This window comes from Bacillus sp. FJAT-49711 (assembly GCF_018343715.1).
Taxonomy (GTDB): Bacteria; Bacillota; Bacilli; order Bacillales; family Bacillaceae_C; genus Lederbergia.
Genome location: NZ_JAGYPL010000002.1, coordinates 346028 through 400403 on the forward strand (window position 1 = coordinate 346028; position 54376 = coordinate 400403).

Annotated in this window: 55 protein-coding genes, 3 pseudogenes and 2 riboswitches (1 of these 60 only partly in view); of the genes and pseudogenes, 36 read left to right on the forward strand and 22 right to left on the reverse strand. The window is 36.6% G+C overall.

Translation table 11 applies throughout. The features are described 5' to 3' along the window. The 3 genes in view from KHA96_RS09295 to srtB are tightly spaced (at most 26 nt apart) and all read left to right on the forward strand, a layout consistent with a single transcriptional unit that may run on beyond the window. Positions 1–822, forward strand: the 3' portion of a protein-coding gene (locus KHA96_RS09295; RefSeq protein WP_213129032.1) for a FecCD family ABC transporter permease. It extends 162 nt beyond the left edge of the window; only the last 822 of its 984 coding nucleotides appear in the window; the start codon falls outside the window, past its left edge; the stop codon is at positions 820–822. Further along, positions 812–1582 (forward strand): ABC transporter ATP-binding protein, encoded by a 771-nt coding sequence (locus KHA96_RS09300; RefSeq protein ID WP_213129033.1) that lies wholly within the window; start codon positions 812–814, stop codon positions 1580–1582. The genes KHA96_RS09295 and KHA96_RS09300 overlap by 11 nt, the downstream gene beginning before the upstream one ends. A 26-nt stretch (positions 1583–1608) precedes the next feature. Next, positions 1609–2406, forward strand: a complete 798-nt coding sequence (srtB, locus tag KHA96_RS09305; protein WP_213129034.1) for a class B sortase — start codon at positions 1609–1611, stop codon at positions 2404–2406. A gap of 61 nt (positions 2407–2467) precedes the next feature. Here the strand turns inward: srtB and KHA96_RS09310 are convergent, their stop codons facing one another. Next, a complete protein-coding gene (locus tag KHA96_RS09310; RefSeq protein WP_213129035.1) occupies positions 2468–3658 on the reverse strand; it encodes a coenzyme F420-0:L-glutamate ligase in 1191 nt (396 codons plus the stop codon). A gap of 112 nt (positions 3659–3770) precedes the next feature. Between KHA96_RS09310 and KHA96_RS09315 the strand changes: the two genes are divergently transcribed. Then, positions 3771–4652 (forward strand): LysR family transcriptional regulator, encoded by an 882-nt coding sequence (locus KHA96_RS09315; protein WP_213129036.1) that lies wholly within the window; start codon positions 3771–3773, stop codon positions 4650–4652. 70 nt (positions 4653–4722) lie between these two features. Here the strand turns inward: KHA96_RS09315 and KHA96_RS09320 are convergent, their stop codons facing one another. From KHA96_RS09320 to KHA96_RS09330, 3 genes are read right to left on the reverse strand one after another with little or no spacing between them, the layout of a single operon-like run. Then, a complete protein-coding gene (locus KHA96_RS09320) occupies positions 4723–5073 on the reverse strand; it encodes a YrdB family protein (RefSeq protein ID WP_213129037.1) in 351 nt (116 codons plus the stop codon). Further along, complete coding sequence (locus KHA96_RS09325; protein WP_213129038.1) at positions 5070–5747, reverse strand: MBL fold metallo-hydrolase; 678 nt, start codon at positions 5745–5747, stop codon at positions 5070–5072. The genes KHA96_RS09320 and KHA96_RS09325 overlap by 4 nt, the downstream gene beginning before the upstream one ends. Next, positions 5747–6382: a TetR/AcrR family transcriptional regulator gene (locus KHA96_RS09330; RefSeq protein WP_213129039.1), complete on the reverse strand. Its 636-nt coding sequence runs from the start codon at positions 6380–6382 to the stop codon at positions 5747–5749. Before KHA96_RS09330 ends, KHA96_RS09325 begins: the two co-directional genes overlap by 1 nt. A 158-nt stretch (positions 6383–6540) precedes the next feature. Here KHA96_RS09330 and KHA96_RS09335 point away from each other — a divergent pair, with 158 nt between their 5' ends. The 11 genes and pseudogenes from KHA96_RS09335 (at position 6541) to KHA96_RS09385 (ending at position 17118) form a co-directional block, all read left to right on the forward strand. Further along, complete coding sequence (locus KHA96_RS09335) at positions 6541–7347, forward strand: DODA-type extradiol aromatic ring-opening family dioxygenase (RefSeq protein WP_213129040.1); 807 nt, start codon at positions 6541–6543, stop codon at positions 7345–7347. A 60-nt stretch (positions 7348–7407) separates the two neighbouring features. Then, positions 7408–7522: riboswitch (TPP riboswitch) on the forward strand. 77 nt (positions 7523–7599) lie between these two features. Next, positions 7600–8166 carry an ECF transporter S component gene (locus KHA96_RS09340; RefSeq protein WP_349305721.1) on the forward strand — a complete coding sequence of 189 codons (567 nt, stop codon included), beginning with the start codon at positions 7600–7602 and terminating at the stop codon, positions 8164–8166. A 61-nt stretch (positions 8167–8227) separates the two neighbouring features. Further along, positions 8228–9730: an ABC transporter ATP-binding protein gene (locus KHA96_RS09345; RefSeq protein ID WP_249315428.1), complete on the forward strand. Its 1503-nt coding sequence runs from the start codon at positions 8228–8230 to the stop codon at positions 9728–9730. After that, complete coding sequence (locus KHA96_RS09350; protein WP_213129042.1) at positions 9705–10466, forward strand: energy-coupling factor transporter transmembrane component T family protein; 762 nt, start codon at positions 9705–9707, stop codon at positions 10464–10466. The genes KHA96_RS09345 and KHA96_RS09350 overlap by 26 nt, the downstream gene beginning before the upstream one ends. A 53-nt stretch (positions 10467–10519) precedes the next feature. Next, the gene (locus KHA96_RS09355; RefSeq protein WP_213129043.1) at positions 10520–10858 is read left to right on the forward strand and encodes a zinc ribbon domain-containing protein YjdM; all 339 of its coding nucleotides are present in this window, start codon (positions 10520–10522) and stop codon (positions 10856–10858) included. Positions 10859–11056: 198 nt separating this feature from the next. Next, positions 11057–12093: pseudogene (locus KHA96_RS09360) on the forward strand (flavin-containing monooxygenase). 300 nt (positions 12094–12393) lie between these two features. Further along, positions 12394–13773: an extracellular solute-binding protein gene (locus tag KHA96_RS09365; RefSeq protein ID WP_213129044.1), complete on the forward strand. Its 1380-nt coding sequence runs from the start codon at positions 12394–12396 to the stop codon at positions 13771–13773. Positions 13774–13837: 64 nt separating this feature from the next. After that, positions 13838–14722, forward strand: coding sequence for a carbohydrate ABC transporter permease (locus KHA96_RS09370; protein WP_213129045.1), 885 nt, complete (start codon positions 13838–13840; stop codon positions 14720–14722). After that, a complete protein-coding gene (locus tag KHA96_RS09375) occupies positions 14719–15534 on the forward strand; it encodes a carbohydrate ABC transporter permease (RefSeq protein ID WP_213129046.1) in 816 nt (271 codons plus the stop codon). Before KHA96_RS09370 ends, KHA96_RS09375 begins: the two co-directional genes overlap by 4 nt. A 274-nt stretch (positions 15535–15808) precedes the next feature. Further along, positions 15809–16843 carry a LacI family DNA-binding transcriptional regulator gene (locus tag KHA96_RS09380; protein ID WP_213129047.1) on the forward strand — a complete coding sequence of 345 codons (1035 nt, stop codon included), beginning with the start codon at positions 15809–15811 and terminating at the stop codon, positions 16841–16843. Between the two features lie 146 nt (positions 16844–16989). Next, positions 16990–17118, forward strand: a complete 129-nt coding sequence (locus tag KHA96_RS09385; protein WP_481748228.1) for a helix-hairpin-helix domain-containing protein — start codon at positions 16990–16992, stop codon at positions 17116–17118. 139 nt (positions 17119–17257) lie between these two features. Here KHA96_RS09385 and KHA96_RS09390 read toward each other — a convergent pair whose 3' ends face one another. The 6 genes from KHA96_RS09390 to KHA96_RS09415 form a co-directional block, all read right to left on the reverse strand. After that, positions 17258–17707 carry a spore coat protein gene (locus tag KHA96_RS09390; protein WP_213129048.1) on the reverse strand — a complete coding sequence of 150 codons (450 nt, stop codon included), beginning with the start codon at positions 17705–17707 and terminating at the stop codon, positions 17258–17260. A 79-nt stretch (positions 17708–17786) separates the two neighbouring features. Further along, a complete protein-coding gene (locus KHA96_RS09395; protein WP_213129049.1) occupies positions 17787–18068 on the reverse strand; it encodes a hypothetical protein in 282 nt (93 codons plus the stop codon). A gap of 125 nt (positions 18069–18193) precedes the next feature. Further along, positions 18194–19204 (reverse strand): FecCD family ABC transporter permease, encoded by a 1011-nt coding sequence (locus KHA96_RS09400; RefSeq protein ID WP_213129050.1) that lies wholly within the window; start codon positions 19202–19204, stop codon positions 18194–18196. Further along, positions 19201–20208, reverse strand: coding sequence for a FecCD family ABC transporter permease (locus tag KHA96_RS09405; protein WP_213129051.1), 1008 nt, complete (start codon positions 20206–20208; stop codon positions 19201–19203). Before KHA96_RS09405 ends, KHA96_RS09400 begins: the two co-directional genes overlap by 4 nt. Before the next feature lie 71 nt (positions 20209–20279). Then, positions 20280–21209: an iron-hydroxamate ABC transporter substrate-binding protein gene (locus KHA96_RS09410; RefSeq protein WP_213129052.1), complete on the reverse strand. Its 930-nt coding sequence runs from the start codon at positions 21207–21209 to the stop codon at positions 20280–20282. Then, positions 21163–22005, reverse strand: coding sequence for an ABC transporter ATP-binding protein (locus KHA96_RS09415; RefSeq protein ID WP_213129053.1), 843 nt, complete (start codon positions 22003–22005; stop codon positions 21163–21165). Before KHA96_RS09415 ends, KHA96_RS09410 begins: the two co-directional genes overlap by 47 nt. Before the next feature lie 144 nt (positions 22006–22149). Between KHA96_RS09415 and KHA96_RS09420 the strand changes: the two genes are divergently transcribed. From KHA96_RS09420 to KHA96_RS09435, 4 genes are all read left to right on the forward strand, one after another. Further along, complete coding sequence (locus tag KHA96_RS09420; RefSeq protein WP_213129894.1) at positions 22150–23217, forward strand: NAD(P)/FAD-dependent oxidoreductase; 1068 nt, start codon at positions 22150–22152, stop codon at positions 23215–23217. A 97-nt stretch (positions 23218–23314) separates the two neighbouring features. Beyond that, entirely contained in the window at positions 23315–25360 is a 2046-nt protein-coding gene (locus tag KHA96_RS09425) for a catalase (RefSeq protein WP_213129054.1), read from the forward strand. 222 nt (positions 25361–25582) lie between these two features. Further along, positions 25583–26023: a NanQ anomerase/TabA/YiaL family protein gene (locus tag KHA96_RS09430; protein ID WP_213129055.1), complete on the forward strand. Its 441-nt coding sequence runs from the start codon at positions 25583–25585 to the stop codon at positions 26021–26023. A gap of 180 nt (positions 26024–26203) precedes the next feature. Continuing rightward, positions 26204–26321: riboswitch (SAM riboswitch) on the forward strand. Positions 26322–26503: 182 nt separating this feature from the next. Continuing rightward, entirely contained in the window at positions 26504–26956 is a 453-nt protein-coding gene (locus tag KHA96_RS09435) for an OsmC family protein (RefSeq protein ID WP_213129056.1), read from the forward strand. 130 nt (positions 26957–27086) lie between these two features. On the opposite strand, the gene KHA96_RS09440 is transcribed toward KHA96_RS09435, so the two are convergent. Next, entirely contained in the window at positions 27087–28685 is a 1599-nt protein-coding gene (locus tag KHA96_RS09440; protein WP_213129057.1) for an FMN-binding glutamate synthase family protein, read from the reverse strand. 199 nt (positions 28686–28884) lie between these two features. Between KHA96_RS09440 and KHA96_RS09445 the strand changes: the two genes are divergently transcribed. The 3 genes from KHA96_RS09445 to KHA96_RS09455 are packed head-to-tail and all read left to right on the forward strand — an operon-like array spanning position 28885 to position 30365. Further along, the gene (locus tag KHA96_RS09445) at positions 28885–29196 is read left to right on the forward strand and encodes a putative quinol monooxygenase (RefSeq protein ID WP_249315430.1); all 312 of its coding nucleotides are present in this window, start codon (positions 28885–28887) and stop codon (positions 29194–29196) included. A 53-nt stretch (positions 29197–29249) separates the two neighbouring features. Beyond that, on the forward strand, positions 29250–29663 hold the full coding sequence (locus KHA96_RS09450; protein WP_213129059.1) for a DUF1801 domain-containing protein: 414 nt from the start codon (positions 29250–29252) through the stop codon (positions 29661–29663). Positions 29664–29696: 33 nt separating this feature from the next. Further along, a complete protein-coding gene (locus KHA96_RS09455; RefSeq protein WP_213129060.1) occupies positions 29697–30365 on the forward strand; it encodes a YdeI/OmpD-associated family protein in 669 nt (222 codons plus the stop codon). A 300-nt stretch (positions 30366–30665) separates the two neighbouring features. Here the strand turns inward: KHA96_RS09455 and KHA96_RS09460 are convergent, their stop codons facing one another. The 3 genes from KHA96_RS09460 to KHA96_RS09470 all read right to left on the reverse strand — a co-directional run bounded on the left by KHA96_RS09460 (position 30666) and on the right by KHA96_RS09470 (position 32111). After that, positions 30666–31091 (reverse strand): pentapeptide repeat-containing protein, encoded by a 426-nt coding sequence (locus KHA96_RS09460; RefSeq protein ID WP_213129061.1) that lies wholly within the window; start codon positions 31089–31091, stop codon positions 30666–30668. A gap of 30 nt (positions 31092–31121) precedes the next feature. Next, positions 31122–31412 (reverse strand): VOC family protein, encoded by a 291-nt coding sequence (locus tag KHA96_RS09465; protein ID WP_213129062.1) that lies wholly within the window; start codon positions 31410–31412, stop codon positions 31122–31124. 63 nt (positions 31413–31475) lie between these two features. Next, complete coding sequence (locus tag KHA96_RS09470) at positions 31476–32111, reverse strand: hypothetical protein (RefSeq protein WP_213129063.1); 636 nt, start codon at positions 32109–32111, stop codon at positions 31476–31478. Positions 32112–32316: 205 nt separating this feature from the next. Here KHA96_RS09470 and KHA96_RS09475 point away from each other — a divergent pair, with 205 nt between their 5' ends. The 5 genes from KHA96_RS09475 (at position 32317) to KHA96_RS09495 (ending at position 35703) form a co-directional block, all read left to right on the forward strand. Next, on the forward strand, positions 32317–33537 hold the full coding sequence (locus KHA96_RS09475) for an MFS transporter (protein WP_213129064.1): 1221 nt from the start codon (positions 32317–32319) through the stop codon (positions 33535–33537). Positions 33538–33727: 190 nt separating this feature from the next. After that, the gene (locus KHA96_RS09480) at positions 33728–34009 is read left to right on the forward strand and encodes a hypothetical protein (protein ID WP_213129065.1); all 282 of its coding nucleotides are present in this window, start codon (positions 33728–33730) and stop codon (positions 34007–34009) included. 51 nt (positions 34010–34060) lie between these two features. Further along, a complete protein-coding gene (locus KHA96_RS09485; protein ID WP_213129066.1) occupies positions 34061–34327 on the forward strand; it encodes an alpha/beta fold hydrolase in 267 nt (88 codons plus the stop codon). Next, positions 34317–34844 carry a hypoxanthine phosphoribosyltransferase gene (gene hpt, locus KHA96_RS09490; protein ID WP_213129067.1) on the forward strand — a complete coding sequence of 176 codons (528 nt, stop codon included), beginning with the start codon at positions 34317–34319 and terminating at the stop codon, positions 34842–34844. The genes KHA96_RS09485 and hpt overlap by 11 nt, the downstream gene beginning before the upstream one ends. A gap of 124 nt (positions 34845–34968) precedes the next feature. Continuing rightward, a complete protein-coding gene (locus tag KHA96_RS09495) occupies positions 34969–35703 on the forward strand; it encodes a sulfite exporter TauE/SafE family protein (protein WP_213129068.1) in 735 nt (244 codons plus the stop codon). Between the two features lie 108 nt (positions 35704–35811). Here the strand turns inward: KHA96_RS09495 and KHA96_RS09500 are convergent, their stop codons facing one another. Then, positions 35812–36876 carry a type I restriction endonuclease gene (locus KHA96_RS09500; protein WP_213129069.1) on the reverse strand — a complete coding sequence of 355 codons (1065 nt, stop codon included), beginning with the start codon at positions 36874–36876 and terminating at the stop codon, positions 35812–35814. Positions 36877–37232: 356 nt separating this feature from the next. On the opposite strand from KHA96_RS09500, the gene htpG reads away from it, so the two are divergent. Continuing rightward, complete coding sequence (gene htpG / locus KHA96_RS09505; protein WP_213129070.1) at positions 37233–39113, forward strand: molecular chaperone HtpG; 1881 nt, start codon at positions 37233–37235, stop codon at positions 39111–39113. A 267-nt stretch (positions 39114–39380) separates the two neighbouring features. Here the strand turns inward: htpG and KHA96_RS09510 are convergent, their stop codons facing one another. From KHA96_RS09510 to KHA96_RS09520, 3 genes are all read right to left on the reverse strand, one after another. Next, positions 39381–39848: a GyrI-like domain-containing protein gene (locus KHA96_RS09510; protein WP_213129071.1), complete on the reverse strand. Its 468-nt coding sequence runs from the start codon at positions 39846–39848 to the stop codon at positions 39381–39383. 126 nt (positions 39849–39974) lie between these two features. Then, entirely contained in the window at positions 39975–40100 is a 126-nt protein-coding gene (locus KHA96_RS09515; protein ID WP_213129072.1) for an anti-repressor SinI family protein, read from the reverse strand. 172 nt (positions 40101–40272) lie between these two features. Beyond that, positions 40273–40971 carry a response regulator transcription factor gene (locus KHA96_RS09520; protein ID WP_249315432.1) on the reverse strand — a complete coding sequence of 233 codons (699 nt, stop codon included), beginning with the start codon at positions 40969–40971 and terminating at the stop codon, positions 40273–40275. Positions 40972–41258: 287 nt separating this feature from the next. Between KHA96_RS09520 and KHA96_RS09525 the strand changes: the two genes are divergently transcribed. The 3 genes from KHA96_RS09525 to KHA96_RS09535 all read left to right on the forward strand — a co-directional run bounded on the left by KHA96_RS09525 (position 41259) and on the right by KHA96_RS09535 (position 44663). Beyond that, positions 41259–43208, forward strand: a complete 1950-nt coding sequence (locus KHA96_RS09525) for a sensor histidine kinase (protein ID WP_213129073.1) — start codon at positions 41259–41261, stop codon at positions 43206–43208. 86 nt (positions 43209–43294) lie between these two features. After that, positions 43295–44134 carry a KPN_02809 family neutral zinc metallopeptidase gene (gene ypfJ, locus KHA96_RS09530; RefSeq protein WP_213129074.1) on the forward strand — a complete coding sequence of 280 codons (840 nt, stop codon included), beginning with the start codon at positions 43295–43297 and terminating at the stop codon, positions 44132–44134. A 40-nt stretch (positions 44135–44174) separates the two neighbouring features. Next, positions 44175–44663 carry a cupin domain-containing protein gene (locus tag KHA96_RS09535; RefSeq protein WP_213129896.1) on the forward strand — a complete coding sequence of 163 codons (489 nt, stop codon included), beginning with the start codon at positions 44175–44177 and terminating at the stop codon, positions 44661–44663. Positions 44664–44847: 184 nt separating this feature from the next. On the opposite strand, the gene KHA96_RS09540 is transcribed toward KHA96_RS09535, so the two are convergent. From KHA96_RS09540 to KHA96_RS09550, 3 genes are all read right to left on the reverse strand, one after another. After that, complete coding sequence (locus tag KHA96_RS09540; protein ID WP_213129075.1) at positions 44848–45324, reverse strand: DUF2975 domain-containing protein; 477 nt, start codon at positions 45322–45324, stop codon at positions 44848–44850. 154 nt (positions 45325–45478) lie between these two features. Next, entirely contained in the window at positions 45479–45955 is a 477-nt protein-coding gene (gene nrdG, locus KHA96_RS09545; protein WP_213129076.1) for an anaerobic ribonucleoside-triphosphate reductase activating protein, read from the reverse strand. Next, a complete protein-coding gene (locus KHA96_RS09550) occupies positions 45952–47814 on the reverse strand; it encodes an anaerobic ribonucleoside triphosphate reductase (RefSeq protein WP_213129897.1) in 1863 nt (620 codons plus the stop codon). Before KHA96_RS09550 ends, nrdG begins: the two co-directional genes overlap by 4 nt. Before the next feature lie 247 nt (positions 47815–48061). On the opposite strand from KHA96_RS09550, the gene KHA96_RS09555 reads away from it, so the two are divergent. The 3 genes from KHA96_RS09555 to KHA96_RS09565 all read left to right on the forward strand — a co-directional run bounded on the left by KHA96_RS09555 (position 48062) and on the right by KHA96_RS09565 (position 51597). Then, positions 48062–48976: a peptidase U32 family protein gene (locus KHA96_RS09555; RefSeq protein WP_213129077.1), complete on the forward strand. Its 915-nt coding sequence runs from the start codon at positions 48062–48064 to the stop codon at positions 48974–48976. Between the two features lie 14 nt (positions 48977–48990). Further along, a complete protein-coding gene (locus tag KHA96_RS09560; protein WP_213129078.1) occupies positions 48991–50223 on the forward strand; it encodes a peptidase U32 family protein in 1233 nt (410 codons plus the stop codon). A gap of 108 nt (positions 50224–50331) precedes the next feature. Beyond that, a complete protein-coding gene (locus KHA96_RS09565; protein ID WP_213129079.1) occupies positions 50332–51597 on the forward strand; it encodes an MFS transporter in 1266 nt (421 codons plus the stop codon). A gap of 63 nt (positions 51598–51660) precedes the next feature. Here KHA96_RS09565 and KHA96_RS09570 read toward each other — a convergent pair whose 3' ends face one another. Then, the gene (locus KHA96_RS09570; RefSeq protein WP_213129080.1) at positions 51661–52893 is read right to left on the reverse strand and encodes an EAL and HDOD domain-containing protein; all 1233 of its coding nucleotides are present in this window, start codon (positions 52891–52893) and stop codon (positions 51661–51663) included. 240 nt (positions 52894–53133) lie between these two features. Here KHA96_RS09570 and KHA96_RS09575 point away from each other — a divergent pair. Together KHA96_RS09575 and KHA96_RS09580 are read left to right on the forward strand one after the other, a co-directional pair. After that, positions 53134–54048 (forward strand): annotated as a pseudogene (locus KHA96_RS09575) (GTP-binding protein); the annotation flags it as partial. A 139-nt stretch (positions 54049–54187) separates the two neighbouring features. Next, positions 54188–54376, forward strand: a pseudogene (locus KHA96_RS09580) (IS4 family transposase); the annotation flags it as partial.

A 54376-nucleotide genomic window follows, 5' to 3' on the forward strand; every position in this document is an offset into this window, starting at 1 on the left:
TTACCGCGAATCCTCATTTCATTATTTGCTGGTGCTGCTTTATCTGTATCGGGAGCTTTGCTGCAAGCGGTAATGAAGAATCCACTTGCAGATCCAGGTATTATCGGCGTATCATCAGGGGCTGGATTTATGTCAATTCTAATGGTCACCATTTTTCCCACTTTATTTTTCTATATGCCGTTGTTCGCTTTCTTAGGTGGTGCTTTTGCATTTTTCCTTGTTTACACGTTTTCTTGGAAATCGGGGCTAAATCCTTTACGAATGATTTTAGTCGGAGTAGCGATTAATGCCGTCTTTTCGGGATTAAGTCAATCTTTTAATTACCGTGGGAGTTACGCAGTTACATCTATAAGTGCAGCTACGACATCAACCCTTTCCATGAAAACATGGAATGATGTTGGAGTTATTGTTATATATGGATCGATTGGCCTTATTATGGCAATTCTCGTTTATTCGTGGTGCAATTATTTAGCACTTGAAGATAAAACAGCGAGAAATTTAGGTCTTAATGTAAATCGTGCCCGCTTAATGATATCAATTGTCGCAGTCTTATTAGCTTCGGTTGCGACGGCTATTGCAGGTATGTTTGCATTTGTTGGTCTACTCATACCTCATATTGCCCGTTTATTAGTCGGAACAGATCATAAGGTTCTCATTCCCTTTTCTGCTCTAACAGGAGCCCTATTATTGTTAATTGCAGATACATTAGGGAGAACAATCATTGCGCCGAATGAAATCCCCGCATCGATTTTGCTCGCTGTAATAGGTGGTCCTTTCCTCATATCTTTACTTAGAAAGAGTGATCGTATTTATGGAAATTAAGGATATAACATTTTCTTATGGCGACAAGATTAATCGTTTGCATCAAATTAGCGGAGAGATAGAGATCGGAAAAATCACAACCATAATTGGACCAAATGGTTGTGGGAAATCAACATTACTAGGAGTCATGTCGAGTAATTACCTCCCACAACAAGGTCACGTTCTTCTAGATGGAAAGAAAATTGGAGACTACAAGCCGAAGGAACTTGCTAGAAAACTAGCAGTCGTTCACCAACAAAATGGGGCCCCATTAGATATGACAGTAGAAAGATTGACGGCTTTTGGAAGATTGCCGCATCGAAATATGTTTTCTTCTCTTTCTGACCAGGATGAAGAGGCGATTGAATGGGCATTATCCTGTACGAATTTACAGGATAAACGCCATATAACACTTGATTCATTATCCGGAGGGGAAAAGCAGCGAGTGTGGATTGCTATGGCATTAGCACAAAATTCGCAGTTTCTTTTTTTAGATGAGCCTACAACGTATTTAGATATTTACTATCAATATGAAATCTTAGATTTAATCAAACGGTTAAATTTAGAACATGGATTGTCAATCGTGATGGTTTTGCATGATATTAATCAGGCTATCCAGTATAGTGATACTATTATCGTAATGAAGGATGGAAAATTGGTTATAAAGGGGAGACCTGAAGAAGTCATCTCAGAACAGTTAATTGCTGACATTTACGGGATTGAGGTCATCGTTAAAAGCGATGTACGAACCGGTTTGTACATTGTTCCAATTAAAAGCTAGTAATACGAGGACGTTGGAGTGGTAAGATGAACAAAAAACGAACTAGAGAGACAAAGTCTTTTATTCGAAGAACACTCTCACAAATATTTACACTGCTTTGTGTAGCTGTTTTTATTTATTCTGGTTACAAATTAACAACTATATTTCTTGAATACTATCATAACCGGCAAGTTTTAAATGATGCTCAGAAAATCTATTATCAGTCAACGAGTGAAAGTGAAGAAATCACGCATAATGAAGAAGGGGAATGGAAAATCCGTCCTCAATTTGAAGAACTCCGTACGATTAATCCAGATATTACCGGGTGGATATCCATTGAGGGTACTCAAGTAAACTATCCGATCGTGCAAACAGATAATAATGAGTACTATTTGACACGGAATTATAAAAAGGACAACTCGATTGCAGGTAGTATTTTTATGGACTATCGCAATGATATAAAGACATCTCCTACAAATACCATCGTATATGGCCATCGTATGAAGGATGGCTCCATGTTTAATGGGTTAAAAAAATTTTTGAATGAAGACTTTTTTTCTCAACATCGTATCATCCAACTAGATACTTTATATGCTAGCTATGATGTGGAAGTGTTTGCCGTTTACAGTACGACGACTGATTTTGATTATATCCAGACTCATTTTAATAGCGAGGAAGAATATAGACTTTTCTTACAGGAAATACAACAACATTCACTGTATCATCCAGATGTAAAGGTAAATACGGATGATCAAATCCTTACATTATCTACATGTGATTATTTATTAGATCCTGATAAAGGTCGTTTAGTTGTACATGCGAAGCTAGTAAAAAGAGGGATATGACTTTTTCATATAAAAAAGCAAGAAGGCATTGCAGGCCGTAAAGCCAGCATTGCCTTTTAAATTACTTCGTATAATTATCGAAATACCCTTGAATAAATACAATTGGAGTTCCTTTGTCGCCGCTTCCTGAAGTTAAATCAGACAATGATCCAATTAAATCAGTCAGTTTCCTAGGTGTTGTCCCTTGTGCTTCCATTGCTCCGACAAGATCATCACCTTTGTTATCGATATATTCGGCAATTGCTTTCTTTAATTCCTCGCCTTTTAAATCGGCAAAATTATTGTCAGCAAGGTATTTTAATTTAATTTCATTAGGCGTTCCTTCAAGACCTGATGTGTATGCTGGAGAAACAACTGGGTCAGCAAGCTCCCAAATTTTACCGACAGGATCTTTAAATGCTCCGTCGCCATAAATCATGACTTCGACGTTTTTACCTGTTTTTTCTTTAAGCACTTGTTGGATTTTATCAACGACAGGCTGGCAGTCACGAGGGAATAGTTTTATGCTTTCTTCCGTTGATTTATTCGAACCCAACAGACCATATGCCTCATTATATCCACTACCATCAACAGATTCGGATAAAATATTATCAAGGCTATAAATTTTTTCCCCACCATTTGCCATTAAGATTCTTTTCGTTCTAAACCTCGTATGAATATCACAAGTAAGAACGTTTTGAGTATATTCTAAAATGGTTTTTGGATTGTTCGAAAAAATTACTTCGCATTCAACACCGTATTCTTCAACTAATGATTTGTAATACTCGATATAATCGACACCAGTAAATGGATGTTTATTGTATCCGAATAGGCCGCGGAATTGCTTTTCTGTTAACACATCTGTCCAAGGATTTACTCCTTTTTCGTCGAGTGTATCGATATCAACTAAGTGATTTCCAACTTCATCAGATGGATAGCTAAGCATTAATACGATTTTTTTAGCACCTTTAGCAATACCGCGAAGGCAAGTTGCAAAACGGTTGCGGCTTAAAATTGGAAAGATGACTCCTAATGTATCATCCTCGAATTTTGAATGAACGTCTTTAGCAATTTGATCGATCGTCGCGTAGTTGCCTTGTGCGCGTGCAACGATAGATTCTGTTACGGACACGATATCTTTATCATTAATAGTCAAGCCTTCAACCTCTACAGCTTTTAACACGCTATCTACAACGATTTCTTCGATGTTATCCCCTTTATTGATAATCGGGCAACGAAGGCCTCTCGCAACAGTTCCGACTACTCTCTCCAAATTGATCGCTCCTTCTGAACGTTAATGTAAGTTATCTACCCTTGTAATATACAGCAGTTTAGTGGTATAAGTAAAATGAATAAATCAAATAATGGGTATAAGGTGAGCTTATATGGTTAGTAAATTAGATTTGTATAAAGTTTTTTGTGAGGTAGGAAAAAAAAATAGCTTTTCGCAAGCGGCAAAAGTGCTTTTTATGACTCAGCCTGCCGTTAGCCAAGCGGTTATGCAATTAGAAAGAGAATTAGACACTCGTCTTTTTAATCGAACGCCAAAAGGTGTTTCATTAACTGACGAAGGTGCCATTTTATTTGAACATGCCAATTCGGCCATTAACTTAATTGAAGCCGGGGAAGATAAGCTTTTGGAATTTAAAAATTTAACTGCAGGTGAATTAAAAATAGGTGTTGGCGACACAATTTCCCGCCATTTTTTACTCCCATACTTAGAAGCTTTCCACAATCACTATCCAAATATTAAATTTAAAATGGTGAATGGGACAACGACAGAGATATGCTCATTACTTAAGTCAGGAGAAGTTGACATCGGGGTTTGCAATTTCCCGTTGGAAGACCAGGCATTGGAGCTAAGACCGTGTATAGACATCCATGACATTTTTGTTTGCGGAGAGAAATTTAAATATTTATTGTCTAAACCATTGAGCTTAGAAAAATTAGTGAAATTGCCATTAATTATGCTTGAACCGAAGTCAAATTCGAGATTGTATGTCGAGGATTATATGATTTCAAAGGGAATCAAGCTTTTTCCGGAATTTGAATTGGGATCACATGATTTATTGCTGGAGTTTGCAAAAATTAATTTAGGAATCGCGTGTGTTACGAAAGAATTTTCTCAAGAAGATTTGACCGAAAGGAAAGTATGGGAAATTCCTGTCATCGAAGAAATTCCAAGCAGAAGTATTGGTGTTTGCTATTTAAAAAGTGTTCCGCTTTCACCGGCATCTAATAAGTTTTTGAAGATTATCGAAAGCTAATAAGTTTTTTTAAATGAATTATTTAGTCAATAATTAAACTTTTGGCCTCAAATAATGCGTAATGAAGATATTAGAATGTCTCACTTTTATCGAAAAAGTATATGCAAATCATTTCAATGACCACTATAGTTCCAAATATGAATGCGAGTTTTCCAGTTTTGGATAAGTAAAGAGCAGTGCAAGCTAAAGTAAATATTAATGACTGTAATAGAAATCTTGCATATATAGGTACTGGAAAAGGAGCTTTAGGGGAGAGAAATATACCCCAAAATATGGCTGCAAAAAGAGGCGCCCCTATTCCAAAAAAGATTTTAACAGCCCATCCACTGTTTAATGAAAATCCCCAATAAGAAAAAACTGCAAGGGCACATAGTTCCATTAAAAAGAAGATGAAGAGTATTGTGTATTTGACAGCAATCATTTTTTTATGTCCCCCAATTTCTCTATATATTCTTCTATATGATCTTCAGGATTAAGAACTGTATAGCCGTGGCATACTTCTACCTTTTTTGGTTTGAGCTCTTTAATGATGGCACTGCTGTTTACAGCTTCTTCCATGTCCGCTGTAAACATTGACATTGGCCGATGGAGTTTTCCCTTTTTGGAAGTAAAGAGGTCACCAGCTAACAAAACTTGATCCTTTTCGTGATAATAAGCAACATGACCTGGGGAGTGACCAGGTGTATGGTATGGAGTCAGTCCGCCAAGGGACAATAGATGACCAGTTTCATCTTCTGGAAGTGGTCGAACGACTTCTTTTGTTACGTTCTGTTCTAGTTTTTTTCTTTTTGGATATGGTAAATCACCTGTCATATAAGGAATTTCTATTCGATGCGCATACACAGGAACTTCAGAAGTATGTAAGATTGGTTTTATCGCACCGATATGATCTGAATGTCCATGAGTAAGAAGAATCCTTGTTAGTTGCCCTTTCTTTAACTCGTTAATGAATTTTAAAATTCTTTTAGCCATTTTTGGAATACCTGCATCTACAAGAGTTACTTCACCTTCATCCACTACTATCCAAATATGAACGGGTATTAACATCCAAATACTTAAACTCCAAATATGTTCAGAAACTTGTTTTATTTTCATCAGTCATCCCCCATTTGAATCAATTTTTCCTTGAATCCCAAAACTAATATTTCTACAGAGAGGTTAAATGTCGGTGTTAATCTTTTCATCAACTCACCAATTGGTTCATGGAGATAAGAATACGTACTCAAAATGCCATTTAATTGATAATAAAATATACGAGAAAAGTTTAATAATAATTCATTCTCAGGTATTGAGAGACAGTTTCGTAAAACTTGCTTCATTAATGAGAATATTTTTAAACGCAGTATATTTATTTCTGATTTCGGGTCAATTTCATCTACTCTCGTTGATTTAACATTGAAAATGACGTCGAACATATTCTTATTTTCTAAGCAGAATTGAATATAATCATGACTGATTTTTTTTAGCTTATCCTCTGCGCTTAACGTGTCAGCGAGTATAATCGAATTCAACTGTTTATATAGTTTTTCTAACGAGGGCATAGAAAGCTGATGCAGCAATGCTTCTTTATCCTTGAAATAAAGATAGATTGTTGTGTGTGAACATCCTGCCTCCTTTGCAATTTCCCTGATAGATACTGAGTCAAATCCTTTATTAGCAAATAATGTTCCCGCAGCTTTTAAAATTTGCTCTTTCGTTTCTTCTGAGCGTTGTTCTTGTCTGCTTTTCATATCAAAAAATCATTCCTTTTGAGATTTACTAACCGATGGTTATATTATAACCACTGGTTAGTAATTAAGTCAATGATGCACATAAACATTTTCTTTTTTAAACAAAAAAATGTAATAATAATGAAAAAAGGCATTCTTTTGAATAGGAGAGTAGGATAATGAATCCATTTGTATTTTCATGTATTTGCCCGCATGGGGGAGAAATTATTCCAGAATTGCAAGGAACTAATATGAACAGAATGGCGGCCACACGTGAAAGTTTATCGAGACTGGGAAAAGAAATGGAGGAAGCAAACCCCGATGCCTTAATTGTTTTAACCCCTCATGGGACTCGGATTAACAACCAATTTTCGATTTCAAGCTCGGAAAGAATGGTTGGGACTGTCGATGAAAATGATGCATCTTTTACAATGGAGAAGTTCGTGGACCGTGATTTGGCGCAGAGTATTGCAAAGAATGCAATAGAGGCAGGGCTTCCAGTAGGTACTATAAATTATGGAACTTCGTCGGGTTCATTTTCCTGTCTGCCGCTTGACTGGGGGGCGATTGTTCCACTACGGTTCATGCCCAATGTTCCAATTGTTGTCATCACTCCATCCAGGGATCTTTCATTCGAAAAGCATGTGGAATTTGGTAAAGCCTTAAGGGATACAGTTCAAAAATCATTAAGGCGAATAGGATTTATTGCAAGTTGCGACTGGTCACATGCACATGATGAAGAAGGACCTTATGGATTTGATCCTGCGGCTAAGAAATTAGATGAAGAAGTGGTAGCCTTGATTAAGAATAACGAGCTTGAAAAAATGGCTGACTTCCAGGCAGATTTTATTGAAGCAGCCAAGCCAGATGGAATATGGCAAACTCTCATTCTTGCGGGAGCCATTTTACCTGAAGAAAGACAAGTGGAATTTTTATCATATGAGGCTCCTACATATTTTGGGTTGATTTGTGCGGCCATACGCTAAATACAGCGGACTGAGTTTGATATATTTAGAAAACTGCGCTATACTATCGCTAACTACATAAAATGTCCGTCCGGGTGCTTGAGTGAATCAGGCTGAGATAGCAGCTATTGTCCGCTGCTGACCGTTAATCTGATCTGGGTAATGCCAGCGTAGAGAACATTGATCAAGTATGATCATTTTTAGGGCCCTTCTCGACCGTCTGCGCATTCAGACGGCTTTTTTTGTATAAAAAGAGAAAAGGGGTTGGGTAAGGTGAAATTGAAATTTACAGATATACTGATCACTGTGATGATCGGGATTGTTTTCGGTATTATTATGAAGTTTTGGGATGATTTATACACGGTTGTAAAGCCAATGCTTCCGGTTGCACGTCAATTAATTTATGGAATGTGGTTTATGGTTGCTCCATTTGCCTTTTTGCTTATTAGAAAGCCTGGTGTTGCGTTATTATCAAGTGTAGCTGCGGCGGGGCTATCAGCATTTATCGGCCATGGCATAGAAGTTCTTATTTATGGTTTTGTTCAAGGCTTAGGAGCCGAGTTATTATTCGCTGGATTCAGGTATAAGAAATTCGGGATTATAGTCGCGGGATTAGCTGGGATTGCATCTTGTTTTGCTGGCTTCTTTTTAGATTTGTTTTATGGGTATGCGAATTTGGAAGCATGGGCGTTATTTACGAAATACGGATTACGCGTAATTAGTGCTTTCCTATTTACAGGAGTATTCGCTTATTATATCGTTCGTGCTTTAGAAGGGACGGGCGTAACGAATTTAATAAGGCCGGTTTCCAAGGAAGAATATTCGCTGCTAGATAAATAGATTAGTATTGGTTGAGAAGGGCCTCAATACTCTTATTTTTTCAAAAAGTTAGGTGATTCCTTTGAGTAAAAAACAACAGGATACGATAATGGGAGTTTCAAACTTACGACTAAAATTTCCAGGAGAGCCATCTTTGATTTTCAAAGATCTCTCCTTTACCGTTTTAAAGGGAGAAAAGGTTTTGTTGCTTGGCCCGAGCGGCTGCGGAAAATCAACATTACTTCAGGTGCTAAGCGGGATTGTTCCTAATTCAATTGAAGTTCCTCTCAAATATGATTCAATCCTGCTCCCTGATTCATGGGGATTCGTTTTTCAAGATCCTGATACGCAGTTTTGTATGCCTTATGTGGATGAAGAACTAGCCTTTGTGTTGGAGAATTTGAATATACCACGGGAGCAAATGGATGAGCTAATTAAAGAGGCTCTTGCAAGTGTGGGTTTAGGTTCACTGGTTGTGCACACGTTGATTCAGGATCTATCTCAAGGCATGAAACAGCGTTTGGCGCTCGCTTCGGTATTATTACTTCAGCCAGATGTTCTTTTTCTTGATGAACCGTCTGCTTTGTTGGATCCGGAAGGTACAGTTCAAATCTGGGATTCAGTGAAGGAAATAGCAAAGGATAAAACAGTCATCATTGTTGAGCATAAAATTGATCAAATTGCCGACTGGGTTGATCGTGTCGTTCTTTTCAATCCGAATGGAGTAATCATTGCTGACGGACATCCGTCCGTTATTTTTGAAAGGCATCATAAGGAGCTTATCGAATATGGTATTTGGTATCCCGATGTGTGGCATGATTATGTTAATTCGGTACAATTTAAAAGAATTGAAGAGTCTCGGAGATTAGAAAAAACTCCAAGTTCGTCCATTATGAAACTTCAGGATTTTAAAGGATACCGGGGGAAAAAAGAAAAATTAACTATACATGGGGCAGAAGTAAGAAAAGGAAGCTGGGTTGCGATTATCGGTGAGAACGGAGCTGGAAAAAGTACGCTTCTTTTATCATTAATGCAATTGATTCGTACATCGGGTGAGTATGAAGTTGGAGAAAAAAAGATTGACTTGAAAAAAAAGAAAAAGACTCCGCCATCAGGCCTCTCACTCGTTTTCCAGAATCCCGAGCTTCAATTTGTAACGAATTCCGTTTTTGAGGAAATTGCCTTTTCGTATGCAACAGCTGGATTGCCTGATACCGAGATTCGTCCGAACGTAATGGATTTATTAGACATGTTCCAAATCCACGTCAATGAAAATCGTCATCCATTTCAATTATCAATTGGGCAAAAACGCAGGCTTAGTGTAGCAACTGCATTTGCTCAAGGGGCTGACGTACTTTTACTCGATGAGCCGACATTTGGCCAAGATGCAAGAAACACTTTTATTATTCTAGAGCAATTAGAAGAACTGCGCAAAAATGGTACGACTATCATTATGGTTACTCATGATATGATGATTGCTGAACACTTTACGACTGAAGTATGGACGATTGATAAGGGAAGATTGATTCAACAGGAGCAAAAAGGAAAGGAGAATGCATATGCAGGAATGGTTCACTCCCGTTAGAGAAACATGGCTTTACCGTGTTAACCCTGCCTTGAAATTCGCCTTATTTTTCATCATGCTCCTAGTTGTCCTATTCAATCAAAACGTTGGCTTTACCTTCAATCAAATGATCTTATATGGAATCATTTTATACGGATTCAGCGGATATTCTTGGAAAAGATTACTCCTTTTTTCTCTGCCGATTATCCTTTCGTTTTTTTCATCGGCGATTACGATGATTTTATTTGGAAAAGGGGAAACAGTTTGGTGGTCATGGGGTCTCATTAAAATATCAGAGGAAAGTGTCAACTATGGATTATTATTAGGGTATAAAACCGCTTGTTTCGGCTTTTTAGGCCTGGCTTTCGTATTAACTTCAAAACCGATTCTTTTTTTCTATGCACTTATGCAACAATTTCGTCTTCCCTCTAAGTATGCATATAGCTTTATTGCGTCGATCCGCATGTTGCCTGTAATTGTCGATGAATTACAAACAAGAACTAATGCATTGAAAGTGCGAGGCGTTCAATTTTCTAAAGGTGTAAAAGGCTATTTTGAAAGATTAAGAATGTACACCGTACCCTTATTTGCACAAAGTATACGCAGAGCCCAAAGGGTTGCTGTTGCGATGGAAGCAAAACGTTATCAAATGGGTGCTAAGAGAACGTACTTCTATCCGACAACGTATTCAAAAATGGATATCGTGTTCGTAGCAATGATGGTGATTTCCTTTGTTTCCGCCTATTTATTGGCTTAATATGGTACGATAGGCATAGATGGAAAGAATGGAATAATGGAGGAAATGCAATTATGTCTAATTTACCAAATTGCCCTAAGTGCAATTCTGAATATACGTACGAAGACGGGAGCCTTCTCGTTTGTCCAGAGTGTGCCCATGAGTGGAGTGTGCAAGAAAATGGAATTTCTACAGATGAACAGGTAGTAAAAGACGCTCACGGAAATATCTTAAACGATGGCGATACGGTGACGATCATTAAAGATCTGAAAGTAAAAGGAAGCTCTTCCGTTTTAAAGATTGGTACAAAGGTGAAAAATATCCGTCTAGTCGACGGAGACCACGATATTGATTGTAAAATAGATGGATTTGGTGCAATGAAGTTAAAATCAGAATTTGTGAAAAAAGCGTAATACAAATTAATAGTGGTTTTTAAAGTCAGGCATTCTTGCTTGGCTTTTTATTTTTCATAAATAGGTTGAAAATGAAGATCCGTATTGTCTACTATATGTTTGTGATACAAAGTAAATTATTGCAAGCTTTGAGCAGCAAATGAGTCCTCAAACAAAAAAGCATAGAAAAACTAGTAATTAAGTGGTAGAGGTGGATGTATGTTTTACGATGTAGTCGTTATTGGTGGTGGCCAGGCAGGATTGGCCATGGGTTATTACTTAAGGAAAATGTCTTTATCTTTTATTATTCTCGATAATAATGAATCTATCGGTGATGCTTGGCGAAAACGGTATGACTCACTAGTATTATTTACCCGAGATTATATAGTTCATTACCAGGTCTGCTATTGAAGGGTGATCCTTCCGGATTTCCCACAAAAAATGAAGTTGCTAATTACATGAAGCAATACGCTCAATCGTTCAATTTGCCTATTCAGTTGAAGTGTGAAGTGACAAAGCTTCGGAAGGAAAACGGTCAATACTATATAGTCACGAATGACTCTATTATAAAAACGAAAAAAGTGATCATCGCAACAGGTCCTTTTCATACTCCTAGAATTCCATCTTTTGCAAAAGAACTTCCTAAAGATATTGTACAGCTTCATTCTTCCGAATATAAAAATAAATCGCAACTAAATCAGGGTTCTGTACTAGTCGTTGGAGGGGGGAACTCTGGTGCACAAATAGCTGTTGAACTATCGGCTTCCCATGAAACATATTTATCTATTGGACATAAGATTCAGTTTCTTCCTTTATCCATCGGTAAGAAAAGCTTTTTTTGGTGGTATGAGAAACTAGGACTATTGAAAGCAAGTGGTGACTCTTTTATCGGAAAAAAAGTAAAAGGGAAACCAGATCCAGTATTTGGTTATGAATTAAAAGAGAAAGTCCAGAAAAAAGAAATTCAACTTAAACCGAGAACTAAATCAATGAAGGAAAGTTCATTTCAATTTGATGATTTGTCGACTTTACACGTACAGAATGTCATTTGGGCAACTGGTTTTTACAAAGATTTTTCATGGATTGAAGTTGCAAGTCTTTTTGATGAAAATGGTAATATAAAGCATCGAAGAGGGGTAACGGAACATGATGGTTTATACTTTCTTGGTCTGCCTTGGCAGCAGCATAGAGGTTCAGCTCTTTTATTAGGGGTAGTGGCCGATGCTGAATATTTAGTTCAACAATTAAAAAAGTAATATATTAATTTAATTTTATCAAGGGGTAGATTTTAATTAAGTAAAGTATATGTTTTCTTTAAGTTTATTTTATGCTTGATAAATCGATAGGCAAGTGCTGTATTTTTCCTTATAGTGTCTTTCAAAGAAAGATAAGGATTAATTAATATAATTCCAGAAGGTGTGTGCTATTGTAGGCATGCCCTTATTAATTATGCAAAAACTAAATTTGAAAAACGCTTTACTTTAATTAGGTTTAACGCTAAACTTAAAAATACCGCAACTAGTTTAACGTTAAACTTAAAAAATGGAGGTACTATAATGAAAAAATTTCTTGGAATAATGATGCTAGCTTTATTATTGGTTGCTTTGACAGCGTGTTCATCAAGCAAAAACAATTCTGGAGGAATTAAGGATGAGCAGGCAGACAAAGGTTTAGAGGTAATGGGCGAAACAATAAAGTATGATCCAAATAAACTAGTAAATAACGGTGATCCAATAGAAATCGAATATTGGACTTGGGTAGACAATGATGCAGTAATCAAAATGGCTAAAGAATATGAAAAAATATATCCAAATGTAAAAATAAAAGTTGCAGTACAACCTTGGGATGATATTTGGACTAAATTGCCACTAGCCTTAAAAGGGAAAAGCGGACCAGCGATGTTCGGAATCCATAATTCTCAACATGATATCTTAATCCCATACTTAGCTCCTTATGATATTCCTGTAAGTGATTTGGAAGCTGATTTTAACTCCGTAAATCCTCATGTGATTGATGGTAAGGTTTATTATATAGATTCAGTAATTAATACAGGAAATATCTATTATAATAAGAAACTTTGGACTGAGGCAGGATTAACAGATTCAGATATACCAAAGACTTGGAATCAATTTAGAGAAGTTGCGAAAAAGTTAACAAAAGTTGAAAATGGCAAAATGGTACAAGCCGGCTTTAATTACAATGGAGGCGGCGGATATAATGCCCTTTACCAAGGTATGAATTATCAAAAAGGAGTTTTAATGTTTAAGGAAGACGGCAAGACTGCAAACTTTGATAATGAAGCAACAAAGGAAACTACAAAGCTTTTAGTCGATCTATATGAAGTAGATAAAGTAGGCTCGAAAGACTTTGGGGATGACTCAACTATGAGTTTTGGTAATGGCCAGTCCGCTATGGTTTATAAATGGGGCTGGATGGCGGGTGAATTAGCCAATAAATATCCAGATATTGAATATGGAGTGTTTGCTACCCCTACGCCTTCAGAAGATGTCCCATTTGCATATGATCGATATAACGGTGAAAGTACACCGGGAATAAATACTAATCAATCAGATGAACAACAGGCTGTAGCACAAGATTTTCTAAAGTATCTATTGGCTAACGATAACTATTCAAAAGAAGTTGCGTTTTTAAATGCATCTTTCCCGACTAAAAAATCATTAGTTGAAGATGAAGAGATCTTGAATGATCCAGTTTTGAAAGTTTTAGCACCTCGAATCGAACGCTTGATTTGGCCAGGACCTTTCCCTGCAACAATTGAAACAACAGCTAATCAAGTGATAGAAAATATCTTATATAATGGTCAAGATCTAAACGCATCTATAAAAGAAGGCCAAGAAAAAATGGAATCTGATATGAAAGATTCTAACTTTAAATCATTAGAAGACAAGTATCAATTTTATAGTGAACTAAAATAAATATGTATTGGCAGCGGTCACTGCTAAGTGTCTGCTGCCTTCATTATTAAAGAAGGAGATAAACATGGGGGCCTCTAATCAAGGAAACATCAAAAAATGGTTAAGTTTGAAAAACACAGCTATTTTATTTCTAGTCGTATATTTCTCCATTTTTATGATTTATCCAATTTTCAAAGCTTTTGCAGGAAGTTTACATAATTGGAATCCACTGATTGATAAATATGATTTTGTCGGATTAGCTAACTTTAAAACGGTCATTCAAAGTAAATTGTTTTGGGAGTCTATTAAAAATACGTTATTCTTCACTTTCTTTTCAGTACTTTTCCGAGTTGTTATAGGGTTAGGGCTGGCAATGTTATTATATTCAAGGTTGGTAAAATTCAAGTCATTCTTTAATGGATTGTTTTATATGCCAACAATTACTCCATTAGTAGCAGTCTCATTTGTTTGGTTATGGATGTTTAATCCTCAGTTTGGTTTAATTAATAATATTTTTAATTTGGACATTAATTGGTTGAATGATACGAAATATGCTTTGCCTGCTATAACCATAATGACAATATGGAAAGATTATGGCTATGCTGCGGTCATTTTTTTGGCTGGTTTAATGGGATTGCCTAAGGATGTTTTTGAGGCCGCTGATGTTGATGGTGCTAGTAAATTCCGGAAATTTGTCCATATTACTCTTCCATTACTAAAACCTATAACTATATTTGTTGTCATTACGTCTTTAATTTCATACCTTCAAGCATATGTGCAGATTCTAATTATGACAGAGGGTGGACCTGGAACTTCAACTTATGTTATTTCATACTTAATCTTTGATGAAGCATTTGTGAAGTACAATTTTGGAACAGCTTCTGCCATGTCAATCATATTATTTGTGATAATTGGTATTTTGACAGCATTAATGTTTAAAGTGACTGGTGAAAGGAAGATGACACCATGAAAAAAGTTAAAACAATCGCTCTCAATCTCATCCTTTTAGCAATGGCGATCATAACAATCATACCTTTCCTGTGGATGTTAGTTTCTTCATTTGCGCCCAATAGTGAGATTGTTAAAATTGGAGGTTCCTTCTGGCCAAGCGAGTTTACCTTAAATAATTATGTCGGGATTCAAGAAAAATTTAATTTTATGAGGATGTTTGGAAACAGTTTATTTATATCAATTGTAATAACATTAATTACTATTTATACGAGTGTATTATTAGGTTTTGTTTTTGCGAAATTTAAATTCAAAGGTAATAATTTTCTGTTTTCACTTGTGTTATCTACAATGATGATCCCTTGGGCAGTCACCATTATACCTAAATATGAAATGATGATGGATTTTGGGTGGCTAGATACTTACACATCTTTAATAATTCCTTCTATGGTTAGTGCATTTGGAGTCTTTATGTTTCGGCAATCCATTTCGCAGATTTCGGATGAAATGTTAGAGGCGGCAAGGGTAGATGGAGCTTCAGATTGGTTTATATTTCATAGAATTATTATACCGATGTCTAGAAATACGATTTCAAGTTTAGCAATCTTTCAATTTCTATGGAGTTGGGAAGATTTCTTATGGCCTTATTTAATGATAAATGATCAGGCGAAACAGTTGCTTCCAGTTGGTTTAAGAATCTTTAATGGTCAATATGGTACGGACTATGGCGGCCTTTTTGCAGCTACGTCAGTTGCAATTATCCCTGTTTTAATTATCTACCTCGTATTCCAAAAGCAATTTATTGCAGGTATTCAAAGTGGTTCAGGTAAATAATGAATTGAGTTAATAATCGAAGCCTATATAAATCTCCAAATTCTTTCTGGCAGGAATTTAACAGTAAAATGTCGAATTTCTATTATTAAGAATAAAATTAGAAAAATAATAGTATTATTTCAATTTATATTTTTTCTAAAGCATAAAGGACAGGGGGGGGGAGATCCCTTGTCTCTTATGTTTTAATTTTTGTTGCCAAATGACAAAACATAAGGGCGAATATATGGGTCCAACCTGAAAAAATCAGGCAATAAATGTAAGCGAGGAATCTAGTATGAAAGTAAATTTAAAAAGGATTGCCGATGAAGCTGGAGTCAGTATGACTACTGTCACAAATGTCATTAAAAAAAGAACAAATCGAGTTTCTGAAGAAAAAATAGAACTGATTGAGAGTATTATCAAAAAGTACAATTATACCCCAAATATGAATGCTAGATCATTATCAAATTCTTCCTCAAATTTAATTGGACTTTTATACCATTCTGAGGGAGAGAGAATTAACTTCTCTGACCCCTTCGTATCAGAGGTATTAGCAGGAATAGAAGAGAAAGCAAAGGATTTGGGATACTTTGTATTAGTATATAATTTTCAATCGATAGAGGACATAATAGCTGTACAAAATAATTGGAAGTTTGAAGGATTTATTGTCGTAGGAGTTCTGGAGAAAATATTTGAAGGCGTTCAAAAAGAGGTTTCAGAAGATACGCCAGTTGTATTTGTAGACACTCATTTTTCAAATACAATGAGAAATAAATATAAAAATTTGTCAAATCGCTTTTTTATATGTAGTGCAGATGAAAAAGCAGGGTATGATGCAACTAAGTTTATACTAGAGCAAGGACATGAAAATATTGCTTTTCTATCATTTAAATTTAATCCCGATGAGACCGGTGTAATTAACGAACGTTTTATGGGCTTTATAAGAGCGATAAAGGAAAATGGAAATAATTTTAATAAAAAGTTATTATTCACTAATGAAGATTTTGAAACAATTGCTAAAAGTTTAGATAAATTTACGGCTATTGTAGTTTCTTCAGATTTTTTAGCGGTAAAACTGATTCACTACTTAAGAAGGAAAGGTTTATTTAATAAGGATAAACTTTCAATTGTAGGATTCGATGATGTCTCTTATGCGCAATTTTTAGAGCCGCCATTAACTACAATTAGATTAAACCAAAAAAATAAAGGGGTAACGGCATTTAACGTTTTGTATAAAGTTATTCAAAAAGAACCAGTAGAAAAATTTATCACTTTACCTGGTGAACTAGTGATCAGAGAATCAGTTACAACATTAAATATAGTCAATTGAACTAAGAAAGTATCAATTTTTTAGGAGATTGTTGGAAGCGCTTTAGGAGGTAAGAGAAGGCAGATGGAAGTTTTGAATGAATTGACTCAATCAAAGGATTAGTAAAACTGGCAAAGCGGGCACTAGAAGTTGCTGGATACAAACGGTTGGAGCAATTAACAAAGGTTACTGAATCGGAGCTTTTGAAGCTGCATGGAATGGGGCCAAATGCTTTAGTGAAGATCCGCCTTGCCTTTGCCGAAAAAGGATGGACATTATTAGAAGTTCAAGATTAATATATTCTTGCTTAAATAATATTAAATTTAGTGCACATTTTTGCATTTTGAGCATAAGTAAATAAGTAAAAGGTGCAAGTGCAGGAGGAGCTGCCTTTAAGCACTTAAACACCTTTTACTTTTTTGCAGCATAAAATCTCTATAGAATTTCAAGCTGCACGATAAGTGCCAATAGAATTTGCAGCAACAATTGCAAAGAAATCGCTACATCCGTATCTGTAGTAGTGACGTCAACAGATCTTGAATTTTCAATGACAAGTCGCTGCTGGTTCGTCTGCCTGATTTGTGCACGTTCTAATAACTCTTGAGTAACTCTTTCAGCACGTGCACTATCAGCGATAGAGATATTTACCACAATTGCAATGGCTACTTGTAATGCTGCCTGTAAAGAAACAGCTACTTGTGTATCAGTTGTGCTTACGCTGATATCACAGGAGTCCCGGATTTCAATCGTTTCGTTGGATGTTTGTTGAGTAGTCGAAACTTGGTTCGCTTCATTAAAGATAGGATCTCCGCCCCCTGGATTACAAGGATGTTCTGTTTCGTCAAGTGCATTCCAAATTAATTCTGGTTGTGATCGCCTGCTCATTAACTAGCCCCCTCTCTCCATTATTAGATGCAAAAGACTTAACTTCGATTGGATGAACCCCCCAGTGGAAAAGTACATTTTATCTCTGTTTCCTTTTAGAAAACATTTCTCTTAAGGGGCTTTCAGGCTGTATAGTGGATTGGTCATTTTCAGTGACCTCTTTTTGTGTTTGCTTATCTAGGTATGCTTCTACTTGTTCTTTTAGATTATTTATCGTTGTCTGGAGTTTTTCTCGTTGTTCATTCGAAATTCTACTATTAGCCTTTGCCTTATTTACCTTATGTTTCGATAGTAGCTCAGCTACAAAAACTTCTACAAGTGTATTAGAAAGATTGTATAGTTCTTTCCGATTGCTTGACAAAATGTTTCACCCCCCTATATGACTGTTACCATATCTATTCAAAAGAAATAAAAAGGGGAGGGCGTAAAACATAGTCGAAAAGAAAAATTGTACTGCAAGAGACTGTACAAAAGTTATCCCAATTGTTATTTATTCTTTAACAGTAAATATAAAAAATAAGGTGCCCCGATTAAAGCTACCATAATGCCCGCTGGAATCCCGTCGGGTTCAACTAAATTTCGTCCGACTGTATCGGCGAACAATAATAGCCATCCACCAATCAATATAGCGATCGGAATAAATAATTGATTCCTTGGGCCAACTAAGGATTTAGCTATATGGGGTGCCATTAGCCCGATAAATGCAATCCCTCCTGTTACAGAAACGGAAGCGGCTGCTAAAGCTACTGCTGTTAAAAGTAACGTAATCCGTTCTTTTTCAATGGAGACTCCAACCCCGATGGCGACTGGTTCACTAAAACCAAGAAGATTTAATCGATTGGCTTTATATAAAGTATAGGGGATTAGTAGGATTAACCACGGAAGAATCGCCCAAATGAATGGCCAGTCAGCCCCCCAAATATTCCCCGCAAGCCATTTAGCGATAAAATCTACTTTTGCCCGCTCCGCTGATGAAATAAGGACAATCATAACTCCAGAAAGAGCCATAGAAAATCCTATCCCAATGAGCACTAGTCGAACAGGTTGAAGTCCCGAATGTCTGTTGTAGGAAAAAATGTATATTAAGCATGCAGTAATTAGGGCGCCTACAAAAGCAACAAGAGGGAGTAAATAGACGAAAACGCCCTCTTTTATGGGAAAGAATAAGAAGAATGTTGCAATGGCTGCGCCCGCTCCAGAATTAATCCCGATAATACCAGGATCCGCTAAATCATTTCGTGTAATCCCTTGTAAAATAGCGCCGGATAGAGCTAATCCCATCCCAGCTAACAACGTAATGATGATTCGTGGAAGTCGAATCGAAAATAAAACAAATTCTTCTTTGAAAGTTCCTTGGCCAAGAAAAGTAGGCAGTAATCTCGTATAGGAGAGTGGGGAGTATCCAATTCCAAGACTAATGATAATTGTTAATAATATTAGCATCGCAAATACAATTAATATGATTCGTTGTTTTTTTAATAAGGTTTGCTGGATCATGTAAAAGATTTGCCCCCTTTACGTACAATGATGAGGAAGAAAGGTAATCCCATCATGGCCACGATGGCAGCAACAGGTGTTTCATAAGGGGAATTTATAGTACGTCCAAGTGTATCTGCAAAAAGCATAAAGGCGGCTCCGAAGATTGCAGACATCGGGATGATGAAACGATAGTCTGTTCCGACGATACTTCGAACTACATGCGGAACCATTAATCCGATAAATGCCATATTGCCAACAAGTGCAACGGAAGCACCTGCAAGCAAAATAATAACAAAAAACAGAATGACCTTTACTTGCGTTGTCTTTTGCCCCAATCCAACCGCGACTTCTTCACTTAAACTCAAAATGGTAAGCTGCCTTGATAAAGCAAGAGAGATAAGAATCCCTCCCGCTATAAATGGAATAATTACTTGAAGTTGATTCCAAGAAGCTCCAATCAATCCTCCAGCAGTCCACATGGATACATCCTTCGAGATTTTAAAATATATTCCAATCCCATCTGCAATGGCATATAAAAAAGCAGAAACAGCCGCCCCCGCAAGGACAATTCGAAAAGGTGAAAATCCACCTTTCTTAATGGATCCAATCCCTAAAACCATCGTGGCACCGACTGCTGCTCCGATAAAACAAGCAATCATAATCCCGAAATAATTGGCTGATGGAATAAGTGCAATTGTAATGGCCAGTGCCGCATTTGCCCCCGAAGTTAATCCAAATAAGCCTGGATCAGCAAGTGGATTTCTCGTCATCCCTTGCATGATGGCTCCGGAAACAGCTAGTGCAGCCCCAACAAACATACCGGCCACCTCGCGTGGGAAACGTATTTCTCTAATAATGGATAGTTTTTCTCCTGCAGCATTGGAGGTGAGAGCAAGCCAAACATCTTTAACAGTTGTTTCCGCTGCTCCAAATATCATGGCTGCAATAAACATAACAATCAGAAAAAGAATTGCAGCAATCAGTTTGTAAATAAATGGGATGGCGCGTTTTTCATTCGTCATTGGCTTCTCATCTTTCTTTTTTTGAATAAAGGAAGAGGAATTCCCATAACAAGAATCCCTCCATGTTTGTACTAGTTTCCTAGAAAGCTTTGTGTGAAGAAGTCTAGCTGAAAGTCCAATGTGAGTGGATCATTGAAGTAAAACTCATTACCATTTACTTCAAATACACGGTTATTTTTTACCGCAGGAATGTTTTTATACGTATCTGTTTCCTGGAAAGCATTATCGCTGCCATTAAATTTACTTAAAATGACATAGTCGCCGGCATATTCAGGAAGAACCTCTAGGGATAAGGCATAGTAGCCTTCTTTTAACGCCGTTTCCTTTACTTTATCAGGCATAGCTAAGTGCATTTCTTGATATAAAATCTCAGTTCCACGTCCCCAGTTATCGCCATACACATATAACTGTTTGTCATAGTTTTCGATAACGGAGACTGTTGCATCAGCTCCAATTTTTGCCTTAATATCTTCACCTGCAGTTTGTGCACGCTTTTTAAAATCATCTACCCAAGCTTGTGCTTCTTTTTCTTTATTTAATAGTTTTCCAATTTCAATATGCTGTGTTAAATAGTCTACTTTCCCATATGTAAACGTAACAGTAGGAGCTATTTCGTTTAATTTATCTACATTGTTAATATTTGATAAGCCGATAATTAAATCCGGATCTAATTCTATAATTTTTTCCAAGCTCTCATCAGATACTTCTTCCGCATCTTTTAGTTTATCTTCGAAACGAGGATTCATTTTAGACCAAGAATCAACACCAACAAGATTAACCCCTAAAGACATAACATTTCCAGCAAAAGAAGAAAGTACGATGACCCGCTGAGGATCGGCAGGCACCTCTATAGGACCATTTTCAGATTCATAAGTGATCGTGTCTGACTTTTTGCTATCTGTGTTTTTATTCGTATTGCTGCTATCACTTTCGCCCGTATTTTTGCCGCAGCCACTAATGACTAACAGCAGCAAGAGGCATAGTGCTAATAATTTCTTCATGTTCTTGATCTCCCTGTAATAGATTGTATGTGATGCACATCGGCTTATTTGTTCGTGGATCGCGTCCAATTTCCGCATCAATGTGAAAAACCTTTTTTAACACATCATGCTTAATGACATCTTCACATGCTCCTGATTTCACGATTTCACCATCTTTTAATGCGATGATAAAATCTGCAAAACGAGCTGCTTGGTTTAGATCATGAAGGACCATGACGATGGTTCGATCTTGCTCAATATTTAGCTTTTGCAAAAGTTCCAATACCTCAAGCTGATGTGCCATATCTAAATAGGTTGTTGGCTCGTCAAGAAAGATGATATCGGTCTCTTGTGCAAGAGACATTGCAATCCAGACCCGTTGACGTTGCCCACCTGATAGAGAATCGACAGGACGGAATTTAAAATCTATTGTTCCTGTGACTTCAAGTGCCCAATCTATCACTTCATAATCATGCTTTGTTAAACGTCCGAATCCATTTTGATAAGGAAATCGCCCATAAGAAACTAACTCTCCAACAGTTAATCCACTAGCACTTTCGGGTGTTTGAGGGAGAATAGCCATTTTTTTAGCGAGCGTTTTCGTATTTTCTTTAGAAATATGTTTTCCGTCTAACACGATCGTCCCCGATTGATGAGAGATAATGCGTGTAATAGCTTTTAATAATGTTGATTTCCCGCAACCATTAGATCCGATAATCGTCGTAATTTTTTTATCGGGTATTTCCACGCTAAGGTTCTTCACAATTAAACGTTCCCCATAGCCAATGTTTAATCCATTTGTATATAAACGAACCATTATTTCACCTCCATATTAATAAAACAATTGAGAATGATTATCAATTTCGTTATAATCAATACTATAGTGACGTTTAGCTCCTTTGTCAATCATTATATTGAGAATGGTTATCAATTATGCGATATGTTATGGGAGTGGATGAAAATGGGACAATATGATTTATATGATGTAACAATAATTGGAGGTGGGCCAGCAGGTCTTTACTCTGCTTTTTATAGTGGATTGCGGGAGATGAAAACAAAGCTTATTGAGTTTCAGCCCCAGCTAGGTGGTAAAGTCCATGTTTATCCTGAAAAAATGATTTGGGATGTTGGAGGGTTAACGCCTATTCCAGGAGCAAAGTTAATAGAACAACTTGTAGAGCAAGGATTAACTTTTAGCCCGACGGTAGTCTTGAATGAAAAAGTAGAGTCAATCTCGCGAAATGAGGAAGGAGTTTTTATTTTACATACTTCTTCCGGGCAAGAGCACTTTTCAAAAACTGTTATTATAGCGGTTGGAAGCGGGATATTAAATCCGACTAAGCTGAAGATTGAGGGGGCAGAAAGATTTGAAGTAACGAATTTAAATTATACGATAAAGTCATTACAACACTTTAAAGATAAAAACGTCGTTATTTCAGGTGGAGGAAACTCTGCTATTGACTGGGCTAATGAATTAGAGCCGGTAGCTAAAAAGGTGTATGTTACTTATAGAAAAGATGAGTTGACTGGTCATGAAGCACAAGTGACGCATCTTAAAAATAGCACGGTTGTTTGTTTCTATAATACTTCTATTACAAAATTAATAGCATGTTCGAATCACGAGTTTATTGAACGTGTTGAATTGACCAATCATATTACGGGAGAAATTTCATACTTGTCGATTGATGAAGTCGTCATCAATCATGGTTATGAACAAGATGCTTCCTTAATTGAAAACAGTGAAGTTCATATTGATAGAATAGATGATTTCTATATTTCAGGAAATGCGTCGAGCGAGTCATCTATAGATGGGCTTTATGCTGCCGGAGATATTCTTATGCATGATGGGAAGTTGCAATTAATTGCCGGTGCTTTTCAAGATGCTGCGAATGCCGTAAATAAGGCTAAAACATTTATCCAGCCTGACGCTGATAAAGTTGCCATGGTCTCCTCCCATAATGATCAATTTACAAACCGCAATAAGGAATTAGTAAAAAAAATGATTAGCAGTCATAATCATATATATTAGATTTTTCACTTGGACTTCATAATATTAGTTTGCTCATATTCCAATGGGGTATCTGAAACTTATAATGCTTTAACAACATCCTATTGGGAGGTCTATCATGAGCGAAAATGGCAAAACAAATGGAAACAAGAAGCAAGCGCAATTGGAGCAGTTTCGCGCCAATGATCAAGGACAAGAAATGACGACTAATCAGGGATTAAAACTATCAGAGGATGAATTTTCTTTAAAAGCAGGCGAACGTGGTCCAACGTTATTGGAAGATTTTCACTTTCGGGAAAAAGTAACACATTTTGACCATGAAAGAATACCAGAACGGGTTGTCCATGCACGAGGTTTTGCGGCTCATGGCGAGTTTGAACTATACGAATCTATGAAGGATTATACTAGTGCAAAATTTTTACAAGATCCTTCTGTGAAAACGCCCGTATTTGTTCGCTTTTCAACTGTTGCAGGTTCACGCGGTTCTGCTGAAACGGTAAGAGATGTCAGAGGCTTTGCAACAAAGTTTTATACTGAAGAAGGAAACTTTGACTTAGTAGGTAATAATATGCCGGTTTTTTTCATTCAGGATGGGATTAAGTTTCCTGATTTAATTCATGCCGTGAAGCCTGAGCCGCATAATGAAATGCCTCAGGCTGCCTCTGCACATGACACATTTTGGGACTTTGTCGCAAATAATCAAGAATCAGCCCATATGGTCATGTGGCATATGTCAGACCGTGCTATACCAAGAAGTTTTCGTATGATGGAAGGATTTGGCGTCAATACGTTTCGATTTGTGAATGATCAAGGGAAATCCCACTTTGTAAAATTTCATTGGAAACCAGTATTAGGAGTTCACTCTCTAGTATGGGATGAAGCCCAAAAAATATCTGGCAAGGATCCTGATTTTCACCGCCGTGATTTGTGGGATTCAATTGAAATGGGCAAATATGTTGAATATGAATTAGGGGTGCAGCTAATCAAAGAGGAAGAAGAATTTGAATTCGACTTTGATGTATTAGACCCTACAAAATTGTGGCCAGAAGAAGAAATACCTGTAAGAATTGTAGGGAAGATGACGTTAAACCGCAATGTAGACAATGTATTTGCAGAAACGGAACAAGTAGCTTTTCACCCTGGTCATATTGTAAAGGGCATTGATTTTACAAATGATCCGTTATTGCAAGGTCGATTATTTTCTTACACAGACACACAATTGATCCGGCTCGGGGGTCCGAATTTTCATGAGCTGCCAATCAATCGTCCTGTTTGCCCATTTCATAATAATCAACGTGATGGGTATGGTCGGCAAACGATTAATAAAGGACAAGTCAGTTATCATCAGAATTCATTAGCGAACAATACTCCTACACCTGTAAGCGGTGAGGCAGGAGGATTTGTTCACTATCAAGAAAAAATTGAGGGGCATAAAGTACGGAGGAGAAGTGATAGTTTTAAAGATCATTTTTCTCAAGCAACAATGTTTTGGAATAGTATGACCCAGCCTGAACAGATGCATATCATTGATGCATTTTCATTTGAACTAGGGAAGGTAAAGAGCCAATCTGTGCGCCAACAAGTAGTCGATATGTTTTCCAATGTCAATGCTGAAATGGCGGCGGCGGTTGCGGATGCGATTGGTGTAATACCTCCGGAAGCTAAACCATCGAATATAACAAAATCGTCTCCTGCACTAAGTCAATTAAATACAAAGAAAACATCTTATTCGCGTAAAGTGGGAGTAATTTTTGGAAATGACTTTAACGGGATTGAAGCGATAGCTGTATTAGATGTTTTAAAAGCAGCAGGGCTTCAAATCGAAATAATAAGTGAAAAATTCGGAAGCTTAAAGGCATCCGATGGGACAGAATTGATGGTGGATCAAACCTTTTTAACGTCTGATCCAGTTTTATTAGACGCTTTATATATTGGTGGGGGATACGGAGAAAACGTAAAGTTTAAACAGGATGTTACTTATTATATTGAAGAAGCTTTTAAACATTACAAACCGATAGGTGCTGCACATGAAGGAACAAAATTCCTTAAAGAAAATATGCTTGAAAGTCCAGGAGTGGTGATAGGTGATGATAATCACCAATTTCCCCATGAATTGGTACAGGCTATTTCAATGCATCGCCATTGGGACCGTAAAATCGTTTAGGCATCGAGAATAAATCCTTCCCGTATATTGGGAAAGGATTTTTTTATTCAATCGGTAGATATGGTAGTTTTTCAACACAACGATAATAATATAGAATAGTGCATGTATTAATTATAAACTGTACCTTTTTCCGAGAGATTACTCCCGGAGCCTGGCATATGTTAATGAGTAAGACGGTTGTGCTATTTAAGAAATATAAATTTTCGGAGGAGAAGTGCAAGCATGATATACGATAAGTTAGAAAACTTAGCTCAATACACGTTTAGTAATCAAAAATTAATGAGTGCCATCCATGATATCACCTCAGGCCTTATCGAGAAAGAAAGTAAATCAGACGACTTTCAAAAGAATAAAATCAAATTTACAACTACATTTTTAAAGGAAAAAAGATATGAGGCCCATAAAAATTATATTGATATCCATATAGTTTTAGAGGGGAAAGAATATGTAGAGGTTGCGAATATTCAAGAATTGATGAATGAAACTGAATATGACCGTGACAATGACATTTTCTTTGGGGATATCACATCTGAAAATAAACTATGCGGTTATTTAAAAAAAGGTTATGCTCTTATTTGTTTTCCGGAAGACGCACACTTAGTAGGGGCGCATAAAGAAAGGGAAGAAAATATAAGCAAGGTTGTTTATAAAATTCTTGCTTAAGTGCCTTGCTGCTGCAATAAAAGGACCCCATCGATTTAGTAGGAGGTTTCAATTTTGACCAATGTACATATTAAATGCAACTCTTTTATTAAATTCATTTACAAAAAATAAAAATTCAATTGACAATTTTAATTTTTCAGAATAAAATAATGTTCATATTCAAAATTTCATATTTCATAACTCTTATGAAGAGAGGCGGAGGGACTGGCCCTGTGAAGCCTCGGCAACCATTGAATAATATTTTTTATTCAAACGGTGCCAATTCCAGCAGATTTTTTTTGAATCTGATATATAAGAGGCTAAGCTTAAATATTTATTAAAAGCAGAGACCTCTTATTGTCAAGGGGTCTTTTTCTTGTATATCGGGAAATAAAAGGAGTTGAAGTCACAGGGAAAAAGCAGTGATAGGCTATGAGAAACTTCAGAATTAGGTGTTAATACAAAAGAGGTACAATAAAAAATGAAATGGAGTGTTTTAAAATGGCAATCGCTCAATTGTTGAAAGTGAAAACAGAAGGAAAATGGAATCACGGTTTGCAAACATCAATTTCAATCAGGGATTTTGAAAAAATCACAGTCGATGAACCAGTTAATCTAGGAGGTACAGATGAAGGACCAAATCCGGTTGAATTGGTACTTGCAGGACTATCAAGTTGTGCTTCTGTTATGATTGCATTGATCGCAAAAGAACAGAACTTTTCCTATTCCGGCGTTGACTTCAAAAACGAAGGGACATTGGATCTCCGCGGTTTGCAAGGTGTGGAAGGCGTTTCGCCTCATTTCCAATCCATTCAATTCGACGTCGTGATCAACACAGAAGAAAGCGATGAAAGAATACAAACATTGAAAGCTGAAGTAGAAAGAAGATGCCCGGTTTTAAATCTTCTAGCGGATGCAGGTGTTCAAGTCGACGGAAACTGGAAAAAAGCTTAACTCTATGACAGTCAGAACCGCTAATACAGCAGTTCTTTCTCCTATATTGGAAATAGTGCTAGGCACTTAAACAACTCTGAATGTTCAAAATTGTACCAGAGTTGTTTGAGTGCCTGGCACTCAAACAAATTCAAACAATTTGTTTTTGAATTGCTTTAAGGATGCTCTCTAGGGGATAGACGATTCCTTTGTCATCTTTATACATGATATTTTTAGGAGAAAAGTGGACAGGTGATTCGAGTCCGGCTGCTGCTGAAATGCGAAATAGTCCTTTTCGTAATGTGATTAAGTAGTTTGCAGTACGATACTTTTTTTCATCAATGACTAAGGCCTTCTGTAAATCGGGATCTGTAGTGGCAACTCCGACAGGACAAATATTGGATTGGCATTTCAATGTTTGGATACAGCCAACTGAAATCATAAAACCACGTGCAATATTGATTAAATCTGCTCCCATCGCTAGAGCAACTGCTATGCGATCAGGTGTAAAAAGCTTCCCGGAAGCGATGATTTTCACTCGATCTCGAACCCCGTATTTGTTTAAGGTGCATACAAGAATAGATAGGGCAGACTTAAGAGGCAATCCTACACTGTCAATTAGCTCTTGATATGAAGCGCCCGTTCCTCCCTCGCCGCCATCGACTGTAATAAAATCGGGACCTTTTCCTGTCTCTTTCATATACTTGGCGAGTTCTTCAGCGCTATCATTACTACCAACTACAATTTTTATTCCAACTGGCTTTCCTGTGTGCGCACGGATCTTTTCTATGAATTCACACATAGATACGACATTATCAAATTGGTGAAAGCGGTTTGGGCTATCTACGGCTTTGTATGGCACAACTTTACGAATATCGGCAATTTCGGGATTGACCTTTTCAGCGTCAATATGGCCACCGCGTGTTTTTGCTCCTTGCGCTAATTTTAATTCAAATGCTTTTATTTGTGGAATTTCACTTTTCCTTTTTAATTCATCCCAGTCTAAATCTCCATTTTCATCACGGATTCCAAATAAGGCAGGACCAATTTGCATGATAATACCAACCCCGCCCTCTAAATGATAAGGAGATAGTCCGCCTTCACCAGTATTCATCCATGTTCCTTTCGCAATCGCCAATCCTTTTGATAGTGCTGTTATCGCATTTTTTCCAAGCGCCCCATAACTCATAGCAGACATCCCAATAAGCCCCTTGAGTACAAAAGGATGCTCAGTATTGGGGCCAATGACAACTGCATCGTCATCATGAAGTAAATAAGCAGATGATTCATCTTCTTCCCATTTTTCCTCCCTCTGGGTAAAGAGGGGGTCTTTGATTAACAAATATCGTTTCGTTAATGCAAGTATGTTTTCATCCATCTTCATTTCTTCATTAAGTTTTGGGAACATGTCATTTCTCACATAATAACCTTCTTCTTCAAAATTACGTTTAGAACCGAAACCAACTACATCCCGTTTATATTTTGCACTTTTGACGATATGTTCATAATCGTCCCTTGAAAATGGTCTTCCTTCTGTATCACTATTGAACCAATATTGTCGAAATTCGGGGCCGATTTTTTCCAAAAAATATCTTACCCTACCCAGGAAAGGATAATTTCTTAAAATGGAATGCATTTTCTGTTTTCGGTCAAACATTAATAAAAGTAAAATCGATATAATCAGTCCGAAGAGTACAATTCCGATTAGGAAAAAACTTATAATAATCAAAAGGCTTGCGATAAAATTCATATTTTCCCACCTCATAATGGCTAAAATGACCTAATATTAATATCATCTATGCAAATGGATTTATACAGTTATTAAGCATATTCCTGTGTTATGGAAATTATGAAGGTGAAGGAAGGAGTTTCATGGTTTCCCTAGAATAAAAAATATGTTACGTGAATTTAGACTCTTGTAAGAGAATCTATGAAAAGTGGGGAGGGAAATGAAAGTGAGCAAATTTGCATTGTTTGGTAAACTCTCAGCAAAAGATGGCCAACGCGACGTACTAGTCAATATATTATTGCAGGCTGCAGATTCGATGCGGCAGCTAGAGGACTGTGAAATGTATCTTGTGAATATTTCCCCAGAAGATCCCAATTCGGTGTTTGTTTATGAGGTTTGGATTGATGAAAGTGCCCACCAAGCATCTTTATCACTAGAAGCAGCACAAGCATTAATCCAACAAGCAAAACCAATTATCGCAGGAATGGAGAGAATCGCTACACTTTCACCAAAAGGTGGGAAAGGGATATAAGCTTTTGGTTATTTTTACACGACTATACTTTTCAATAATGGTGATGACTTGTTATGGCTGCATTTAAGAAGAGTAAAAACTCTAATCCCGAACAAGTATCTGAGTATATGTCCAACCTAGAGCATCCACTAAAAAGGGAAATAGAGGAAGTTAGAAATATTATTTTAAGTGCTAACAATCAATTTACTGAACACATAAAATGGAATGCTCCGAGCTTCCAATATAAGAATGAAGATAGGGTTACCTTTAATCTTCATGGTAAAGGCTTTTTTAGATTGATTTTTCATTGCGGTGCAAAGGTGAAAGAAAACAACGTGAAAGAATCTTTCTTAAATGATTCGACTAGTCTATTAGAATGGGTTTCCAATGATAGGGCAATCGTAAAGTTTTCTGATATGAATGATGTAAAAGAAAAGAAAGATAAACTTGTAGAAGTAATAAATAAGTGGATAGAAGTTACGTTTTAGTATTATATTAAGAAAAATTATTGGGGATATAAAATGTCGAAAACAATCGTAGAAAAACTAAACTTAAAAAAGTATGAGGAAGTAGCAGTATTGAATTATCCTGAAGGTGCAGATTATTTAATAGAGTTGGATCATTACGATACGAAACTCAAAAAAAGTAAATATGATTTAATTTTTGCGTTCGTACTGGATATGGATTCTTTTAAAAAGCTTATTTACGAAGTGATTGAAATGAATTTTTTAAATAAAAACGGTTACATTTTTTTAGCGTATCCTAAAAAGGGGAATAAAGTATATCCTACTTTTATCCATAGGGATGAAATATTCTCGGGCATTGGTGTAGACGAACATGGTTATGTTGGAACAAGTAATATAAAATTTGCGCGTATGGTAGGTTTAGATGATGTGTTTACAGTTGTTGGTCTTAAGGAGGATGCTGTAGGCAAGAATAAAACATCTGCAAAAGCAAGTCAACGTGTTGATGATTATATAGAAGAGGTTCCGAATATAGAAAAAGATTTACAAGATACACCGGATTTACTTGCCTTTTTTCAGACGCTCACTCCAGGATACCAAAAAGATTGGGCCCGGCATGTGTATAGTGCAAAACAAGAAACAACAAGAAACAAGCGACGCGAAGAAATGAAAAAGATTCTTTCAGCAGGTTATAAAAGTAGGGAATTGTATCGAAGAGATTATTAATTTAAAAAGAGACCAGGACATAACTATTTCCGACAAAGATAAATCCGAACAATGGGTTGTTTAGTGTATATACCCGCTTCGGAAATATACTTCGCTTTCCGTGGGCGGCTGGCGAGCCTCCTCGCTCGTCCCGTGCGGCGGGGTCTCACCTATGCCTTCCTCCCACAGGAGTCTTCGTATATTTCCTCCGCTAAGTTAGATCATGGTTCGGTCTTTAGGTTTGATTGTTTTAGTTATGTCCCAGCCTCATTTATCTGAAATGCCTTCAATATACAGATAAAGGTATTTATTTTTGTATAATTAGACCTTTGATTCCGAATACACTTTAAGCATTTCTTCTACACTAATACCATTAATTTTCATTCCTTTTACATTACACATGTTAATTTCCACGTTTTCTAAGTTACAATCAGTAATCGTGCTGTCATTAAGGTTGCAGTTTTCAAACTTGAGCGGCCTTTGTTTGGCGTCACGATCATAATTTGGGTGGCCCTCAAGCGGCAAACCAATATTATGAATATATGCGCCTCCTAATTGGGCTCCATCGATTTCAACGTCACTAAGATTAGCATCATTTATGACTAATTTACTTAAATTGGCATTTACTATTTTCGTCTCTGATAAATCAACGTTTTCGAAATAAAGCTTATGTCCGAGTATGCAAGTAAAAGTAGAAGTAGAGATGTCAGCCATATTCAATTCTTGTTTTTGATTTTGTAGATTCATTATTATCATTCCTTTTATTAAAAGTTTTTTTCAAACATCACATTCAACACTACACATATTTCCGTCTATATCATAGAAGTCTAAAAACTTATATCCTCCTTCCTCATCTTGAACATTATGCTTTTTCAACTGCTTGCAAAACTGCTTAATATTTTTAGCTTGAAAACCTACGACACTTTGTAAGACGCCATTTTTAGTGAAATTTGCGTTTGTATCATCATCGCGATAGAAAAGCATCTGTCCAGACGGTAAGTTTACTTGCGCGAGCTTTTCTTCTTTGCTATGCCAAATATAGGGAAAACTAGAACTTCGGTATACCACTTAATGGATGCCGGTATATCTTTCACTGGAAAAGTATTATATAAAATCTTTTCAATCAATTTTTTAGTCCTTTTTCTCAATTTCAACACTTACTACCGTTTTACACTTTTCTGGCGGATAACAGCCCATCGCTGGAAGTATATAGATTTCTCGATGTGCACCTTTTACCTGGTATCCTTTCACCTCCAAATCTTCTTTTATAATTTGAAGGGTTTCCTGCGTATTTTTATAATCGCCGACATGAAGTCTTTGAGCACATAAAGTTGGGCTGTATTTCTTGAATGTAATAGTAGGAAGCTCTTTAACCCGTAAATTCTTTTTAACCCGCTCCATTGCTCTATCGAACATTTCATCTGTCACGCAGTCAGCCACAAGCATCATTTGGTCAACGCTCCATTTATCACTTTCAACTGCTTTATGCCATACAATTTCTGGGGGCATTAACTTAAATTTGTACTCCAGTTCCTTTCTCGTTATCTGTTTAATTTGATTCACAACCTTCCAAGCAAGCCACTTTTCATCTTTTGGCTCAGGTCTTCCATCCCAATTCATATCATAGGAAGTAACCATACTTTGTGAAACGTACTTTAATTCTGGTAATAATTGAATAACTGTTGTTTGAGGCTTTAGTTGATATATTTCTCGGTAGATTTTTCTGTGGTCATGTGTTTTAAGAGTTTTGGATTCAAGTTTTTGCAAGTAAATAACCCCCTTAATAAAATTCTTGTAAACTCTTATATATTAATAGTGGTAAAATAGTCGTATATGCGGCTATAATGGCTAGGTGTATGTTTCATTCATAATTTGTTTTCTTGATTGATAGGAGAAAGTCCTCTATTTATTAAAATTTTTTGCGAATGCTTTTATATAGTGCTGCCTCTTTCTATGAAACTCGTAGAATAAAATGAATGAAGTTAAGTATGTAAACGGATACGAAGTGATTTGGAATGGATGGTGTCCAATGAAGGTAAAAATCTCTATGTTCTATTTATTTCTATATCTTGGCATGGGAAGTTTTATGCCGTTCATGAGTTTATTCTTATCAGAGCGGGGGTTTGATGGTGCCACAATTGGAGTCATTCTTGGGGCAGGATCGTTAACTGGAATCATTGCCCAGCCGGTATTCGGTCTTATTAACGATGCTGCAAAAGATTATCGGACACTGTTGAAGGTTTCTACCTTTCTATCGGCCATTGTCGCGTTCGGTTATATATTTAGCGAGTCGTTTATCCCAATGATTCTTACAGCTATTGTTTTTTCGTTTATCAATACGCCGGCTGGGACTATAGTCGACGCTATTGCAGTTGAAAAAGGTCCATCATTCGGGTTCACTTACGGTCAGGTACGTTTATGGGGGGCATTCGGTTTTGCTGTTGTCACAGTGATAGCTGGGTATGTATACAATTCGATCGGCTATCAATATAGCTTTATTGCATTCGCAATATTTGCCATTATTATGTTTTTGCTCATGTTTACTTTTCCAAAAATGGAGAGGCCGAAAAAAGCCGAAATACTGGGAAAAGAAGGGGTAGGAGCATTATTTCGGAATCGTCACTTTATTTTTTTCTTGATCATTACAATGGTGATTTCAGGAACGGTTACGATGAATTTTAGTTATTTGCCTATTTACTTCCAAAAGTTGAATTATCCAGTCGATCTAGTTGGTTGGAATTTTACGATTGCGGCGATTGTCGAGATACCATTATTCTGGCTCTCGGCAAAACTTATTCGTCGCATTGGCTTGTTTCCAATGCTCGTACTCGGCACATTATCGTACGCGATTAAATATATTGTGATGGGGTTTACGCCGCCCGTCGGTATTGTCTTGTCTGTGCAAGTGTTAGATGGTATCGCATTTGCTTTTTACTTTAGTTCGGTCGTCGAGATTGTAAATTTAATGGCGCCAAGACATGCAAAAGCAACCGCACAAACTATGTTTGCAGCCGCAGGCGGTCTTGCAGGAATTGCAGGGAACGTAATCGGAGGTCTGATCGTTGACTACCAAGGGCCGCAATTTTTGTTCTGGATGATGGGTTGTATTATATGCGTGGGAATTTTATTTTTCATCTTCTTTCCTAAAAAAGGTAGCTATCGTTTGCCGACAGGCAGTGCAGGAGCAGCTTAGAACTTTTTATAAAGCCAATTAACTTTATGCTTAGTTAATTGGCTTTTTTAATAGCTTTGCAAAGAACATGACGAATGACTTCATTCATAAATGACACAACATAGGAAAAGGAATGTCCCGTATTGAAACAACATTAAAACTAGACTATGTGTTTTGTTGATAATGCTTTTTTCATACTTTCACTTATCACTTGCTCATCCATAAAAATATTATATATACGAGTTTTTCGCAAATTCCAAGCTGGGTTGAAAATGATAAGTTAAGCTATAAGTGGTTGATGGAAGTGGCTAAGGATAAAAATGATAAAAAGGCGTTGAAGGATCTTCTTGAAGTCGGTGAACCACCGTATTTAGAAGGATTTCAACATGGGTCTATTATTCGAAAATGGCAATTAAAATACATATCCATGTTTTATAATGGAGGAAATAAAAAATCGGCTGCCTTTTTTTCAGGTCTCAAGATTCTTCCCTAACCGACATATAATTCCCTAGTGAAAGGGTTCAAACTTTCATATTCGGAAAAAATGTTGGATGATATGAATAGCTTTGACTTTTTTAAGGAAGTACCGTCACTCCAATTGCCTGTCTTGTTTATTCATGGTGGAAAGGAAAAGCATGTAATGCCTGAATTGATTCAAAAATATTCCGAGCAGTTGGATGCCCCAGAAGGAAAGCCACTTCTTTGGGCGGATAAATCTTCCCATGCTTTTCATATAGATGACCCACGAGGAAATGAACGAAGGTTGATTGCACATCTTACTAGAAAGAAGGATCTTACTCATGCCTTATGAAATCAATAATGTTATGATTTCCGAAGTAGAAATTAAACGAAGAGTAATGGAATTAGCGGATGAAATAGAAAAGGATTTTAATCACGAACCTATTTTCTTGATTGTAGTCCTCAAAGGTTCGTTCGTATTTGCTGCAGATTTGATCCGTGAAATGAAAGGAGATATAAAAGTTGATTTTATCTCTGTTTCAAGCTATAGCGATCAAACAGAAACAACAGGGAAAGTCAGGCTTCTAAAAGATTTAGATGCGAATATTACAGATCAGAATGTAGTTGTAGTGGAAGACATCATCGACAGCGGTCTGACACTTCATTTCCTGCGCGATCATTTAAAGATGCATAAACCGAAGCATATTAAAATCTGCACTTTGTTGGATAAGCCGGAAAGAAGGAAGATTGACTTGCCCGTCGACTATGTTGGTTTCGTCATTCCGGATGAGTTCATTGTCGGCTACGGAATAGATTATGCTGAAAAGTATAGGAATTTACCCTATATTGCAACGGTGAAAGAAATATAAGCCAACTGTCTTTCAGTTGGTTTTTTGCTTTATAAGGAATTCTTATGTATTTATATAATTATTATCAAATTTACTTATTACGAAATCCGTACTATCCTTAAGGTGAACCAAGGAGGTGCGGGGTATGGAGTATATAATGCTTTTTATTATTGGTGTTTGTGCAACCACCGTTGGGACATTAGCAGGTGGAGGAGGGTTCATCAGTTTTCCAGCAATGCTGATTTTAGGGATGCCTGTTCATTCAGCCATCGGCGCTAACAAAGTATCAAACACAATAAGTTCATTCTCTAGTTTTTTTCATTTATATAAAAAGAAAGAAATATCATTAAAAGAGTCTTTTTGGATTATTCCAGTCAGTCTTGGCGGTGGATTGAGTGGAGGATACATTGCTTCAAAAATATCTGGAGAGCATCTATTCATTATCGCTGTCATTCTATTAATATTTGCATTTGTCACTTCTTTTAAAGGAAAGGGCAGTTTTACAGGTGAAAATCATTTAAAGATGGATAAGTTTAGTATCCCTGGACTGTATGGCATCGGAATATACGATGGGCTTTTTGGTCCTGGACAAGGAACATTAATGTTTTATTTATTTGGTTTTCTAAAAATCTCTTATATCCAAGCTGTGGGACTTGTCCGCCTCGCAACGTTTTCAAGCTGCTTCGGTGCAGCCATTTCGTACATTGCTGCTGGAAAAATCATTTGGCCACTTACGGTCGCACTTATGCTGGGATCCTTAACAGGAGCTCAAATTGGAGTTCGCATTGCGGAGAAGCTAAAACCTCAATACGTAAAACCAGTTTTACGAATCGTGACTGTTGCGCTTATTATTCATATGGTGGTGGATCAAGTATTTTAGTGAAAAAGATCCACATATATTCTTCATAAATAAGAATAAAAAGTCAAATGGCGCTAGGAATCTCAAAACTCCTTAGCGCCTTACTTTTTGCTGAAACTTTTATTTCCTTTATTTAAACAGTTCCGCAGTCTTTAATATTAGACTCTTCGATTCAAGTAAATCTATTGGCCTTTCAAACTCAATGACTGTACGATCCTTATCGTTTGGGGCATCGTTTAAAACAATAAAGTTACGATTTCTTTCGAAGAATACTCGCATAAGCCATTTACGAATATTATCGTCAATCAATATATTAAAGTAACTTTTATTATCCCTATAAAAAATTCTTTCAGGAGAAATTATCCCATTCAATATAACTTTTGCCACCGTGTAACTTTCTAGCTCTTCATCTGTGGTTACAATTTCAGGCACTTCTGGTATCTTCTCTAGTTTTTCCTCCACAACATTTTTATGTTCAGTTGTAGATTTTAATGCTGCACTAAGTTTATCATTAACTTGTTCATTAACAATTTGCTTTAATCCTCTTTTAATTATAGGAGTAAACTTTTCTATAGTAGATTTGGTTTTGATTCCATCGTAAATTTCACCTGCTAAAAACCTTACAAAATATTCTGATGGATCGTCGAATTGTTTAGAAAGAAATACTTTCAGAGCATTTAAATATTTTAACTCAGAAGCATTACTTGTTATTTTATCTACATCAAAACTTTCTTTTCGAAATTTATAAATTTCATTTATATGGATATCCTTTAATTCAGTAATCTTAAAAGTGAAGAACGGTGTTGTATCCATCTTATTCGGTTCTTCGAGGTCAGTAAAAAATTTATATTCAATACCATTTGTTAATATCCCGAACTTAGAAGTTGTAGTACCAAAATATCGAAATAATTGGGAATCATGTTTTGTTAACACTTGGGATATTGATTTACATTCAATCAGAATCACTGGATGACCGTCTAATAATATTGCAAAATCAACTTTTTCTCCTTTTTTAATTCCAACATCGGCTGTGAATTCGGGATTGAATTCAGTAGGGTTGAATACGTCGTACCCAAGAATTTGAAAAAAAGGCATAACAATCGCAGTTTTTGTAGCTTCTTCTGTCGTAATGGATGGCTGAAGAGTTTCGACCCTTTTGGCTAACATTTTTAATTGCTCTGTAAACTTCTCCATAAAAGACCCCTCCTAGATTTAATTTAAATATTTTTTCTCCCGAATATAGGGAATAATCAACTATTAAAAAAGATATTTAAATCGATTAGGCGATGTAAGGTTTACTTTAGAAGGAAGGTGTCTATTTTCATGAGTTGTTTATTTCTTGTTACTATTTGCCTAGTACAATTATCATACCATATTTTTAGAATTTAATGAAAATAATATCAATTTTACAAATATTTCACCGCAATACTTTAACTAGATGGATAAAAAGTATATTTTTTTATTTATCATTAGCACTCGTTGTCACAGAGTGCTAAAATAGATATGTCTATTTAATAATTATTTTTATATGATTGAAAGGAGACTTATTCATGGAAAAAAAGCTATTCCAAGCAGAATCTAAAAGGCTATTGGAAATGATGATTAACTCCATTTATTCTCAGAAGGAAATTTTCCTAAGGGAGTTGATCTCCAATTCTAGTGATGCCATCGACAAAATTTATTACAAAGCATTGACGGATGATTCGTTAAGCTTTGACAAAGACAGCTACTACATAAAAGTGACGGCAGATAAAGAAAACAGAATGTTAAAGGTGACCGATACTGGTATCGGAATGACGAAAGAAGAGCTCGAAACGAATCTTGGAATTATTGCAAAGAGTGGCTCTCTTGCATTCAAAACTGAAAATGAATTAAAAGATGACCATGATATTATTGGTCAATTTGGTGTTGGGTTTTATTCAGCTTTTATGGTAGCTGACGAAGTTACTGTCATTAGTAAAGCTTTAGGAAGTGACGAGGCGTACAGATGGCATTCAGATGGAGCAGATGGATACACGATTGAGCCATTTGAAACAGAATCAGTCGGTACGGAAATCACATTAAAAATTAAAGAAAATACAGAAGAAGAACAGTATGACGAGTACTTAGAAGAGTATGGTTTAAAATCAATTATAAAGAAATACTCTGACTTCATTCGTTATCCAATCAAAATGGATGTTACCGAAAGTAAGCTAAAAGAAGGCACTGAAAATGAGTACGAAGAAATTAAAGAAGAACAGACCATCAATAGTATGGTGCCGATTTGGAGAAAAAATAAAAGTGAACTGACTGATGAGGATTACGAGAATTTTTATTCAGAGAAGCACTATGGCTATGACAAGCCATTAGCACATATTCATACAAGTGTCGATGGAGCTATTCGTTACAATGCCATTTTATATATTCCTGAAAAAACGCCTTTTGACTACTATTCTAAGGAGTATGAAAAAGGGTTGGAATTGTATTCAAATGGCGTACTGATTATGAATAAATGTGGGGATCTGCTTCCTGATTATTTCAGCTTTGTAAAAGGAATGGTCGATTCACCTGATTTATCTCTCAACATCTCAAGGGAAATTTTACAGCATGACCGTCAATTGAAGCGAATCGCGAATAATATAAGTAAAAAGATTAAAAGCGAATTGCAAAGCTTATTAAAAAACGATCGGGACAAGTATGCTACATTTTATGATTCCTTCGGCAGACAGCTGAAATATGGCGTATATAGTGATTACGGAATGAATAAAGAAACATTGCAGGATTTGTTAATGTTCTATTCTTCCAAAGAGAAAAAGCTTGTCACATTGGATGAATACGTTTCTAGAATGCCTGAGGATCAGAAATATATTTATTATGCTTCTGGTGAATCAATTGAAAGAATTGAAAAGTTGCCGCAAACAGAATTAGTAGCGGACAAAGGTTATGAAATTTTATATTTCACGGAAGATATTGATGAGTTCGCTATTAAAATGTTGATGAACTATAAAGAAAAAGAGTTCAAATCTGTATCTAGCAGTGATTTAGGAATTGACGCCGCAGATAAAGAAGACAAATCGGAGTCAGAAGAGAGGGCTGACAAAGATCTTTTCAACGAAATGAAAAATATTCTGTCAGATAGAGTGAAGGACGTAAGAGCGTCAAAAAGATTGAGATCTCATCCTGTGTGCTTCTCAACAGATGGCGAAGTTACAATCGAAATGGAAAAAATCCTCAATGCTATGCCAGATAATCAAAACATCCAGGCAGAAAAGGTATTGGAAATCAACACTCACCATGAGGTCTTCCAATCCTTAAAAGAGGCATTTGAAAAAGATAAAGACAAATTATCACTATATACAAATTTATTATACAATCAAGCTCTACTAATCGAAGGCTTGCCAATTAAAGATCCAGTCGAATTTACAAATGACATATGTAAAGTGATGCTTTGATTAAAAAGAGGCTGGGACATAACTAAAACAATCAAACCTAAAGACGAACAATGATCTAACTTAGCGGATGAAATATACGAAGACTCCTGTGGGAGGAAGGCATAGGTGAGACCCCGCAGCTCGGGACGAGCGAGGAGGCTCGCCAGCCGCCCACGGAAAGCGAAGTATATTTCCGGAGCGGGTATATGCACTAAACAACCTATTGTTCGGATTTATCTCTGTCTGGAATAGTTATGTCCTGGTCTCTTTTTTGAAAAGAACTTTATTTTATTTACTCCACTGTTTTTCCTGTAATTGGGAAAGTATATTAGCATTAAACTTGCTCTCTTCTTCACCAAAGTAAAAAACTTCTAAAGAAACTCCTTTCGAATTTAGGACCTTATTATTTTCTTTTAAGCAACTGTTAATTATCTCGTATGGATTTTCACCTGTTGATCGATATTTAATATACTGCATGGCTGGTACAGTAAAGCCGATCATTCCGTTTGGAGTTTTTTCTAGCGGCGTAACTTCCATGCAATAAATATAAGTGAATAAATTATCATTTGAGAAATGGACACAAGTATATGTCGTTTCATCTGCGATATTTTCAATCTCGCTTCTTCTATCCATGAATATTTTGCGTACCTCAGCAATTCCTGTAATGTTTTGGAAAGAAGCTGTTACGGAGATTCCAATATAATTTTTATCACATAATTGGACGACGTCAATGTTCTCGCGAATCAGTTCTTCCAATTCTCCTTATTTTTGATTTATTACTTTTCAAGGATTTATTCGATTAATTGTATACAATATTCCTCTTCCGACAAAAAACTTCCTGAAACAAAATTACATTTTAGGAAGTTAGAAAATCTTAATATATTATTGTCCGCACACTATTTTTCTCTGTAGCTCCAATTTCTCTTTTAAAAATTCTCTTACCTCCTTAGTGGTTAGTCCTAAATGTTTTGCTTGCAGGATAAGCACTGTCCATTCTTGATCTAACATACTCCCTTTTTCACTCCCAAAAACTATTTTTTCTAAAAGGACGGAGGATCGCCATTTTTATATGAATAGCATATCCTACTAAGGTTAGAACTGAGTTAAAAAGGTAAGAAAACTGTATTCCTTTTTTCGACATAAAAAATGGAATCAGCACAATGTATGTCTGATTCCATTATCAATTACCGCGCCACCCTTTATTATCGCTTTCAGTTGAGAACTTATAACCAAATCCTCTTACTGTTTGGATGTATTTTGGATAACGTGGTTCGTCTTCAATTTTTCTTCTTAACGTACTTAAATGGACAAGTACCGTTTTTAGCTCAGCTTCAGAATCTATTCCCCAAATCACTTCATACAGCTGTTCCGCACTGAATACTTGATTAGGGTGTTCAGCCAAATAAAAGAGCAGCATTCTTTCTTTAGTAAAAAGTTCTACCCTTTCTCCTTTTTTATGTACACTTTTATCATTAAAATTCAAAGTTAAATTTCCTAACGTCAAAACATTAAAATTGGTTAAACCGCTTCTTCGAATATTAGCCTTTATTCTTGCAACCACTTCAGGTGGATCGAAAGGCTTTATAATATAATCATCACAGCCAATTTCAAAACCTCTTACAATCGTACTCTTCGTACTTTCGCCAGTAATAAAGATAAGAATCCCATTAGATATTTCTCTATATTTTCTAGCAAGCTCAAATCCATTTTTATCGGGTAGATGGATATCAAGCAATACAATATGGGGGGTCACTTCTTCTATTAAGCGTACTCCATCTGCCGCATTTAAAGAGGAATAAACAGTAAATCCTTCTTTTTCTAAAAATAAACGCAGTATTTCAACAATGGAGAATTCATCCTCGATAATTAATACATTCAATGATCCATCCCCCTTCCATTTATCAATACTATTGAATAAGACAGAAATAATTCCAATTTTTAAAAGTCTATGAATATAAGGAGATAGTGAAAGATTCCCGTGTGGCAATTCTAGTGCTTAATGACTATATATCATTACTATATCATACTTTTGTTAATCCGATAAATCCCATGGTAGGCAAAAAGTGGTAATATATAGGGAAAGATTCATATAAAAGGGATGGTAATATTAGAATGAAACTTCGATCGTTTCTATTCCTAATAACTGTATGTTTTCTAGTGTTATGTATGGGACCCAGTATAAAAGTAAGTGGAGAACAAAGAGCAACGGGGGTTTCAACTTTAAATGGAGAATGGGAATTTTATTGGGAAAAGCTTTATACTCCTATAGATTTTGAAAAAAACAATGGCTTGATCGTGCCCAAGAAGGTAAATGTTCCGCAAACTTGGAGTCAATATGAAATAGGAGGCAAAAAACTGCCGAAAGTGGGATATGCCACGTACCGCTTAGTAATAGATTTACCATTAGAAGAGGCAGGTTCAATAAAAGCTTTATTGATTCCGGGGTTATCATCGGCTCATACTTTATGGATTAATGATGAGGTTAAGTGGAAAAGCGGCAAAGTAGGGAAAAGTAAAGACTCATCGAAACCGGGTAATTCCTTGAAAATTGTTCAATTTCAATCTGAATCTAATCAAGTTGAAATTGTTATCCAAGTCTCCAACTTTCAACAGCGAAAGGCGGGAATAACGGAAGCCATTCTAATAGGAGACCCGGAAGAAGTCTATCAATATCATGAAAAAAAGCTCCTCACTAGAGCTATCATTGTAATTAGCTTAATTGTGATGGGCTTCTATCATATTACTTTATTTGCTAATCGTCGGAAAGAACGTTCGCAAATCTTTTTTGGACTTGTATGTATTTTTGTAGCGATGAGATCTGCCCTTCTCGAAGCGGGATTAGTTACATATATTTACTCCGTTTTATCTTGGGAGGCAGCGAGTAAACTTGAATATTTAGGTGCTTCCTTAGGTGTATTATTTTTTACTTTGTTTACATATACACAATATGCTAAGGATATGAATCAAAAGTATAGAAACATAATCATTATGACGATGGGCTTATATAGTGTATTCGTAATGGTAACTCCCGTCATTATATTTACAAACACTATGCTATTCTTTCAAATTCTCATTATCCTTTCTTTTCTCTATTTGCTTTTTGTTTATATAAAAGCATTCATACATAGACGTGAAGGCTCTATTGGTAATATTTTAGCGATATCGTTTCTTTTTTTTACGGTCATCAACGATATTTTATTTTATAATAATGTCGTTAAAACGACGGAGCTTGCTTCAGTCGGTTTATTTTTTTATTTATTTACCCAATCAGTTATCATATCAAAAAAATTCTCATTGTCCTTTATTCGTATAGAAAAATTATCGGAGGAGTTAACGAGATTAAATACAACTTTGGAGCAGCAAGTACATAATAGAACGATTGCCCTTCAGCTTACAAATAAGGAGCTTCATGAAACTAACGAAAAATTAAATGAAGCCCATCAATCGCGAAGCAGGTGGATTCATAATATTTCACATGAAATTGCAACTCCGCTAACGAGTATTCGCGCTTATACGAAAGCGATTTTAGACGGAATAATCGAAAGTGATAAAAAATACATTCAATTACTATATGATCAAAGTTTATACATTTCGCGAATGTTAAATGATTTGCGTGATATGACGGAAATAGAAAATAAAGAAATAAAGTTTAATATGGAGAGAGTTAATATTAAGGAGTTTTGCATCCATATTTTTGAAAAATATAAATGGGATATTGAGAAACAAGGGATTCTTTTTACATACGAAGATTTCCTTCCTGGCCCGGTATTTTCAATAATAGATTCGATGCGGATGGAGCAAGTAATTGTTAACCTCCTGACGAATGCACAAAGATTCGTAGATCATGGAGGAAGCATCACGTTAGAAGTGAGTAAAGAAAATGAAAAGAATGTAAAAATTGCCATCAGGGATAATGGATCCGGCATAAATGAAAAAGATATTAAAGTTATATTCGAGCGCTTTTATAGGGGAAGTGATCAAGGAAAATCGCATAGCGGCTCTGGATTAGGGCTGGCCATTTCAAAGGAAATAATTCATTATCACAACGGAATGATTGCTGTGGAAAGTGAGGAAGGGAAAGGCAGCTATTTTTATATAATGTTGCCGATCATCTAATTTTCATCTCCTAATAAATAAATCTGTCAAACTCGGGTATATCAATAGTATGTTCTTAGAACAGTAGTATTAGGAGATGAAAATATATGAAATGGGAAGGTAGAAGAGGCAGCGCGAATATAGAAGATAAAAGAGGCAAGGGTGGTACGATGATTGCGGGGGGAGGGATTGGCAGTCTAATTCTGCTCTTAGTCTTCACTTTTCTGGGAGGAGATCCCGGATCACTATTGCAAGGGGTTCAACCTCAAGGCTATGATAATCCACCACCGTATGAAGAAACAGCGAAAGAAAAAGAACTATCGGAATTTGTCTCTGTCGTTTTGGCAGATACTGAGGACGTATGGAGTGAGATTTTTAAAGAGAATGGCCTTGAATACAAAAATCCGATATTAGTATTATACACAGATAGTGTTCAATCTGCCTGTGGAGCGGCAAGTTCAGCGGTAGGACCTTTCTATTGCCCTGGGGATCAGAAGCTATACATTGATTTGAGCTTTTATGATGAACTCCAGCAAAGATTTAATGCTCCAGGAGATTTTGCAATGGCTTATGTGATTGCCCACGAGGTGGGACATCATGTACAGAAGCTATTGGGAACGAGTGATCAAGTTGCAGCATTAAGACAAAAGCTAAGCGAAAAGGAATACAATAAATATTCAGTTAGACTTGAATTACAGGCAGATTATTATGCCGGCGTTTGGGCAAATCATGCAGAGAGTTTGAATATATTGGATGATGGTGATATTGCGGAGGCGATCAAAGCGGCAAGTGCTGTCGGTGATGATACACTTCAAAAACAAGCAAGAGGATATGTCGTACCCGAGAGCTTTACACATGGGACGTCTGAACAGAGAATGCGCTGGTTCAAAAAAGGATATCAATCAGGTGATTTAGATGAGGGAGATACCTTTAATACTCAGGAATAATAAAGGAGGAGTTACAGTGCAGTACAATGTCGAGACATTAATGTTTCAGGATGATGGAGAGATTCCTAATAACCCAGATTTGCCCGTAATAGTGTATAAGCTAATTTTTAAGGAGAATCCGGAAGCTATTGAAGATACATTCAATCGTCATAAATGGACCGGGAGCTGGACAGGTGGTGTCTTCAGCTACCACCATTATCATAGTAATACTCACGAGGTGCTAGGTGTTAAAAGGGGAAATGCAACGATTCTTGTAGGAGGAGAGTGGGGCGAGAGGCTAAAGGTAGAGACGGGTGATGTTGTCGTTCTTCCGGCAGGAACGGGTCATAAGAAAATTAAGAGCAGCGATGAATTTGAAGTTGTCGGTGCATACCCAGGCGGGATGAATCCCGATTTAAGAAAAAGAGATACAAAATTACGGGCTCAAGACTTATCAGAAATTAAACATGTACCGATTCCCAAAACAGACCCAGTGTTCGGAGATAAGGGTCCTTTGTTAGAAAAGTGGATAAAACATAAGGAGGATTAGACAAAAGTCTTGTCCTCCTTTTTCTTTTTTTGTCGCTAGGCTGAATTGCTTCTAAGGTGGGGGACTGACTTCTTTTCCCCTTTTTAAAAATAAAAAGATTGGCAGTTCAAAGCCAATCTTTTTCGAATGCTTTATTACATTCTTTCTGGACATTGCTGTTAATGAAAAGCGCCGTCTGGCCACCTCATATTGTCAAATCGTTTTCTGACTTCATATCTAATGCATTTTTAAAAAGTGCTTGAAGAACAGCTGAGAAAAAGGAAATGATTAAGGATGTAAAAATGATGACAAATCCAATAAGAGCAATTCCCGGGTGCAGGGCTTTTTGGGATATGAGTAAGAAAAAACCAAATAAATAGACAATAGTGATTGTATTGGCACTGTACTTAATATGCTTTAATGATGTTACAGCTAAATCTGAAAAAGCGATATTCTTTTCGACATACAATAAAAGCTTTAGAGATTCGTATAAGGCGAGAAAAAATGGTACTGCTGTAAAATACAATCCAATTAGTACTGGATATTTCAAATAAGCATATTCAGGATTCATTTCTGCCACGCGTTTAGCTTCCCAGGGCAGCCAAAGAATACATAAAACTAATATGCTTGCTCCAATAAGCAGAATGACAAGTTTCAAAAACGTAGTCGTTATTCGATCCATCATACACCCCCACAATAATCGTAATAATTACATTATAACAAGTATTTATCGTTTATCAATAAAAATTTATTAAAAAAATACAAATATTTATTGATTTAGGAAAGTATAATATAAGATCTAAACCTGTTTATTTTGATGAATAGTGTGAAATCTTCTAAATGGCAGCATTCGTAAAATCAACAGATGTAAGATTTATGATGCGTTGATTTTTACTTCCTTTAAACGATAATGTCAGGTCACGCTCTTTAAGAACAAATGGTCCATCAACGAGAACATCACAGCAAGAAAGTAGTTTGCGAAAGTACGGATGTGAAGAAAAAAGCAATTGTTCTAACGTATACCCGCTATATATCCATATGTTTTTTCCAAAGCTTTTGAGTATTTTCGCTAATTCATAAACTTCCTTCGCCTGAAAAAAGGGTTCACCGCCTGATAGTGTCACATCAGTTAGAGGGTTGCTTACGATTTCTTTTACCACGTCGTCTACTGTCATTTCTATACCATTATTATGATTCCAGCTCTTAGGGTTGTGGCAGCCTTTGCAAAAATGGGGGCAGCCGGCGAAGAAAACGACCGTTCGCAACCCTTCGCCATCAACGACTGAATCATGAATAATATTCATGACCTTCATTTATGCTTCACCCTTTCTTGTTCCTCTGCACGTTTTGCTGAATTCCACTTTTTCATATCTCCGACTAAATAGCCGGTAATACGTCTAATTCGTTCTATGGATTGCTGATTATTATTGTGGCAGCTCGGGCATTCATTATCAATTATGCCGGTGTAGCTGCAAACTTTACAACGGTCTACGGGATGGTTGATGGACCCATATCCGAAGTCATTAGCTGCCATCGTCTTAACTAACATATTGAGTGCGGTAATGTTTTTAGACACGTCACCATCACATTCAATATACGATATGTGTCCGCCATTACAAAGTTTGTGAAAAGGTCCTTCTTTTTTTATTTTATCGATAGCTTTTATAGGATAGTAAACGGGAATATGGAAGGAATTTGTATAATAGTCGCGATCGGTTATTCCTTTACGTATTCCAAACTCATGTTGATCCTGTTTTGTAAATTTTCCTGATAGCCCTTCTGCAGGAGTCGCGATAAGGGAAAAATTTAATCGATATATTTCAGATGCCTCATCCATCCGTTCTCTCATATGTTGAATAATATCATACCCTAGTTCGAACGCAGATTCACATTCGCCATGATGTCTACCAATAAGAGCGACTAATGCCTCAGCAAGTCCGATAAAACCAATACTTAAAGTACCGTGTTGAAGAACTTCTTCTAACGTTCCATCCCTATCGAGTTTTTCGCTATCTTTCCATACATGTTGGCCATAAAGAAAGGGAAAATGCTTTGCCTTTTTCATAGCTTGAAAACGAAACCTTTCAAGTAATTGTTTGATAGCTAAATCGATGTAATGATCAAGCTTACGCAGGAATGTTTCGTATGTATTGGATGTCAAAGCTATTTTCACGAGATTAATAGACGTAAATGAGAGATTTCCTCTGCCAATACTATTCTCTTTTCCGTTTACATTGGCCATTACTCGTGTTCGACATCCCATGTATGCGACTTCGGAATCTGGCGTGCCATTGTAAAAGATTGAATTAAAAGAAGAATCGATAAAGCTAAAGTTTGGAAATAGTCGTTTAGCAGTCGTTTCAAGCGCTAGTTCATATAAATCATAATTAGGATCGCTTTCTGCAAAGTTGATTCCTTTTTTTATTTTAAAAACTTGAATAGGAAAAATAGGAGTTTCCCCTTTGCCGAGGCCAGCTTTCGTTGCAAGTAAAATGTTTTTTATAAGCATCCGGCCTTCCATAGAAGTGTCTGTACCATGGTTAATCGAAACAAATGGAACTTGTGCCCCTCCACGTGAATGCATGGAATTGCAGTTATGAATAAACGCCTCACATGCTTGATAGACATCTCGATCTGTCTCTGCCCAAGCCATTTTTTCCAGCTCATTCTCCTTTAAGTTCATTGGATAGCTTTGCAAGCGAATGATATGCTTTTTAAATGTTTTTTGAACATAGGGAGCTAAATCATAATCGAACATAGGGAAGCTTTGTCCACCATGCTGCATATTTTGATTTGATTGGAAAATAATTGAAGCTAATGCCATTGCGCTTGAAATATCATTCGGCTCACGCATATGACCATGTCCAGTATTGAATCCGTTTTTTAGTATTTCCCCTAATGGAATCTGGCAGCATGTCGTTGTTCCTGTAGGCATGAAATCTAGATCATGAGGATAAATATAATTTTCCTCAATCGCTTGTAGGACGGACTTATCTAACAACTTTTTCTTTGCAAAAAATTTCATCGCTTCAGAAGAAAATTTGGACATTTGCCCCATTGGGGATTGCCCGTCAACGTTAGCATTTTCCTGCAGCAAGTCTTGATTACTCGTTTCAATAATCTCGGTAAATACGTGTAGTAGGTCGCTTTCCTTTTGATGTGTTTGAAGTATCGTCTTCATTTGATCACTCCTAATATAAGTTAGATAAAACTATATAGTGTGTTTATTTATTATTCAACACTCTATATATTGTGTTCCATTCTAATTTACTAGAAAAAAAGATTAAATTCCGTGATGAAAGTCACATTCAAAGTGATATCAAAATAATCTTTGTTGTGAGAAAAATCACAGAGGAGAAAATTAGTTTATGATACCCTCTTGATATTGAGGAATTGATGGATTGAAAGAGGGTTAATACATGATAGAAATCATTTCAACGGCGGAATCGAATGATCAAGCTGAGGCGTTAATTAGAGCCGGAGTTGATACCATAAATGTTGGGGAAGATGAATTTGGATTGCGGTTGCCAGCGTCTTGTTCCCGTAATGAGATAAGGAATATTGCTGAATTTGCTCATAAGCATAATAAAAAAATTTGTGTTTCAGTGAATGCGCTTTTTCACAATGATCGCATAGAAAAGGTTATTAAGTATTTACAATTTTTACAAGAAATTAATGTTGATTCCATTACGGTAGGCGACCCAGGAGTCGTTCGTCTTTTAACATTGCATCAAATCAATATTCCATATGTGTACGATGCGCAAACGTTAGTGACTAGCGCAAAACAAATAAATTTTTGGGTGAAACGCGGCTCTATGGGTGCTGTATTAGCACGGGAATTGACATTTGAAGAGTTAAAATCGATACGAGAGCAGGTGGAGGTTCCTGTTGAACTTTTAGTATATGGTGCAACATGTATCCACCATTCAAAGAGGCCGCTCGTGCAAAACTATTTTAACTTTACAAAACAAGAGAAAGAAGAAGGGAAGGGGCTATTTATATCTGAACCTAAAAAGCCGGATTCGCATTATTCCATTTATGAAGACATGAACGGAACTCACGTTTTTGCAACAGATGATATTAATTTAATGCCTTATTTAACATCTATACATAAAGCTGGTTTAACTCAGTGGAAAGTGGATGGAATTTTTACCCGTGGGCAGCATTTCGTTGAAATAGCACGTCTTTTTGTTAAGGCAAAAAACGCGTTAATAGAAGGTAAATGGACCGAAGAACTAATGAAAAATTTCAATATGCAAATAAATTCCTTGCACCCAAAAGAAAGGACATTGAGTGAAGGGTTTTTCTCGAAAAGTCCTGATGAAGTAAAATAGAAAGGAATAGCTAAATGAGAACAATCACAAAGAAACCGGAAGTTTTAGCACCAGCCGGCACACTTGAAAAACTGAAAACGGCCATTATTTATGGGGCGGATGCTGTTTATATTGGCGGAAATCAGTATGGCTTGAGAACTAGAGCGGGTAATTTCACATATGACGAGATGCGCGAAGGGGTAGCGTTCGCTACTCAGCATCATGCGAAAGTGTATGTAGCTGCGAATATGGTAGCGCATGAAGGAGATGTTGACGGAGCGGGGGAATTTTTCAACACGCTTAAAGAAATCGGTATTCATGCGGTCATTGTATCAGACCCTGCTTTAATTGAAATATGCGCTATGGAAGCGCCGGGCTTGCCGATTCATTTATCGACACAAGCGTCTGCAACTAATTATGAAACACTAAATTTCTGGCACGGTGAGGGGTTAGAGCGTGTTGTATTAGCTAGAGAAGTGAGCATGGAAGAAATAAAGAAAATCCGTCAAAAAACAAATGTAGAAATTGAAGCTTTTATACATGGAGCGATGTGTATTTCTTATTCCGGTCGCTGCACGCTATCGAATCATATGTCGAATCGGGATGCAAATCGCGGCGGCTGCTCACAATCATGTCGTTGGAAATATGGTTTATTTGAAATGCCGCAATCTGGCGAACGTATCTCTTTCCTAGCAGGGGAGCCAGAAGAAGACTTTTCAATGAGTGCAGTCGATATGTCCATGATTCGCCATATCCCGGATTTAGTCGAATTTGGAGTAGATAGCTTAAAAATTGAAGGCCGTATGAAATCAATCCATTACGTATCAACAGTTTCCAATGTGTATCGTCAAGCAATAGATGCCTATTGCAGCGACCCTGAACACTATGAGTTCAAGCAAGAGTGGGAGGATGAGCTGTGGAAAGTAGCGCAGCGTGAATTAGCGGTTGGTTTTTACTATGGAACTCCTACTGAAAACGAGCAATTATTTGGGGAGCGCCGTAAAATCCCAGCTTATTCTTTTATTGGCCAAGTGCTGGCATATGATGAAGAAACAAAAATGGCAACGATTCAGCAACGGAATGTATTTGAAGTTGGAGATGAAATTGAATTTTACGGACCAGGGTTTACTCATGTCTATCAAACAATTGATCATTTATGGGATGAAGAGGGAAAAGCAATTGACCGTGCCCCAAATGCAATGATGATTGTAAAAATGAAGGTACATGCCCCTGTTAAGCCTTTCGATATGATGCGGAAAAGAAAATAAAAGACGTCAAAAAGGATAGGCATCCAAATAAGGAGCTTATTCCTTTTTTCATTTCTAAAAGAAGGAGTATAATATAAAGATATTTGATTAAACAGGGAGTCGACATCAGTGGAAAAACAACAGAGCAAATATAGGTGGGTAGTATTTGCAACAGTATTGCTGACCTATTTTTTGATCGTTAGTCAAAGAACAGCACCAGGTTTAATTACAGACCAATTAATGCATGATTTTAAGGTGTCTGCAGCAACAATTGGATTATTAACAAGTATACAATTTTTTGCTTATGCAAGCTTGCAAGTTCCGGTTGGGATATTATCCGATCGTTTTGGACCGAATCTTTTTTTAGTAATCGGGGCATTGCTGAATGGTGTGGGAACATTAGTGTATAGCATCGCGCCAAATGAGTTCATACTGTTTATCGCACGTATGATGGTCGGGATTGGCGATGCGACCATATGGGTTAACCTAGTATTAATACTTAGCCAGTGGTTTAAGGTAAAAGAGTTTATCGGGTTGCTCGGTATAGCGGGAATGTCGGGAAGCTTAGGTGTTTTGATGGCGACTGTACCTTTTTCTGCCTGGATTAACTTAACGGGTTGGAGATCAGCGTTTTTTACAGTTGGAATCATTTTATGTCTTTGTGCCTGCCTTCTTTATTATGTTCTTGTAAGAAAACCGAAGCAAATTATTAAGAATTATCGAGTAATCAATATTATGAATGATCAGACGGAGCCTAAGCGGGAGAAAACCGCTATGCTGCTGCGTAGAATATTCTCCGACCGCCAAGCTTGGGCAACCTTCTTATGCCACTTCGGTCTTGTCGGTACATATATCGGATTCATTGGTTCTTGGGCAGTACCGTATGGAATTCATGTATATGGGATGTCACGATCAAGCGCAAGTCAGCTAGTGATGATCGGCCTTATTGGAGCGCTAATCGGTTCTCCTGTAGCAACATGGATTGCCAGCCGTTTAGGAACAATTAAACGCCCTTATCTGATTTTCCATCTTATTATCTTTTTAAGCTGGTTAGCACTATTTATTGCCGGCGGGAAACCACCGTATGGAATTCTGATTATACTTTTCTTGGTTATTGGTTTTGGAAATGGCGCTAGCTCTTTAACGTTTGCAGTTGTGCGGGAATCATTTGATATTAAAGTCGTGGGAGTTGTTTCTGGTTTCGCCAATACAGGCGGTTTTTTAAGTGCCGTTCTTTTGCCAAGCATTTTTGGAAAAGTACTTGATTACTTTCAAGCTGCTCCTAGCAGTGTAGGGTATCACTATGGCTTTATTATTCCAGTTGTATTTTCCTTGATTGGAGTAATAGGGGGTGCACTCATAAAGGAACAGCAACAAGAAGTAGGTGTGAAATGATAGGAGTAAGCAACAAGATTAAAAGGAAAGTCCATGTGGCTCATTGGATTTTCCTTTTGAGTATTACGGTTCTTCGATTAATTGTTTTGCCCATTCAAAAGCTTCATAATAGCAGCTATGAGCAATACTGTCTTCAAGATGCACTTTTGTACATAAAATGCTAAATTCTTCCCAATCTCCTTTTTCTATAGAAATGATCAAATCCAATGCATCCTTCATCTGATTACGATGTCCTTTTAAAGCTTCACAGATGTTTTCTTGAAGTGGCATGGAATGTAAGATTTCTTCCATGTTTTGACCTAATAATGTATCCATGAGAGAGAGCATCCCAGTTAAGAAATAGGATGAGGCTTCCGTTTGCTTATTCACATGCATTGCAATAAGTTCACACATTTTCGCTCTAACAAGACTGTTGAAAAATATTTCGTTAGACCATTCGCTTCTTACTGTTACACTGCCTCTAATAGAAAGAATATAAAGCCATTTTTTGAGCTCAGCCAGTCCAAGACGGACAATTGCCTGTCTTATTGAGTTTATTTTGCTAGCTGGACGATATGCAGGAGAATTAATCAATTTAAGCAGCTTATAGGATAAAGATAAATCTTGTTCTATTAATTCTGTAATTTTATCTAGATCAGGTTCATCTTTAGATAGGTGATTAATAATGACAAAGTAATTTTGAAAATACTCAGGGACATCCTTAGTTGAAAGAATAATAGGCTTAGAAAAAAAGTATCCTTGAAAGTATTCGTAGCCAGATTTTACAGCTGAATCGTATTCTTCTTTCGTTTCAATTTTTTCAGCAAGCAATTTAAAATGGAAACGCTTCGAAAAGTATTCAATAACTTGTCTAGTTTTTGCGGTAGTCTCTCGAAAATCAACTTTTACAATATCCGCAAGCTTTAATAAAGGATAGGAATATGGGTTTTCTTTATTTAAGACAAAGTCATCAAGCGCTATTTTGTATCCTTGGTTTTTAAGTTCTTTGCATATCTCCACTAATCCATGATTAAATTCTACTGTTTCAAGGATTTCTACAACAATCTCATTTGGTTGAAAATAGGAAGGGAGTCTTATATTCAATAACCTTTCGGTAAAATTAATAAAACATGGCTTCCCGTTTGAAAGCTGTCCGATTCCAATATTAATAAAACTATTAACAATGACATCCGTCGTTGCAACATCTCCGTCTATTTCAGGAAAAATATTATCTTGATTTCTACGATACAGCAATTCATAGGCAAAAATATCTTTTGTTTTTGTAAAAATCGGCTGCCTGGCTACAAAAAAATCCACAAGAATCCCCCTTAAACATTCAGACCCTTTTTTCTAAAATTACTCGTATTTAGAATATTACAAAACTCCCCATTAATATATATAATAATGGAAATAATTACAATTTACTAGTCCGAAGTTCTTAAAAAATCGACAGAGTTTTACAAAAAATATTAATAGACAGGAAAATCGATAAATGACCATTCACTTCATTTGCTATAATGTTAGTAGTAAAGAAAGACTTTGAATTGAGGAACGAATATGAATAAAACGATTGGAATATTAGCGCATGTAGATGCTGGGAAAACAACCTTTTCCGAACAAATTCTTTATCATACGAAAAGTATTCGGCAAAGGGGGCGAGTTGATCATCAAGATACGTATCTAGATAATCATGATATTGAAAGACAGCGAGGAATTACCGTGTTTGCTGAGCAAGGTATGTTTTCCTTTCACAATTCACACTATTATTTAATCGATACTCCGGGACATATTGATTTCTCTCCTGAAATGGAGCGGTCCATACAGGTGATGGATTATGCTGTCATTATAATGAGTGCGGTGGAAGGAATAGAAGGACATACAGAAACGGTTTGGGAACTCTTAAAAAAACATCAAATTCCAACGTTTTTCTTTATTAATAAAATAGATCGTATCGGAGCGGATGTGTCTGCTGTCATAAAAGATATTCGGCTGAATTTAACAGAAGATGTTTACGATGTAACGAATGATCTTTCAAACAGTGAGATGACTGAGAATTTAGCTGAATTTATTGCAGAAAGAAATGAAACTCTTTTTGAACATTATATGGATAAAGGTTATGACAAAGAATTGTGGCTGCGAGCGTTGCAAGATATGATCCACCATAATCAATTCTTCCCATGTATGAGTGGTTCTGCCCTTCAAGATATCGGTGTAGAATCATTTTTAAAAAGGCTAGATTTATTAACGACAACACATTACGTAAATGAAGACCCCTTTTCTGGCCGAGTTTATAAAATACGTCATGAATCAAACAGAACCCGCGTTACTTTTATAAAAGCATTAAGCGGAACTTTAAAAGTTCGTGACGTAGTCAAGTATGGGGGTGTTGAGGAGACTATATCTGAAAAAGTGACCCAAATTCGGGTATATAGTGGGAATAAATTCAGAATTGTTGATCATGTGGAGGCTGGCACTAGTGTTGCACGTTTGTAAAAAAATGTAAGGTCAGACTAAATATTAATTTTCCACCTTGCGGTAAAATAAAAAAACTCCTAATGTAGATAGGGAAAGACGACCTCATCAGTTCCCTACACTACAAAAGGAGCACGCAATGAATAGTGTAGATCAAGATTTAGTCTTTCGTCAATATTTATCTTTATTACCAGCCACAACACTGGCATGCCCATCCCATAATTACAACTTCACAAAATTATCGGATGAATCCTTAGTGAAAATATTTCTCCTTTCGACCCTCTTTCGCTGGGGTAGCCTTCGGGAAATCGAAGTAGCTATAAGGTCG

Bases quoted from the DNA above. Each gene is read 5' to 3' on its own strand.
- KHA96_RS09355 (WP_213129043.1), top strand. From the start codon at position 10,520: ATGTCTAATTTACCAAATTGCCCTAAGTGCAATTCTGAATATACGTAC.
- KHA96_RS09430 (WP_213129055.1), top strand. From the start codon at position 25,583: ATGATATACGATAAGTTAGAAAACTTAGCTCAATACACGTTTAGTAAT.
- KHA96_RS09540 (WP_213129075.1), bottom strand. From the start codon at position 45,324: ATGGATCGAATAACGACTACGTTTTTGAAACTTGTCATTCTGCTTATT.
- KHA96_RS09455 (WP_213129060.1), top strand. From the start codon at position 29,697: ATGTCGAAAACAATCGTAGAAAAACTAAACTTAAAAAAGTATGAGGAA.
- KHA96_RS09375 (WP_213129046.1), top strand. From the start codon at position 14,719: ATGAAAAAAGTTAAAACAATCGCTCTCAATCTCATCCTTTTAGCAATG.
- KHA96_RS09485 (WP_213129066.1), top strand. From the start codon at position 34,061: ATGTTGGATGATATGAATAGCTTTGACTTTTTTAAGGAAGTACCGTCA.
- KHA96_RS09495 (WP_213129068.1), top strand. From the start codon at position 34,969: ATGGAGTATATAATGCTTTTTATTATTGGTGTTTGTGCAACCACCGTT.
- KHA96_RS09390 (WP_213129048.1), bottom strand. From the start codon at position 17,707: ATGAGCAGGCGATCACAACCAGAATTAATTTGGAATGCACTTGACGAA.
- KHA96_RS09460 (WP_213129061.1), bottom strand. From the start codon at position 31,091: ATGAATCTACAAAATCAAAAACAAGAATTGAATATGGCTGACATCTCT.
- KHA96_RS09535 (WP_213129896.1), top strand. From the start codon at position 44,175: ATGTTTCAGGATGATGGAGAGATTCCTAATAACCCAGATTTGCCCGTA.
- nrdG (WP_213129076.1), bottom strand. From the start codon at position 45,955: ATGAAGGTCATGAATATTATTCATGATTCAGTCGTTGATGGCGAAGGG.
- KHA96_RS09440 (WP_213129057.1), bottom strand. From the start codon at position 28,685: ATGAATTTTATCGCAAGCCTTTTGATTATTATAAGTTTTTTCCTAATC.
- KHA96_RS09405 (WP_213129051.1), bottom strand. From the start codon at position 20,208: ATGACGAATGAAAAACGCGCCATCCCATTTATTTACAAACTGATTGCT.
- KHA96_RS09425 (WP_213129054.1), top strand. From the start codon at position 23,315: ATGAGCGAAAATGGCAAAACAAATGGAAACAAGAAGCAAGCGCAATTG.
- KHA96_RS09415 (WP_213129053.1), bottom strand. From the start codon at position 22,005: ATGGTTCGTTTATATACAAATGGATTAAACATTGGCTATGGGGAACGT.
- KHA96_RS09370 (WP_213129045.1), top strand. From the start codon at position 13,838: ATGGGGGCCTCTAATCAAGGAAACATCAAAAAATGGTTAAGTTTGAAA.
- KHA96_RS09400 (WP_213129050.1), bottom strand. From the start codon at position 19,204: ATGATCCAGCAAACCTTATTAAAAAAACAACGAATCATATTAATTGTA.
- KHA96_RS09420 (WP_213129894.1), top strand. From the start codon at position 22,150: ATGGGACAATATGATTTATATGATGTAACAATAATTGGAGGTGGGCCA.
- KHA96_RS09410 (WP_213129052.1), bottom strand. From the start codon at position 21,209: ATGAAGAAATTATTAGCACTATGCCTCTTGCTGCTGTTAGTCATTAGT.
- KHA96_RS09330 (WP_213129039.1), bottom strand. From the start codon at position 6,382: ATGAAAAGCAGACAAGAACAACGCTCAGAAGAAACGAAAGAGCAAATT.
- KHA96_RS09380 (WP_213129047.1), top strand. From the start codon at position 15,809: ATGAAAGTAAATTTAAAAAGGATTGCCGATGAAGCTGGAGTCAGTATG.
- KHA96_RS09320 (WP_213129037.1), bottom strand. From the start codon at position 5,073: ATGATTGCTGTCAAATACACAATACTCTTCATCTTCTTTTTAATGGAA.
- KHA96_RS09475 (WP_213129064.1), top strand. From the start codon at position 32,317: ATGAATGAAGTTAAGTATGTAAACGGATACGAAGTGATTTGGAATGGA.
- KHA96_RS09325 (WP_213129038.1), bottom strand. From the start codon at position 5,747: ATGAAAATAAAACAAGTTTCTGAACATATTTGGAGTTTAAGTATTTGG.
- srtB (WP_213129034.1), top strand. From the start codon at position 1,609: ATGAACAAAAAACGAACTAGAGAGACAAAGTCTTTTATTCGAAGAACA.
- KHA96_RS09445 (WP_249315430.1), top strand. From the start codon at position 28,885: ATGAAAGTGAGCAAATTTGCATTGTTTGGTAAACTCTCAGCAAAAGAT.
- KHA96_RS09525 (WP_213129073.1), top strand. From the start codon at position 41,259: ATGGGACCCAGTATAAAAGTAAGTGGAGAACAAAGAGCAACGGGGGTT.
- KHA96_RS09560 (WP_213129078.1), top strand. From the start codon at position 48,991: ATGAGAACAATCACAAAGAAACCGGAAGTTTTAGCACCAGCCGGCACA.
- KHA96_RS09435 (WP_213129056.1), top strand. From the start codon at position 26,504: ATGGCAATCGCTCAATTGTTGAAAGTGAAAACAGAAGGAAAATGGAAT.
- KHA96_RS09300 (WP_213129033.1), top strand. From the start codon at position 812: ATGGAAATTAAGGATATAACATTTTCTTATGGCGACAAGATTAATCGT.
- KHA96_RS09500 (WP_213129069.1), bottom strand. From the start codon at position 36,876: ATGGAGAAGTTTACAGAGCAATTAAAAATGTTAGCCAAAAGGGTCGAA.
- KHA96_RS09365 (WP_213129044.1), top strand. From the start codon at position 12,394: ATGAAAAAATTTCTTGGAATAATGATGCTAGCTTTATTATTGGTTGCT.
- KHA96_RS09350 (WP_213129042.1), top strand. From the start codon at position 9,705: ATGCAGGAATGGTTCACTCCCGTTAGAGAAACATGGCTTTACCGTGTT.
- ypfJ (WP_213129074.1), top strand. From the start codon at position 43,295: ATGAAATGGGAAGGTAGAAGAGGCAGCGCGAATATAGAAGATAAAAGA.
- KHA96_RS09515 (WP_213129072.1), bottom strand. From the start codon at position 40,100: ATGTTAGATCAAGAATGGACAGTGCTTATCCTGCAAGCAAAACATTTA.
- KHA96_RS09450 (WP_213129059.1), top strand. From the start codon at position 29,250: ATGGCTGCATTTAAGAAGAGTAAAAACTCTAATCCCGAACAAGTATCT.
- KHA96_RS09555 (WP_213129077.1), top strand. From the start codon at position 48,062: ATGATAGAAATCATTTCAACGGCGGAATCGAATGATCAAGCTGAGGCG.
- KHA96_RS09335 (WP_213129040.1), top strand. From the start codon at position 6,541: ATGAATCCATTTGTATTTTCATGTATTTGCCCGCATGGGGGAGAAATT.
- hpt (WP_213129067.1), top strand. From the start codon at position 34,317: ATGCCTTATGAAATCAATAATGTTATGATTTCCGAAGTAGAAATTAAA.
- KHA96_RS09315 (WP_213129036.1), top strand. From the start codon at position 3,771: ATGGTTAGTAAATTAGATTTGTATAAAGTTTTTTGTGAGGTAGGAAAA.
- htpG (WP_213129070.1), top strand. From the start codon at position 37,233: ATGGAAAAAAAGCTATTCCAAGCAGAATCTAAAAGGCTATTGGAAATG.